Genomic DNA, 57,671 nt, shown 5'->3' on the forward strand with positions numbered 1-57,671 from the left:
TGCGCGCCCGTCACAACGACTTTATCGATAGCCCGAACGCCTTCGGCAGTACCGGCTCGTTTGAATAGCTGGCCAAGCAAGCGCAGGCCATGGGCAGGAATAGCGGCCATATCAGGGCTCCCAACGATTTTGAGCGGATAAAACGGTTAAGAAATCTTCAGCAGCCGCATTGGGGTTGTTGGCTTGGCGCAGACGCTGGTCAATATTCATGTCCCGGCGCAGTTCGCCGCCGCCCGCGACATCGGCCTTGACCCACTTAACCAAGGTGGCTAGACGCGTGATGCCCAGCTCATAAACGGCATGCTGATAACTGCTCTGTACCTCATTCAGTAGTTGGGTATCGGTAAGGCGGGGCACCGTTCCACTGGTGAAGTCCTGGCGCATCTCCCAGGTCAGCTTGGGCAGAAAGCTGCTGGGGTCGGGCAAACGCATCAGGGCTTGTTGCTTTTGGCTCAGTGTGATCATGGACGGCGCTCCTCGATCAGGTGCTCGATTTCGCTGCGCTGGAGGTTGACTTGAAACCGACCGGCGTTGGCCCGCCAGCTCGTTACCGGCCCCATTAGCTCCAGCAGTTGTTCGAGGGTGAGTACCCACTCCAGGCGATGGAAGGTACGACCATCCCAAAAGCGCAGCAGCGCGAGGCTGCCATCGGGCAGGGTGATATCCAGGTGGGTTTGCAGATGCTGAAACAGAACGGTGAAGGTGGCCTCGCTGGTAAGCCAGGTGACGGCACCCTCGTTACGCTCCAGGGCGCTTAACCATGCCTCGATATTGCCTGGGCCATGGTCGCTGAGCTGCACCAGCCACGGCCCGGCATGAGCGAGCGTGGCTTCGGGTTGGCCGTCGAACAGGCTGCGGTGCGGGAGTGCCTCTGCGTAGAACAGAATGGCGTTGAGTGTGTCGGGTCGGGTGAGGGCATCGATTATCACGAAACGGGTCATGATCAACGCCCCAACAGCGGTGTGCCCGCTTGCATGGCTTTCTTCAAACACGCTTCGCAGACAGGTGTCTTGCTATCTGAGGCGGGCGTCGTTTGCGCCACGGCAGAGAGTGTGGCCTGTACGGGGTCGGGTGTCGCGGTGCCGCTTGCGTCTCCATCATCGCGGTATTGCAAACGTTGCTTGACCGAGACGAGTGAACAGCCGCATGAAAGAAAATCGCCTTCTCGGGCCGCTGCCTTATCGTTGACGATATAAGTAGGGTCACCGGTGACAATCGCAAACACCCCGCCGTGCAGCGGACACGTCGCTGCGTCACCCACACCTGCTATGCTCCAACCATTAATCGTCGATAAGGTGGGCCCGCCCACTATCACGACACCGCCACTGCTGGTCGGGTCTCCTTCTACAATTAGGTAGCGTTTCATCCTTTCCCCCTTGCCATTTCTGACTAGTCAAATGACGAGGGCTTATTTTGATAGGGATGCGTAAAAACATTTTGTAGGATGAGGCTGATATAGCTGAGCGACGTATCTTGGAATCTGGAATCTCAGGCAGCGCCGGTCAGGTGGTTGTCGGCGTTCTTGAACAACCCACCGAGACAGTAGCAATTGCGGGTGCACTCCCACGCGGAGCGTGGGAGCGATCAGAAAGAGACCGTGCAGTTCAGCGGTGCAGCACGTACTGCCCGCTGAACTGCACGGCGGCGTCCTCGCTGCCTGCATTCATCACTTGGGTGTCCAGGGTCAGGCGCGCCCGTGCGTAACGCTGATAGGTCGCCAGGAATTTCTTCCAGGTCTTGTCATCCGGTGCCGCGCAACGTGCCTCGGCATCGCCGGTAACTGGCAAGGGATAGCTGATGCGACCTTCGTGGATCACGATATGCCCATCTTCGATCCCCGCCTCGCGCAAGCTCAGGTGCAGCCAGCCCCAGCCGGCCAGCACCGCGCCGCAGTACAGGCTGCCGCCGAACATCGTGCTCTTGTGGTTGACGTTCGGCTCCAGCGGCAGTCGCAGACGCAGTTGCCCGGCATCCCAGCCGCTGACCTTAAGACCCATCTCGCGGGTCAGGGGAATGTCGTGGTGCAGGATGGACTCCAGGTAACGACTGTCGCGGTTCATGCAGTGACCTCTCTGGGGTGATTCATTCGAGTTCGTCGCTGGCGCCGTGGCTGGCGCTGTCGAAGTTCAGCCCGTGCTTGCGCAGCTTGTCGTGCAGCGTCTTTCGCGGGATACCCAGGGCTTCGGCCAGGCTGCGCAAGGAGCTGTGCGAGCGCGCCAGCTCGGCGGCGATCAGGGATTTCTCGAAGCGCTCGACCTGCTCGCTGAGACCGCCTGGCATCACGTCGACGATGTTGCTGTCCAGACTTTCCACAAGGTTGTTGTCCAGCGCCAGTTCCAGGCCGAGGGCAAAACGTTCGGCGGCGTTCTGCAGTTCCCGCACATTGCCCGGCCAGGTGTGGCGCAACAACAGTGCCCGCTGCATCGGTTGCAGGCTGCGGGGCGCCAGGCCATGGCGGCGACTGGCTTCGTCGGCAAAATGCTGGAACAGGATGAGCGCATCCTCGCCGCGTTCGCGCAGGGGCGGAATCCGCAGCGGCGCGACATTCAACCGGTAGTACAAGTCGGCTCGGAAACGGCCTTGGTCGGCGGATTGGCGCAGGTCTTCCTTGGTCGCGGCGATGATGCGGATATCCAACGGGATCTGCTGGTTGCCGCCCAGGCGCTCGACCACCCGCTCTTGCAACAAGCGCAGCAGTTTGACTTGGACATCCAGGCTCATGCTTTCGATTTCATCGAGGAACAGGGTGCCGCCGTTGGCGAATTCAAACTTGCCAATACGGCGCTTCTGCGCGCCGGTAAAGGCGCCGGGCTCGTGGCCGAACAGTTCGCTTTCCACCACCGACTCGGCCAGGGCGCCGGCATTGATGGCCACGAACGGGCCGGTGCGACGGTTCGACAGATCGTGCAGGGCACGGGCCACCACCTCCTTGCCGGCCCCGGTTTCACCGAGGATCAGCACGTCGGCCTTGGTGGCCGCCAGGGCACCGATCTGTTCACGCAGGCGCAGCATCTGCGGCGATTGGCCTACCAGACGCGCGCTGAGTTGCTGGCGATCGCTCAGCGCCAGGCGCAGACTGCGGTTGTCCAGCACCAGACGCCGCAGGGCCAGGGCGCGGCGCACGCTGTCGAGTAGGGCGTCGCTGGCGAAAGGTTTCTCGAGGAAATCATAGGCGCCGGCGCGCATGGCCTGGACGGCGAGAGGCACGTCACCGTGACCGGTGATCAGCAGCACCGGCAGTTCTGGGTCCAGGGCATGCAGTTCGTTCAACAGCTCCAGGCCATCCATGCCCGGCATGCGAATATCGCTGACGATCACCCCCGGCCAGTCTCTTTCGATACGTCCCGCCAGACCTTGGGCCTCGGCCAGCGGCAGGATCTTCAGGCCGGCGAGGTCGAGCGTCTGGCTCAGGGCCAGGCGCAGGTGGGGATCGTCGTCGATCAGTATCACCTGGAGCTGGTGGTCGATATTCATATCATCGAGTCCTCGGCAGGCTGCCGGCTGACGCCGGGCGAACCGGCGCGCAGCCGCAGCGTAATCAGGGCGCCGCCTTCACGGTGGTTGGCGAACAGCAGTTCGCCGCCGAAGGCGCGCATCAGAGCGTCACAGATCGCCAGGCCGAGGCCGAGGCCCTGGGTGCGGGTCTTGGTGGTATAGAATGGCTCGACGGCGCGGTCCAGGGCTTCGAGACAGAAGCCCGGGCCGTTGTCGCGAAGGGTCAGGGTCACACCTTCCGGCGACGATTGGGCATTGAGCCAGAGTTTGCGCGGCGGGCCTTTTTCGGTCAGGGCATCGAGGGCGTTCGCCAGCAAGTTGCCGAGCACCTGGCGCAGGCGGGTTTCACCGGCTTCGACCCACAGGGCCGCCGCCGGCAGGTCGCGGATCAACTCGACCTCCATGGCCCGTCGACGCTTGGCCAGCAGCGCCAAAGCGTCATCGAGCGCCGGTTGCAGGGCCACGCTTTCCGGAGCATGCCGGTCGCGGCGGGCAAAGGCGCGCAGATGGGCAACGATCGAGGCCATGCGTCCGGTCAGTTCGCTGATCAGCTTGAGGTTGCCGCGAGCTTCGTCGGTCCGGTCATGGTCGAGCAGTACTTCGGCGTTTTCCGCATAGCTGCGGATCGCCGCCAGCGGCTGGTTGAGTTCGTGGCTGATGCTCGCTGACATGGTGCCCAGGGCCGACAGCTTGCCGGCCTGGACCAGGTCGTCCTGAGCCCGGACCAGTTCCTGCTGGGCATGTTCACGTTCCAGCACTTCCAGTTTGAGCCGACAGTTGAGTCCTTCCAGGTCGCTGGTCCGTTCGGCCACGCGCATTTCCAGTTCACGACGAGCCTTGGCCTCGAAGGCGATCCGCTCCAGGTAGTGGCGCCGACGTTGCATTATCAGGCCCAGCAGGAGCATCAGCACCAGCAGGGCGGCGCCACCGATCGCGACGACGGTCCGTACCGGGCGGTCGATCAGGGTGCGCGGCGCGAGGATGCTGACGCTCCAGCCGGTTTCCTCGATCTGCCGGGTCTGGGTCAGCCACGCCTTGGGATCGATATCCAGCGGCTGCGGATTGCGCGTCGGGTAGGGCTGGATGACGGTGATGGCCTCGCGTTCCGTATTGCTCAGATTACGGCTCGCGCGAAAGCGCCATTCCGGCCGTGAGGTGAGGATCACCACATCGTTATGGTCGGTCACCAGCAGTTGCTCGGGGGTGTTGCCCCAGAGGCTTTCAGTGTGGTCCAGGTCGACCTTGGCCACCAGTACACCGATGATTTTTTCGCCATCGCGAACGGCGGCGGCAAAGAAGTAGCCGCGCTTGCCCGAGGTGGTGCCGAGGCCGAAGAAGCGACCCAGGCGACCGGCCATGGCTTCGCTGAAGTAGGGGCGGAAGGCAAAATTGCGCCCGACGAAGCTGTCGTGTTTGTCCCAGTTGGAGGCGGCCAGGGTCTTGCCATGGGTGTCCATCAAATACATGACTTCGGCGCCGGTCTGGCGGCAGATATCGCGCAGCAGGCTGTTGGCGCTTTCCACATGTCGGCCCTGTTCCGGTTCGGCGAGGGCCTCATGCAGGGCAGGCAGGTCACCGAGGATCTGCGGCAGGACTTCGTAGCGATGCAGGGTACCCAGCAGGTTGGCTACATAGAGGTCGAGGGTCTGGCGATTCTGGCCCTCCAGCTCGCCACGGTAATACCGCTCGGCGAGGTGTTCCAGCGGCCACAGCAGGGGCGCCAGGCATAGGAACAGCAGGGCCAGGCTGCGCCAGCGGGGTCTGCGGGGAATGGGAGAGGTCGTGATCATCGAGAAACTGCGCCGTTGGAATCCGACGCATTATGTCTCAGCCCTGCTCCGCAAGACACTCGCGTAATGCGCTATGCCAATCTGGCTGGCTCACTTGCCATTGGCGCAGCAGGCGGCTGCAGTCGAGGCGCGAGTTCAGCGGGCGGGGAGCGGGTGTCGGGTAGGCACTCGATGGGATGGCCTCAAGGACTGCGCAAGGTTTGTTCAAGGCCTGCAAGTGCTCGCCGATGGCCTGGGCAAAGCCGAACCATGAGGTTTCGCCGCTGGCGGTCAGGTGGTAAGTGCCCCAGGCCCCAGCCTGGCCGGCCTGCCAGCGCTCGATCAGGGCGCGTGTGCTGTTGGCGATGGTTCCGGCCCAGGTCGGCGCGCCTACCTGGTCGGCGACGATGCGCAGTTGCGGTTTCTCCTGTAGCAGCCGCTGCATGGTCAGCAGGAAGTTGCGTCCGTGGCTGGAGTAGACCCAACTGGTGCGCAGGATCAGGTGCCGGTCGTGGGCCGTGGCGATGGCCCGCTCGCCGGCCAGCTTGCTTTTGCCGTAGACGCTCAGTGGCTGGGGCACATCGTCTTCGGTATAGGGTTCGGCCTTGTTGCCGTCGAACACATAGTCGGTGGAGTAGTGAATCAGCGGAATGCCCAGGTCGGCGGCTTCCTCGGCCAGGATGCCGGGGGCGCTAGCGTTGATCGCGAAGGCCAGCTCCGGCTCGGACTCCGCCAGGTCGACGGCGGTATGGGCGGCGGCGTTGATGATCAGGTCGGGGCGGTGAGTGCGGACTTGTCGGCGGATCTGCTCCGGGTGCGCCAGGTCGAGCTGGTCGCGTCCCGCCACTATTAGCTGACCCAGATCGCCCAAGCGCTTTTGCAACTCTCGGGAGACTTGGCCATGCTGGCCACTGATAAGGATTTTCAGGGGAGATGGGTTCATTCGAACAGGTCGGCCTCGTGCAGGGATTTGCCGTGCTGATCCTTGGCCGAAAGTTGCACAATCCCTTCGAATTCCCAATCGATGGCCAGGGTCGGATCGTCCCAACGGATGCAACGCTCGGCGCTGGGGGTGTAGTAGTCGGTGGTCTTGTAGAGGAACTCGGCGTAGTCGCTGAGCACCACGAAGCCATGGGCGAAGCCTTCGGGTATCCACAACTGGCGATTATTTTCGGCTGACAGGCGTATGCCGACCCATTGGCCGAAATGCGCCGAGCTGCGCCGGATATCCACGGCCACGTCGAGGACTTCGCCGCTGATGACGCGCACGAGCTTGCCCTGGGTGTTTTCCAACTGATAGTGCAGGCCGCGCAGTACACCTTTCTGCGAGCGCGAATGGTTGTCCTGAACGAAGTCCAGGTCCAACCCGGTGGCCGCTTGGAAGGCTCGGGCATTGAAACTTTCGTAAAAAAAGCCGCGCTCATCGCCAAACACCTTGGGCTCAAGGATCAGCACCTCTGGCAGGCGTGTCGGTGTCGCCTTCATCGTTGCTCTCGTGCGAGGGTGAACAGGTACTGGCCGTAGCCGGTCTTGCCGAAATAGCGGGCGCGCTCAAGCAGGTGATCACGATCGATCCAGCCATTCTGGTAGGCAATTTCCTCCAGGCAGGCGACTTTCAGTCCCTGGCGGTGTTCGATGGTCTGCACGTACTGCGAGGCTTCCAGCAAGCTGTCATGGGTACCAGTATCGAGCCAGGCAAAGCCACGACCGAAACGCTCGACGTGAAGATCGCCACGTTTGAGGTAAGCATTGTTGACGTCGGTGATTTCCAGTTCACCGCGTGGCGATGGCTTGACCGCCTTGGCGATCTCAATCACGTCGTTGTCGTAGAAATACAGGCCGGTCACCGCATAGCTGGATTTCGGCTGGGCGGGCTTCTCTTCGATGGACAGTGCGCGACCTTCGCTGTCGAAGTCGATCACACCGAAGCGTTCCGGGTCTTTGACCCAGTAGCCGAAGACCGTTGCGCCCTTGGGCTGTTTGGCGGCGTTTTTCAGTTGGCTGCTGAAAGACTGCCCGTGGAAGATGTTGTCGCCGAGGATCAGGCACACCGGATCATCGCCAATAAACGCCTCGCCGATCAGGAACGCCTGGGCCAGGCCATCTGGAGACGGCTGCTCGGCGTAGTTGAAGCGCACGCCGAACTGGCTACCATCGCCCAGCAGGTTGCGGTATTGCGGCAAGTCCTGCGGGGTGGAAATCACCAGGATCTCGCGAATGCCGGCGAGCATCAGCACCGAAATCGGGTAGTAGATCATCGGCTTGTCGTAGATCGGCAAGAGTTGCTTGGAGACTCCGAGAGTGATCGGATGCAGGCGGGTGCCGGAACCGCCGGCCAGGACAATACCTTTCATCATGCCAACAATTCCTTGTGATCGAGGGCGCCCAGGCGTTCGCCTTGGTAGCTGCCGTCCTGGACCCGACGGCACCATTGCAGGTTGGCCAGATACCATTGGACGGTCTTGCGCAGACCGCTTGCGAAGGTTTCTTCAGGTGTCCAGCCCAGCTCACGCTCGATCTTGCTGGCGTCGATGGCGTAGCGCAGGTCGTGGCCTGGGCGATCCTTGACGAAAGTGATCAGGTCGCTGAACCGCTCGACCCCGACCGGACGCGCCGGGGCCAGCTCCTCCAACAGGGCACAGATGCCACGGACTACGTCGATATTCTTCTGCTCGTTATGGCCGCCGATGTTGTAGGTCTCGCCCACCACGCCGTCGGTCACCACCTTGCATAGCGCGCGGGCATGGTCCTCGACGAACAGCCAGTCGCGTACCTGCAGGCCGTCGCCGTACACCGGCAGGGGCTTGCCGGCCAGGGCATTGAGGATCACCAGCGGGATCAGTTTTTCCGGGAAGTGGAACGGACCGTAGTTGTTCGAGCAATTGGTCAACAGCACCGGCAGACCATAGGTACGGTGCCAGGCGCGAACCAGGTGGTCGGACGCAGCCTTGCTCGCGGAATACGGCGAGCTGGGGGCATACGGGGTGGTCTCGCTGAACAGATCGTCGACGCCATGTAAGTCGCCATACACTTCGTCGGTGGAGATATGGTGGAAGCGGAAGGCATTTTTTGCTGGCGTGGCGAGCTTCGACCAGTAGCCGCGAGCGGCTTCCAGGAGGCTGTAGGTGCCGACGATATTGGTTTGGATAAAATCCGACGGGCCGTCGATGGAACGGTCTACATGGGATTCGGCAGCCAGGTGCATGATCGCGTGGGGCTCGAAGCGCGCCAGGATGGCGCTGACGGTCGCCTGATCGACGATATCGGCCTGGACGAACTCGTAGCGGGTATCGGTCGCGATGCCGCTCAGCGATTCGAGGTTACCGGCATAGGTCAGTTTGTCGAGGTTGAGGACTTCGTGTTCGGTGTTGCGGATCAGGTGTCGGATCAGGGCAGAGCCAATAAAACCGGCACCGCCGGTGACTAGAATACGCATGTCGGGATGCCTTTTCCTTAGACAGACATTCAATTAATGCTGCATAGCTTGTGGGTAGGCGCTCGGCGGTGCAAGTACGATTGCTCTTGTATCGATGCCGGTCCCGCCTACTTTACTTCTTGCTTGCGTATTGACGACAGCAATGGCGATATAGACAGTCAATAAGAATTTCAGGGAATCGTTACATGTTGCCCGCCACGTTGATCCGTCGCGCCAGTCTGCCAAGCCCGTCTGTCCCGATGGCGTGGGCGCTGCAACTACTTGAGGAACATTACGGACTCTGTGCAACCTTGCAGGCGTTGGGCAGCCAACAGGACCTCAACTACCGGGTCGACAGTGCCAAAGGTCGATTCGTCCTGAAAATCTGCCACGGCGACTACCCCATCGTCGAGTTGCAGGCCCAGCATGCCGGGTTGGCGTACCTCGGCGGTCGCGATGGCCTGCGGGTGCCGCGAGTGATTGCGGCGAACAACGGCGAGGACCTGCTGTCCCTCGAACTCGACGGGCAGCGGCTGCATGTGCGTTTGCTGGAGTATATCGAAGGCCAGCCGCTGACCCGCCTCAAGTACCTGAGCCGCGACCTGGTGATCGGCCTCGGTCGCCTGTGCGGGGAAATCGACCGCGCCCTGGCGGACTTCCGGCATCCGGGCCTGGAACGTAGCCTGCAATGGGATGCCCGCCACGCCAGTGCGCTGATCGACCACCTGTTGCCGGTGATCAAGGACCCGTTGCAGCAGGCGGTCATTCGTGAGGCGGTCGCCAAGGCCGGGCGGCGCCTGCAACCGTTGCTGGACAAACTGCCGGTGCAAGCCGTTCACCTGGATATCACCGACGACAACGTGGTGTGGCGCCGTGATGGACAACGACGCTGGCAGTTGCAGGGCGTTATCGATTTCGGCGACCTGGTCCGTACCTGGCGCATTGCCGAGCTGTCGGTGACCTGCGCGGCCTTGCTGCACCACGCCGAAGATGATCCCTGGGTGATTTTGGCGGCGATCCGAGCCTATCACGCGGTCAATCCCTTGCTACGCGAGGAGCTGCTGGCCCTGTGGCCGCTGATCGTGAAGCGCGCCGCGGTGCTGGTGCTCAGCGGCGAACAGCAGGTCAGTATCGATCCGGCCAACCGCTACAGCCGTGACAACCTGGCCCACGAGTGGGAAATCTTCGAGGTGGCGACCTCGGTGCCCGCCGAACTGATGGAAGCGGCGATTCTCACGGCGCTCGGGCAACCTCTGGAGGCAATCGGCGGCGAAGGCTTTGCGTCCTTGCTGCCGGGGCTGGCGGGACAGGCGTTTGCGCTGGTCGACCTGGGCGTGCTCAGCCCACATTTCGCGGCGGGCAATTGGGAACAGGACGGTATAGACCGGCGCCTGCTGGCCGAAGCGGCGGCGGCCAATGGCCTGGCAGCCAGCCGCTACGGGCAATACCGTTTGTCTCGCACCCGGCCGGACAGCGCGGTGGAACCTGATACCTGCCCGTTGCACGTCGACGTGCAGGTCCCGGCGGGCACCGTCGTGGCGTCACCCTTTGCCGGGACCTTGCACGCTCTCGGCGAAGGCGGCGTGCAGTTGGTGGGCAAACCCCTGAGCCTGCGGCTTTGGGGCGTAAAGGCGTCCCTGGAATTCGGCGCCGCGGTGGTCAAGGGGCAAGTGCTGGGTGAGTCCGGCGGCGTGCTACGGGTGCAGTTGTGTCGACATGCCGAACTCGATCCGCCGTTGTTCTGCACGCCTTCGCGCGCCGCCGCCTGGCAGGCCCTGTGCCCGTCGCCGGCGACATTGTTGGGTCTGGCTTGCGACGCCGAACCGGCAGCGGATGCGAGCGACCTGCTGGCCCGTCGCGCCGCCAGTTTTGCTCGCACGCAGAAGCACTATTACGTCGACCCACCGCAGATCGAGCGTGGCTGGCGCAATCACCTGATCGATATGCAGGGCCGCTCCTACCTGGACATGCTCAACAATGTCGCAGTGCTCGGCCATGGTCATCCACGGATGGCCGCCGAGGCGGCGCAACAGTGGTCGCGGCTTAACACCAACTCGCGGTTTCATTACGCTGCCGTCACCGAGCTCTCCGAGCGGCTGCTGGCCCTGGCGCCGGACTCCATGGACCGGGTGTTCCTGGTCAACAGCGGCACCGAGGCCAACGACCTGGCGATCCGCCTGGCTTGGGCCTACAGCGGCGGGCGCGACATGCTCAGCGTGCTGGAGGCCTATCATGGCTGGTCGGTGGCGGCCGATGCGGTGTCCACCTCGATCGCCGACAACCCCAAAGCCCTCGACAGTCGCCCGGACTGGGTGCACCCCGTCACTGCGCCCAACACCTATCGCGGTGCCTTCCGTGGCAGCGCCAGCGCGCCGGACTATGTGCGCAGTGTCGAGCACCAGTTGGCGAAGCTGGCCGAAGAAAATCGCCAACTGGCCGGCTTTATCTGCGAGCCGGTGTATGGCAATGCCGGCGGGATTTCCTTGCCGCCGGGTTACTTGCAGCAGGTGTATGCGCTGGTGCGGGCTCGGGGTGGTGTGTGTATCGCCGATGAAGTGCAGGTGGGCTACGGGCGCATGGGCAGGTTCTTCTGGGGTTTCGAGGAACAGGGCGTGGTGCCGGACATCATCACCATGGCCAAGGGCATGGGTAACGGCCAGCCGCTGGGCGCGGTGATTACCCGGCGGGAGATCGCCGAGGCGCTGGAGGCCGAAGGCTATTTCTTCTCCTCCTCGGGTGGTAGTCCGGTCAGTTGTCGTATCGGCATCGCGGTGCTGGAAGTGATGGCCGAGGAAAAGCTCTGGGAAAACGCCCGGGTCGTCGGTGGCTACTTCAAGGAACGTCTGGAGGCCCTGATCGATCGGCATCCGTTGATGGGCGCGGTGCACGGCTCGGGTTTTTACCTGGGCGCCGAACTGATCCGTAATCGCCAAACGCTGGAGCCGGCGACCGAAGAAACCGCGTTGCTATGCGACCGGCTCCGGGAACTCGGGATCTTCATGCAGCCCACGGGCGATTACTTGAACATCCTCAAGATCAAGCCGCCGATGTGCACCACGCGTCGGAGCGTGGACTTTTTTGTCGATATGCTGTCGAAGGTGCTGGACGAAGGGTTGTAGAAAGCATCGCCTGCAAACGGAACGGCTCCTGGCTGTTGTCTAGTGGCCCGTGTGGTGAGTTCTATGAGTCCATTTCGGCGCCATAAACCCCTGGCCTGCGTTGCTGTTCCTCGCCATAGCCCGGCTATGACTCGTCACAGCGCCTTGGCCAGGGACTTATGGAGTCCGAACTTGAGCTAACGAACTCACCGTACAGGCCACTAGGGTTCTCGGGGCGCGGAACAGGTAACGGCCGCCTTGACTGGGTGGCGTGCGCAAGGGTGTCATCCTCAAAAGTATCGATTCTTATCGGTAAAATTATCGCCATGTGCATCGGCTCTTTGTTTTTTAACTTTAAAAGTCGATTTTTATCGCCTATAAAGTCTCTTGTTGTTCCTACATACACTTGTCACGACCGCCGTCCGAACCTCTCAGCGCCTTGAAAACTCTTGACGGTTCCCTGGAGTCCCGAATTCTATGACTATCTTGCGCAGCACCCCACGCGCCGACGGCTTTCATATGCCCGCCGAATGGGCGCCCCAGACCCAGGTCTGGATGATCTGGCCCGAGCGCCCCGACAATTGGCGCCTGGGCGGCAAGCCGGCACAGGCGGCGCATGCCGAAGTGGCCAAGGCCATCGCCCGGTTCGAACCGGTAACGGTCGCGGTTTCCGCGGGCCAGTATGAAAATGCCCGGGCGCACTTGGACGTGCCGAATATCCGCGTGGTGGAAATGTCCAGCGACGACGCCTGGGTGCGCGACAGTGGGCCGACTTTCGTCATCAACAACCAGGGCGAAATCCGCGGCGTACACTGGGGCTTCAATGCCTGGGGTGGCTTCGACGGTGGCCTGTACGCGCCGTGGAACCGCGACGAACAGGTCGGCGGCAAGATCCTCGACCTTGAGCGCTGTCAGGCATATCGCCCCGAAGGTTTCGTGCTCGAAGGCGGCTCGATCCATGTCGACGGTGAAGGCACGCTGCTCACCACTGAGGAATGCCTGCTCAATCGCAATCGCAACCCACACTTGACCCGCGAGGAGATTGAACAGGTTCTGTGCGAGCACTTGGCGGTGGACAAGGTGATCTGGCTGCCGGACGGCCTGTTCAACGACGAGACCGATGGCCATGTGGATAACTTCTGTTGCTACGTGCGTCCGGGCGAAGTACTGCTGGCCTGGACCGACGATCCGCAAAACCCCAACTATCAGCGTTGCCAGGTCGCCTTGCGGGTCTTGGAGAACAGTGTGGATGCCAAGGGCCGCCAGTTCGTGGTGCACAAGATGCCGATTCCCGGCCCGCTGTACGCCACCGCGCAAGAGTGCGCTGGGGTGGATGCCGTTGCCGGCAGCCAGGAGCGCAATCCTTCGGTGCGCCTGGCTGGCTCCTACGTGAACTTCCTGATCGTCAACGGTGGGATTATCGTGCCCAGCTTCGACGATCCGCTGGATAGCATTGCCAGGGACCTCTTGCAGGATCTCTTCCCGCAGCACGAAGTGGTGATGGTGCCAGGTCGGGAGTTGTTACTGGGCGGTGGGAATATCCATTGCCTTACACAACAACAGCCTGCAACGTACCAGGAGTGAGTGGAGCTGTAACAAATAGTGTTATTTCGCCAGTGATGGCATTTTTGCATCATTGGCGAATGTTTCTTCACCTAGCCCGCGGCCCTTGTGGGGTGCGGGTTTTTTTCCGTGGCGCGGTCGACAAAGCTGGCATTTTGGCATAACTCTTGTATCAGCTTTCTCTATGAGCGAAGCGTCTTTTAGATTGCGACGTTCTGTCATAAACCTTGAGTAAGTTAGCCGCTCATGAACCAGGAGAGCGTCGATATGAACGTAGCCAGCGAGCGAGTTTCGCATCCCCTGTCGGTGACGAGCGAGTCGCTTCAAGTTCTGGCCCAGTGGTTGAAAAGCGATGGAACGCCTACCACCCGAGGTCAGGAACCTTGTCGCATTATTATCGACCGCTATCCCGAAGGACTGTTCAGCGAAGCTGAACTGGAAGCCCTGCTAGGGGTTTTGCAGGGTTAAAGGACTAAAGAAAAAATACCGCTGCCCGGAGCGATCCTGGCGGCGGTATTTTTTATCCGTTTCAGAAACCCTGGTGGCCTGTACGGTGAGCTCGTTAGCTCAAGTCCGGATGTCACACGTCCATGGCCAAGGCGCTGTGACGAGTCATAGCTGGGCTATGGCTAGGAGCAGCAACGCCGGCCAGGGGCTTGTGGCGCCGAAATTGACTAATAGAACTCACCACACAGGCCACTAGGTGTCGGTGACCGCTGGGGCGTGCGTATGCAGGCCGTCGTCGCGGATAGCCCAAGGTCGGTATCGGCGCGATTGCGGTGTGTCACGTCGAGCGTGTATCGAGAAAGGCGGGAAAATTTACGCTTAGTCACTATTAAAAAAGCTGCGCAATTACCTGCGTGTTGAGCTTTTTTCAATATATCTTGATGGCTACATAAGCGCCCACCTGGCCTGTTATACGGCTCCGCGAATCAGCCCGCATCCCGGCAATCACCACGGCGGGAGCGGTCCGCAGCCTGGAGGGTCGTGTGCACCGAATACTGGAGGGCACCGTTGCGAGTCGACTATGACGTTGGCTGATATATCTTTTTTTGAGGTTGGCGAAGAGCTTTTGTCTAATTGCCTGGGATTCATGAAATTGACACTTTAGTTGTGTCGCAGATACGATTCGCGTCACGCCTGTGGCTATAAGCCATATAATAAAATACATAAAAGGCCCGCTGCACACCCCTGCAGCGGGCCTTTTTGTTTCTGCTTGAAGCCACTCACATACACAGGTTCAGCTCGAAGTCGCAGGGCGTATCATCCAGTAATAAGGAAAATAATAGTATGTTGAACAAACGGATCAGTCTGCTCGCACTGGGCATCCTCAGTGCTACTCAGGCCATGGCTAGCGAGCAATCGGAAGCCAAGGGCATTGTCGAAGACAGCCATCTGAGCATTCTGCTGCGTAACGCCTATATGAACCGTGACTACAAACGCCATAACCAGGACAAGATCGAGTGGGGCCAGGGGGTTATCGGCACCTTCAAATCCGGCTTTACCCAGGGCACCGTCGGCGTCGGCGTCGATGCTTTCGGCCTGTATGCCCTGCGCCTGGACGGCGGGCGTGGCGAAACCGGTGCCCAAGGCATCGACTTCTTCGCCCAGGACAACAAAGGCGACCCGGTCCGTGATATCGCCAAGGGCGGCGCCGCGGTGAAATTCCGGGTGTCCGACACCGTGTTGACCTACGGCGATCAAATGCCGTCCCTGCCGGTGCTGAACTTCGACGACTCCCGCCTGCTGCCGGAAAGCCACACCGGCACGTTGATTACCTCCAAGGAGATCAAGGGGTTGGAGCTCAACGCCGGTCACTTCACCGAAGCATCGCGCAAGAGCGATGAAGGGCGTGACAGCGGTGGCCTGAAAAGCCTCAATGTGCTGGGCGCCAGCTATCAATTCACCGACAACTTCAAGGCCGCGCTGTACGGCACCGACTTCGAAGACGTGATGAAAAAGCAGTACGTGAACCTGAACTATGTGGTCCCGGTGAGCCAGGATCAGTCCCTGAGCCTGGACTTCAACGGCTACCGCACCGAGCTGGATAAGGATTATGCAGCCAAGGCCAATGCCGGCGGCCAAGACAACAAGATCTGGAGCCTGGCGGCCACCTACGTCCTGGGTGCTCATTCCTTCACCGTCGCCCATCAGCGCAGCACCGGCGACAGCTTGCTGGGCTACCCGTATGGCGGCTACCTGCGTGGCCAGGGGCGTGTCGGCGATGGTGGCAACACCATCTACCTGTCCAACTCTTACTGGTCCGACTTCAACGCCTCCGACGAGCGTTCCTGGCAGTTGGGTTATGGTCTGGATTTTGGCGCTTTCGGCGTGCCTGGCCTGAGCTACAACGTGGCGTATATACGGGGTGACAACATCACCACCTCCACCAGCACGGGCGGTACCGAGCGCGAAATCTTCAACCAGATCAAATACGTGGTCCAGAGTGGCGCTGCCAAGGGACTGAGTGTGAAGGTGCGTAGCTCGATCCTGCGTGTGTCGGAGAAATCCAGCGAGTACAACATCAGCGGTAACGAAGTGCGTGTGCACATCAACTACCCGATCAACGTGTTCTGATGGGTGCGACGACGCTGTAGCCAGTTGATGCCAGTCTGAACAGTTGCCCCGATGTGACCGTATCAGTGAGAGATAAATAGATACCTCTAATTGACGCCAGTAAAGGGTCCCTCTATGATCGCGCCGGAATAGTGGCCTAATGCCATCTAGAAGGATCTGGCATGTTGGGGTTTGTGCTCAGGACGAGGCGCGGTCTGCTGTCCGCTTTATTTTGCCTGGGCACGTTCGATGTGGCTCATGCGGCCTCATTTGATAACCCCGGTGTGACCGATGTGATCCGCGATCGCCAGGATCGGCTCCTCGAAGAACAACGCCGGCGTCTCGAAGAGCTCAAGGACTTGCCCGGCAAAACCGCAGCTCCCGTAACACCACCGGTTCTGCTCGAGAGCCGTTGTTTCCCCATCAAGACTATCGAACTCAAGGGCGCCGATTCGTTGTCCGAGGGCGAACGCACACGTCTGCTCAGGCCCTATATCGGCCAGTGTCTGGGCGTGCCGCAGCTCAATGAACTGCTTAAAGTCATCACTGACCGCTATATCGAAAAGGGTCTGGTCACCAGCCGCGCCTACCTGCCGCAGCAGGACTTGTCCGGCGGTAAGCTGAAGGTGCTGGTGGTCGAAGGCAAGCTCGAAGGCTTGAAGGGGGCTGACGGCAACGGTATTTCCGATCGTCAGTTGGCGATGACGTTTCCGGGCCAGCCGGGCGATCTGCTCAACCTACGGGAAATCGAGCAGATGGTCGATCAACTGAACCGCCTGCCGTCGAACCAGGCGCAGATGGAACTGGCACCGGGCAAGGCAGTCGGCGGCAGCGAAGTGTTGGTCAAGAACTACCCACAGAAACCCTGGCGGGTTGGCCTGGCCCGGCATAACGATGGTCAACGCAGTACCGGCGAACAGCAATGGGGCACCAGCCTCGACTGGGACAATCCCCTGGGGCTGGCCGATCAGCTATCGCTGCGCGGTGGCCATGATGCCAGCAGCGATCACCAGAAAACTTCGCGCAACGCGATGCTGTATTACAACCTGCCGTTCGGCTGGTGGAACCTGAGCTACACCTATAGCGAAAGCGAGTACCGCTCGTTGGCCAAGGCCAGCGGTTTCGACTTCAAGCAGACCGGCGACAGCCAGAATCACCAGTTGAAACTGGAACGGGTCATCTACCGCGATGGCCTGAGCAAGACCTCGCTCAACACCGGCCTGTCCTACCTGCGCACCAACAACTTTATCGAAGACAGCAAGCTGGACCTCAGCAGCAACCGCATCAGCGAAGCGCAGTTGGGCATCAACCATGGCCGGCGGATCGGCGGTGCCTTCGTCAACGTCGACCTCGGCATGCAGGAAGGCATCGGCGCCTTCGATGCCCAGGGCAATCACGACCCGAAGCCGGGCCAGACCGATGCCCGCTACCGCAAATACACCGCGACGCTGAGCTACCTGCAACCGTTCAAGCTGTGGGGCGAGTCCCTGAGTTTGAGCAGCCTGATGACCGGCCAGCGCAGTGAGGACGTGTTGTTCAGCTCGCAGCGCATGAGCCTGGGCGGACAGTCATCGATTCGCGGCTACAAGGACCAGACCTTGTCCGGCGACAGCGGCGGTTACTGGCGCAATGACCTGCGCTGGACCCGTCCGGTGGCCTGGGACTGGGTGCGTCCGGTGTTTGCCGAGTACGGCACCAGCCTCTCCATGGCCAATCTCAACGATGTCGGCGGCCAACTGGTCACCCATGGCGACCTGACGCTCGACGGCGACCGTTGGACCAACAGCAGCTCCCTGCAGGCCAGCCACCTGACCGTCAACGTCAATCACCTGAGCCAGACCGCGACCGGTCAACTGCTTGCCACCGCCGGCCTGAACGGCAGTGGTATCGATTGGAACAACGATGGCCAGATCGGCACGGACGGTAACGCCACGCTCGACCTGAGCGGTGGCTATGGTGGCCAAGGGCGTCTGAGCAGTGCCGGTGCCCTCGATCTGCACGCCGCCTTGATCAATCTGGGACAGGCCGGCAGCATCGCCGGAGGTGGGACCAGTACTGTCAACGTAGATGGCGTGCTGACCAGCCACGGCCGCCTCACTTCGGCTGCCGATATGACGCTGAACGCGGCGGCTATCGACAACTATGGCGCACTCGGCGGCGCGCAAAAGCTCACGGCAACTACCGGCGCGCTGCTCAATGATCATGGCCTGATCTTCAGTGGCGGCGATATGGGGCTGCGGGTCGATTCGTTGAGCAACAGCTACGCCAGCATCTACAGCCTGGGCAACCTGAGTATCGACCGCGACGGCCAAGGCGCGTTGGCCAGCCGCATCGTCAACAGCTCCGGCTCGATCCAGAGCGACGCCAGCATGAGCCTGACGGCCAGCACGATCCAGAACGTGCGAGCGGTATTGACCACCAACAACCAGGGGATCTACACCGCTTCGATTGTCGAAGTCCAGTGCATCGAGGGTTACAACGCCGGTGACTGCGGCGGCAAGCAGAACCATGTCTGGCAAATCACCCAGCGTGACAAGTTCGAAGTGACCGAGGCCAGCGCGGCATCCAGCATCACTTCCGGCACTCACCTGAGTATCCAGGGCGGTGACTTGCTGAACCAAAGCAGCACGATTTCCGCTGGTGGTGCCCTGAGCGCCACGGTCCTGAACCTGACCAACAGCGGTATCGAGACCGGGGAAACCGAGACTTCACGTACCTTCATGTCGGAGCGTACCCGCAACGCGGATATGTGGTACGCGTCCGCCGCCGCGTTCAACAACAGCTACTGGTTGCAGAGCGCAGGCTATAACCCCAATAACCTGGGCGGCCTACCAGGCGCCCTGAGTGGCTTTATCGGGCTGACCGAGATCGAACTGAGTCAGTTCCGAACCTCGCGGAACATTGCCTCCAGCGACCAGAGTTATGCCGCTGTCATCCAGGCGGGCGGGGCGGTCAGCGTCAATGCCCAGAACGGCTTCAGCAGCAGCGTTGTACGTGCGGGCTACACCTATGTCGGCGCCGGGCCGCGCACCGATACCCAGGCGCCGGCCAATACCTTCTCGACCCGCCTCACCGTCAACCGGCAACTACCGCCGGACTTGGCACAGCAGCAGGTCAATCCGCTCAGTCTGCCGGGTTTCTCGCTACCTGTCGGCGAGAACGGCTTGTTTCGCCTCAGCGGCCAGACCAGCACGGCCAATCAACCAGCGGTTCACGTTCCGGGCCTGCCTGACACCTCTGGCCGGTCCAGCCCACAGAAATACCTGATCGAAACCAACCCGCTACTCACCGACCTCAAGCAGTTCATGAGTTCGGACTACCTGCTATCGAACTTGGGCTACGACCCGCAGGCCAGCGCCAAGCGCCTGGGTGACGGTTTCTATGAACAGAAGCTGATCCAGCAGGCCGTGACTGCCCGCACGGGCCAGCGCTTCATCGATGGCCAGACCTCCGATGACGACATGTTCAAGTACCTGATGAACAACGCCGTCGCCAGCAAACAGCAGTTGGACCTGCAACTGGGTGTCAGCCTGACCTCCGAACAGGTCGCGGCCCTGACCCACGACATCGTGTGGATGGAAAACGCGACGATGAACGGCGAGCAAGTCCTGGTGCCGGTGCTGTACCTGGCCAACGCCGACAACCGCCTGGCCGCCAACGGTGCGCTGATCCAGGGCAGCGATGTGACCCTGATCGCTGGCAAGGACCTGGTCAACGCCGGCACCTTGCGCGCCAGCAGCAACTTCACGGTCGCCGCTGGCAACGATCTGGTCAACAGCGGGCTGCTGGAGGCGAACAACCGCCTGGATGCACTGGCAGGCGACAGCCTGACCAACAAGGCAGGCGGCATTATTGCCGGGCGGGGCGTCAGTGTGACGGCGGTGGTCGGTGACGTGACCAATGAACGCACGATCACCACCCATGAAAGCAGCACGGGCTATAAGACCGAGCAACGTACCTTTGCCGACAATGCGGCGATGATCGAGGCTACGCAGAGCTTGAGTGTAACGGCGGGGCGTGACCTCGATAACATCGGTGGCCTGCTGAAAAGTGGTACCGACACCACCCTCAAGGCTAACCGCGACGTCAATATCACCTCCGTCGAAGAGATCAACAGCAACACGCGGGGTACTCGCTATCGTGACCAGAGCATTACCCAGGATAGCTCCAGCGTTTGGTCAGGTGGCAATCTCACCGTTAACGCGGGGCGCGATCTCACGGCGGTGGCCAGCCAGATCGAGGCCAAGCACGACGTAACGTTGTCGGCGGTCGACAACCTGACCCTGGCGTCAGCCGCAGACGAAGAACACGACTATAGCAAGACCAAGAAAGTCACCTCCCAGCTAGACCATGTCAGCCAGGTAGCGAGCAGCGTCAGCGCCGGTGGTGCTGTCCGGCTCAATGCCGGCAACGACCTGATGCTGGTATCGAGCAAAGTCGATGCTACGACCGAAGCCTATCTGGTGGCGGGCGGGAAACTGGGCCTGCTGGCGGCCCAGAACAGCGACTATTCGCTGTATGACATGAAGAAAAAGGGCAGTTGGGGCCGCAAAAAGACCCAACATGATCAGGTCACGCAAGTAACCAATGTGGGGAGCGAGATCCAGGCCGGTGGCGATATCGGCCTGATCAGCAGCGGTGATCAGCACTACCAGGCGGCGAAGCTTGAGGGCGGCAATGACCTGACATTGCAGAGTGGCGGGAGTATCACCCTGGAAGGGGTCAAGGACCTGCACCAGGAGGATCACGCCAAGAGCAGTACCAGCCTTGCCTGGAACACCATGAAAGGCAAGGGCAGCACGAACGAAACCCTTCAACAGACCCAAATGAGCGCCAAGGGGCAGGTGGTCATCAAGGCAGTCGATGGCCTGCATATCGACGTCAAACAGGTCAACGAGCAGACCGTCAGCCAGGCCATCGATGCCATGGTTCAAGCCGATCCGCAACTGGCCTGGCTCAAGGACGCCGAGAGACGCGGTGACGTAGATTGGCGACAAATCAAGGAAATTCACGACTCCTACAAATACAGCAGCTCAAGCCTTGGGGTTGGGGCGATGTTGGCGATCATCATCATTGTCACGGTGCTGACGGCGGGAGCGGCAAGTGGGGCTATCGGTACTGTGGCGGGCGCTGGTGCCGAGGCCGGCAGTGGCGCGGCGCTGGCCGCAGCTGGCAGCGAGGCCATGGTGGTTGCGGGTACGGCAGTCGGGACCGCGTCTGCCGGTTGGGCCAATGTGGCGCTGACTTCGGTGCTGACTTCCATGGCCAGCACCGCTGCGGTCAGCACCGTTAACGACAAGGGTGATCTTGGCGCTGCGTTGAAAGACACGTTCAGTCGCGACAGTTTGAAAAACGCTGCTATCGGTGGCTTGACCGCCGGAGCCATCAGCTACGCCGATAGCACTTGGTTCAGATCGGCAGAGGCTGCCACAAATGGTGGTTCGCAGGTCATTGGCGCGGGACCGATACAGAACCCAGGTTATTCCAGTGACATGCTCACCTGGGGCAACGCCACCGACACCATTGTGCGTAGTGGGGCACATGCGGTTATCAGTAGCGGTATCTCCACGGCCATCAATGGCGGCAGCTTTGGCGGCAACCTGGGTAGCGCGCTTATCAATGAAGGGATAGATCTCGCGGCAGCGGCTGGCAACAAAAGCGTCGGTGATCTGGCCAAGATACTCAATGCCGATCCGGGGACCGCCCAGACCATATTGCTCCATGCCGCACTGGGCGGTCTGATTTCGGTTGCCAAGGGACAAGACTTTACCAGCGGCGCTATCGCAGGTGGCGTTGCCGATGGCCTGACACCGATCGCCAACGGGTTGCTGGCCCAATATGCCAGTGACCTGTTCGCCTCTGACAATCTGAGCCAGCAGGGTAGCCAGAGCAAGATTGCAACCGCCCAGATTATCGGGTTGATCTCTGCCTCGCTGGCCGGTGGCGATGCGTCTACGGGAAGCATGATTGGTGGATATGGCGAGAAGTACAACCTGCTGCTTCATGCGCAGGAAATACAGGATGCAGCTAAGAAGCTGTTCACGACAACCAAAGGCGGAAACCCCGAGGGCGATATTGCGGGGCAGGATCCTACCAATCAATCTGATGGCATAGGGATGCCTATTGGTGGATCATCTTCGGTAAACCCTGCGAACCAGACAGCCTTGATGGCCGCAGCCCTCATGGGGGGATTTGCCGGTAGATTTGGTGCTTTGGCATCTGTGTCGATGGAGGAGGCGCTGGCCTCGCTACCGGCTTTTGGAGGCTTGTTTAGTGAGGTGGGTGAGGGAGTTACTGAAGGAGGATTAACGAGCGGATCTGCAATTACTTCCGCTGAAGCGACGGGAGAAGGAAGCGATGCTGTTATCCGGCTAAGTCAGGGGCAGCAGCGCGCAATAAATAAAATCGACAATATTCTAAATAATTTCAAAAGCAGTGATATAGAGGGTGCATTAAAAGATATGGCTGGAGAGCCCGTGCCAAAAAATGACGGAACTTACTGGGATCACCTCAAGGAAATGAATGATACTTTACGTGGATTAAGAAATCATGCGGAAACTCTAAAAGGGCTAGGTGATCCCGCTGCGCAAGCTGCACGGCAGCAGGCGCTGGATGCTATTGATCGTGTTGAGTCAGCTATGAAAGGTTTCGGGATATGAAAATAACTTTCTGCGATTTGGAAAAAAAATATAAAATTAACTGGCAATCTAGCAGTTCGTCTTCATCGTTGACTGAATGGTATAGTTCTATTCGCAATACTCCTGTTGAGTCTCTTGCGGTCGGTGATTTATGTCGTGCTATTAGGCAGGGAATTTATGTGCTCGAAGTTGTTCCAGTTGCGCTTGAGTTTCTTAGAGAAGATTTTCTGGCGGGATTTAAGTATGATGGAGAGTTGATTGTCGCCCTTGGTGAGTTGAGTAGTGAATTTTGGTCTGAAAATAGGGTGATGGCTGATGAGGTTTTTCTAATAGTTGACTCGTTTGTTTATTCTGGTATAGATGCGAGTCTTGCGATAGATATTTTGGTTTTGAAAGAGCGTACTCGTGGGCGATAGAAGAGTAAAGAGGACAGACTATGCTGATGTTTCCGGGTAAAAGGGAACGGATTTGAATGGCACTTACTTAACCTTCTTCAGGTGTCCATTTTTCCTGACCTCAGCCCTTGCTGATCGACGTGTTTTCATCAACATGGGGCATGATAGTTAGTTGATAAAAGTAAAAGGGGACGGATTTATTTTTTGATTTATTTTTTCCTCCATTTGCTATGCTGATATTTCCACGGAAGGAGGTTTTATGCCAAGAATGGGGCGTGTTGTCTTACCAAACTACCCTCATCACATTGTTCAACGGGGGCACAATCGTCAGGTCGTGTTTGCGAAGGCTTGTGATTTCCAGCGTTATTTGTACGATTTGCGTGAACTCAAGGACGTATTCGGAGTCAAGGTCTACGCGTACTGCCTCATGACTAATCATGTACATTTGTTAGTCGCTCCAGATGAGTCAACAGCTGGCCTTGGACAGTTGATGAAAGCTCTAGCCGCACGAATGACCCGCTATCGCAATAAGCTCGAAGGGCGTTCCGGCACTCTGTGGGAGGGGCGTTACAAATCAAGTCTCGTGCAATCAAATTGCTACCTGCTTGCGTGCAGTCGTTACATTGAACTAAATCCGGTTCGAGCAAAAACAGCTGTTCGGCCCGAAGATTATACTTGGTCAAGTTACCTGTCACGGTTTAGTGAGAAATCCTATGATAATTGGCTCGATACGGATCCTTGCTTTGAGGGTCTTGGTCACACCTTGGAGGATAGAAAACTTAAATATCGGAATTTTGTGAGTCAGGGTGTTTCATCTGAAGAGTTAACGTTGATTCGCGAATCGTTACAACGCGGACAACTGACCGGAAACTCTCGTTTTGTTGATGAGGTTGAGAGGATTATGGGCTTACGGATTGAGCGGCGTGGGCAAGGAAGGCCCGCCAGTCGTATCCGAAAATAAATCTGTCCCCTTTTTGTGTCCCCTTTTTGCACGGCCAACAGCACCGAGCATCCCGAGCAAGCGGCCCTGAGCCTGGCCGCAAGCGCGCAGCAGCGGGGCAAGCGCTTCGGCTTGCCAACTGAAGTGCGGCCAGTTGGGTTGCTGCCAGATCCAGAAAGGGCCATTCATAGGGGCTGCTCATCTGTGAGCCGATTAGCGCGAGTCTATTCGGCTCGCTGTCTAATCAAGTCATTTTTGTAGGCTCTGACCGATATTCGCAGTGGCCGCCTCTTATACCGTCGCGTGACCGACTATTGAGATAGCAGTTCTTCGTATGAGTTGATGTAATTTTGGGCCATGATCTTTGCCGAGAAGCGCTCCTCGAAGGCTTTGCGCACTGTTTCGCGCGACAGAGTGTCCAAGAGCTGTAGGGCGGCAATGGCACCGAGTTCGTCTTCGACGATGAACCCCGAAATACCGTTGTCGATCACTTCAGGCACCGAGCCGCGGTTGAAGGCAATCACTGGTGTGCCGCACGCCATGGCCTCTATCATCACCAAGCCAAAAGGCTCGGGCCAATCGATCGGGAATAACAAGGCCAAGGCGTTGCCAAGAAAGGCGTTCTTTTCCGATTCGTTGATTTCGCCCACGTACTCAACATGGGGCAGGGACATGAGCGGTTTGATCACGGCTTCATAATAAGCGCGGTCAACATTATCGATCTTCGCGGCGACCTTGAGGGGAAGGCCGGCTTGTTCGGCGATACGAATGGCCTTATCGAGCCGTTTTTCCGGCGAGATGCGGCCAAGGAAAGCCAGGTAGCCAGGCCTGCTCCCGGGAATCGGCTGAAGCAGGTTTTCAGGTAAGCCGTGGTAGATGGTGGAGAGCCAGTTTGCCTGTTGTAACGGCAGGCGTTGGCTGTTGGAAATCGACACCACCGGCACCTGACTGAATCGGTTGAAGATGGGCTGATGCTCTGGCAGGTCGAGACGGCCGTGCAGTGTCGTTAAAAACGGGACCGGCTGGCGGGTGAACAGCGAAAACGGATGATAATCGAAGTGAAAGTGCAGCATGTCGAACGCGCTCGCCCGGCTGCGCACTTCTTCGAGCATTAGCATATGGGGCGCCAGGGTGTCGCGAATTGTCGGATCGAGGCGCAACGCCTGTGGCCAGAGCGCTTCGAGTTTGGCCGAGGTCCGTGAATCGCCGCTGGCAAACAGCGTGACCTCATGCCCGAGTTCAACCAAGGCTTCGGTCAGATAGGACACAACGCGCTCAGTACCGCCGTAGAGCTGAGGTGGAACGGCTTCGTACAGTGGCGCGATTTGGGCAATGTGCATTGTGGCAATCCTTGTCAAGACGCCAATCGGCGTATGGGGTCTGGTAGATCGACCTTCCCAGGTTGGCCATGCAAGCGACTGCGGGTTGCAGTGGCGCGGGAGCGACTTCTGCTCGTGTCGGGGAAATTTTTTTGGTCGCTATTAAGAACGTGAGTGACTAGGGGCGAAGAAATATAAATATTGTGCATGGAAACGCCGGTTTGTTAGATGCGTTTGCTCGCACGAACATCATTAATAAAATCGGTGTTCTTGTTTCTGTGCTTCCAAAAATCCGTGAGAGGCTTTTTTCGATGAGCCTTTGTCTACAAAATATCAATGGGGCAATAGTCTGTTCATGTGTTGCTGCTTGATTCCTGTGCAGTGATCGTTTGGCCTTCCCGATGCAGATGGGGAGCTGCTGCCCTGGGCGTCCGCAGTTGTATTGCCGAATAGATAGCCATGATTTTCCTTGTATATGCCTGCGGTGCCGTTAGGTTGAGCCCCACCTCCCGGCGTACTGGATTTAATTGCTGTCATAATTTATCTATATTTTTAGTAAAGCACTGATTTACAAAAAAATAGCTACCACAGTCTGGCTTGTGTATTTGCAGTATTCTCCCTATCAATTTTCCACAAATATGTTGAAAGCTTTTTTAAGTGCTTACGGATATACATTGCATTGTTATCGGCCTCTATTAAGGTGGACTTGGTAGTGGTCATTTTTACTTGATGTATTCAAGATCATCCAAATACATCCGGGTCGCAACCTAATGCAAGGCAGCAGTATCCGCGCAGGCAGTCCGCCCGCAACGCCACCATCATGAACATAATGGGTTTGTCGTATTTTTTGGTGAGCATCTTTTGTGGCTCATTGAAGTTTTGATGTTAAAGAGCTTACGGTTACTCCGTCTACTGTAAGAATTGACAGGTGTTTAGGTTCTTTTGGAATAATGTTAATTCTTGATAGCGATAACTAAAGCCGAAGGGGCTGGGACTGGATGAGGTTGGGAGCGTGGTGGCTGCGGGCGTCATCCGCTTGGACTTCAGGATCAGTCGCGGGAGAGGAGCGGCTGACCCGCTCGACCCCAGCGAGGCTTAGCGCTGTTGAGGGGTTTTTGTGTGCCGGCCAGCGTTATCAGGCCGGCTCCAGCCACTCCATGGCTCCAGGGGCCCTTGTGGTTGGCCGTCTGGTGGACCGGTATCGGTTTGATCAATGTTTACTGTCCTGATGGAACAGGGCCAGTGGTTGATTTTCCTGGTTCCAGTCAGAAATACGACATCAAATCGCTGGAGCGTAAATGCGCATTAACGGCCTGTAAGCGTTCCAAGCCCTCCTTGCTCAAGTCCCTGGCGCCTGTCAGTTGAGCGGCACTGTGCAGTACGGTGTTCTGAAACCGCTCGACTTTCTGGGGGGCAAGGTATTGCGCCTTGACTTGTTTATGGGCCTTGATTCGAACGACCACGCCCTTTGGCAGCGCGATGCCTTTGGCGGCACAACCCAGGCACAAGGTGGCCAAGTCTGGCAGGTCCCGCACCTCGATTTCCTTGAGCTTTCCGCCTTTGGCGCTTCCGGACAACGGATGGGCTTCGTTTTGGTAAGAATAACTATTGATTTTCTGGCTGAACCCGGAGCGTAGTGAGTGTGAAGCCAGATTTTTAATTTTCTCGAAGCCGAATACCACGGGAACAATACGTCCTTGGTTGAGCATTCCCAGGTAGGGCGCCTTGCCGTTTTCCAGGGAATGTTGCAACACTCTCGCGGCGCGGCGATAGAATTGCATCAATTCAGGACCTTGAATGACTCGGCTCTGTTCGCCCGATCGTAGCGTGACGCTGGCGGGCATTTGCAGTTCGTGGATGTGCTGATTCAGAGGCGCGGTGATGAATTTTTTACCGCCATTGCCATAGATGTGCTTTTTGTGCAAGAACGTCTGCAACCAGGTGGTACATTCCTCGTCGCTCATGTGGCCCAGATTGGCGACATCTATACGAACTCCTGGGGCGTTGGTTTGCAGCGGTATGCCTGCTTTCAGCGCCGTGAGCATGACTTGCGTCAGGCGATGTTGCTCTGCCCTGGAATATGCATTGCTGGATTTCTCGCCTTGACCTGCCGCGTAAATCCTCGGCTTGGAACGAAATCCCTTGCGTGTGGTTTGGTCGCCCGTGCTTTCCCGGGTGCGGTCTGAAAAGAACACTTTGCCTTCCAGTGACTCGCTCCCACCCTTTTGATCCGTCACGCCACCGATCAATGCCTGGGATTGCAGAATTTCCAAACCCCACGGGCTACCGTGAATAGCTTCGGGCTTCATGTAACCTAGCGGCGCGGTCGGGTTCAGCGATTGCAACAAGGCCATGCGCAGCCCCGACCGGCTGCGTTGGTCGATATCCCGTTTGCTGTCGAGCACATCAAGCGGCGAGTGACCAGCTTCATCCAGTGTATTGGCGCGCGCACCCGCGTTGCGCAATTGCCTGATGAGCTGCTCGTTGTTGTTTTCGACAGCTGTATGAAGGGGCAATTTGTTCGAGTCATGACCATATTGCGTGGGGGTCGAACGCGGACCGATGCGATTCATGGATTCCTCATCAATAGAAAATTAATCTGTGTGGTGAAAAGTACGCATCAGGTTCCATTGCGTGAGCCTACGGATAACCGATAGCGTCACAGCTTGGAGCCGGTCGGGGTTACTTCAAGGCATAGGTCCTTGGCGTCGATAAGCCGGTAAAGCTTGTCCTTCGGCTTGGCGGTGCGGACGGTGGTATCTGATAGTGGCAAAGCAGCCCCCTTGCAGGCCGCACCAGGCGGGCATTTAGCCGACGTGGTGTGAGTAGATTTCTAGACCGAACTGGATCTACTCACATCTGTTTGGGCTTACAAGGGAACGGTGGGGGAACCATGGAAAGCAAAAAGCCCGCACGAGGCGGGCTTCTTGTGGGCTTCCGGGTGGTTTTGGCACCACCTGAAATTAATTAGTGGTGCCCAGAGACGGAATCGAACCGCCGACACGGGGATTTTCAATTCGCCAATGTCGTTGCAACGCTAGATTACACTGGCGTTCGCTTGAGTAAGGTACATCACGGTAAAGTACTTATCAAACAGTGCTTTAGCGTACGGTACGTTACATTCGAGCTCGTCCGTACTGTACTGCTGGTGTACCTGAAAAGCCATGGTGCGGAGTATGTCTTGGAAGCAGTGTCTCATCACCCGGCTTAGGATCTGAGTACCAACCCTCGACAGGCGGCGGCAGCGGAGCTGCCTTGGTCTCGGGTTTATTGATCATTCAGCTCCTGCTCCAGGTTCTGGCGCGGGAGGCTCAACATTCTCAGCTACGATAGGCTGATGTGCTGGAACGGGCTGAGGATTAGGCACTGCAGGCTTTTTTGAGCCTTTAGCCAGCTTTAACAATGCAGCTTCTTTCTCTGAAATAAAACGGTTGTACATTTCTTTGACTGGAGGCGATTTTTCTAACTTAGTAGAAAAAAGTCTGTAATATTTTCCGAATAGTATTTTATCTGTTTCATAATTCCTGCTCCATAGTGCTTTGGGTAGCTGTTTATCATTTCCTTTACCCACTGGTGTAGTCGGGAATGTCCGATCCAGAATTGAGCGATATACAGAGTTGTTTATCGTTTTCATTATGATTCGTAACGTTAAAGCGATTTGCCCAAGAGCCGGCTTATCAAGAATCAACGGTTTCTCAAAAAGAGAACTATGGGATTCCAATCCTAGTGCTATAGCATTTTTTGCGCCTAATTTCCCAAATCTATGCACGCAGCAGTGCCGTAGCTGACATATTTTGTCGAATTCTTGGGCTGTGGTGTCATCCAGGATTAAGTCAATGTCTACAAGATTTTTAAATGTGTTAACTATATTTTCGCATGATATGAATGATGCATTGTCCATCAGCGCTTCTGGCATCAGTGGCTTGCTATGATGAAGCGCGGCGCCGAAAGTGATAGGTTTGTTTTCGGCATTTTTTAGCGATATAACATCGACCTGAATGATGGAGCGTATTAACGCTCTAACATAGCTTTCAACTGCTGAAATATATCCAAGAAATACAATGCTTAAAAATTCCTTTGATACGTTTTCCTGATTTGACCATAAAAGATTAAGAGTGTTTGAGTTTGCTATAAACTGATCAAGGGGGGATGAAGTGCTTTCTTTAGCAGTTTTGTCAAAAAGTTTTTGAGTATCAATAGTTTTAGTTATCGCTCCAGCTTGAACAATAGCTGAGTAGTCTGCGGATGTAGTTATTACTTTCGCTGGGGTCAGGGCTTGCGTTGGGGTAGTCATTGAAGAAACTCGTCAACAAAGCTGGTTACAACCTTAATCATCTTTTCGGCCCTGGCTTGGCCCACGCGATGTATCCTTCGGAGTTCCGTTCCTGGATCTTGTACCGAGAGAAGGTCTCCAATTGTTTTAAACTTTGGCAAGTCTTCTTTAAGTCGGGATATCTGCCATTTGGTGAGGCCGGGTATCTCGTGAAGGGGAAGAGACATACATTTTTCAAATGTCGAGCTAGAAAGAAGTTCTGTGCCGCAGTTGTGACAGAACTTCTGACTGGAATTTATCCTGTCATGACCACAGTTGCCACAGGGCGGCAAGTCAAAGCGGAGTGATGCAAGTTCTTTTGTAGTGAAAATATTCGTGACAGAGCGTCGCAGTGGTTGCCTAGTAGATTTTTTACTTAGTTTTTCCACTACGGATTTTGCTGACCATCCACGCGCATTTGCAGAAAATGCCCGTTCTCTAAAAAGAGCTGCAATATGAGGTATATATCGGTCATACGTTCTTTCTTCGCCGTGAGATACGGCTTCGGCTACTGGATATAGCAGGCCTGCTTCAACAAGGAGATTGAACATTCTTTGTACCATAGGTAGATCGTTGGCGCCTGAAATACCTATGAGTAATTGTTTTGATCCGCGCTCAACAAGCTTGTCGTTAAACTCTTTTAATGACGTCACGAGTTTATTGAAAAGTTGCTCTCCGTGTTCGATGAGAGTCTTTAATTTTGGAGCTTTAATAATAAGAGATCGAAATTCTTCCTGTCGGGCTTCAATGTGCGACTGGACGATTCTATTCAGGCCTTGTTGAGTGGTCTTGAACTGTTTCTTTTGAAACTCTTGAAGCATGTGTAGGTAAGCACGTGGTATTCCAAATGCGGCGTATTCTAAGTACTGTCTAACGTCTTCTGGGATTTCTTCAAAGTCGGGAATGCGACGTGCAGCGATTGTCGACATCGTTTGGCTATAAAATGCGTCAGTAACACTCAACCAAACAGGCTCGAAGCTACCCTCTTGAGTGGGATGGAAGCGCGATCCATACTCTGTTGTTCCAGGGTAGACGGAAGCTTTAGGCGAAATTTCAGAGGTTTTTATTGTTCTGAAGATTTCAAAAAATTCGGCCATATATTCTGGCGTTAGTGTAAGTGCCGCATCATCCAGGAGTAACACTGCACGAGTGCGCCCTGCTAGAGCTACATGGTTGTCTATGATTCTTTTGGTGTTATGTAGGGTCAGAAGATTGGTTAGATCTAGTTCGGACTGGGAGAGTGGCAGACTTTTTTCTAGTTTGGAAATCAAGTTTTGAAGTGCTTGAATGTCAATATATTCAAGCGATTCTTCAATTTCCTCTAAAGAAAACTCTTCATCAAGATCCATGATTGTTTCATGCGCAGCAAGAATGATTCTCGCCAATACCCATGCGTGAAATAAGTTTATTGCGTTTGCTCGGCTGATAAGCATCGGCTCTAGGCGATAGTACCGATTGAAAGATATGTAAATGGCTAATGGTTTTCTGATATCTTCTTTGCAAAGAATAGAAGCATAACGCATCATGTGCGTTTTTCCGCATCCGCGGGGGCCTACAATAAGGGTTGTTTGTTTTTTTATTAAATTCGCAATGATGTCGTCAAAAAAATCGCTTGTTGCAGTGCCTTCTCGAAGCTCTTCGTTAGTAATGAAGTCAGCGCGTTGTTCTAATGCGATATCAAATTCTATGCTTTCATTTTCCATGAAAATTTCAATCCTTTTGAATTGGGAGGTCGAGCAAGTACTTGAGCGGAAGATGTCTTGCGCTGACCCCATGCGCTCTAGAGGTAAGAAAAGCTTTGCCTGCCTTACTGGTAAGCTGTTTTAGAATCAATCGACGCCACTTTTTTGGAGCTTGTATTCTGTATATGCAGTCTGTTATCGGTAATGTGCCTTTAGATACGATGCAAACGCGCTCCTCTAAATCCCTGCCGACACGCGCTATCAAAATATCCCCAGTTGTTGCAAATACTGCATCCTCTGGCGAATTCAGATTCGAACCGATAGTAGTAAGGTCTAACGAGGTGCTGCCAGGTCGTAGATCTGATGTATGCAAAACGTCAAACTGCGCTTCTCGGGCTTGACGTGAGTTTAACTTTCCTCTGGAAATTGAGCAGCCGATACTGGATAGAGTCACTGTAGATGATCTAAGCGTCTGAAGGGATTTCGCAGAGTAGTAGCTATAGTCTAGAGTTTGCACCGCCTCTTTTGCGCTTATAAGCATTGTGTCACTGTCTGAATCTAAATGTTGTAATTTTATAGGTGAAGAACTGTCGCCATTTTTTGTGATGATTAAAATATGTGCCTGTGCTTCAGTTCCCACAAATACATTTCGCGGCAGCTTTATTACCGAATCTATAGAGTGTTCTTGTAAAATTAACTCTCTAAGTTTTTTATTCTTTTCACCGGATACAAAACCGTCGGGAACTATTAGACCTAATTGGCCACCTTGTTTTAGGGAAAGCAAATTTTGAGCGATAAAAATGAATTCGGCGGAGGCGTATTTAATCGCTTGCAATTGTGTGGCAAAACCGGCTTGTTCAAGAATACTTTTATATTCGTCGCGCCACTTTGGCTTGATAAATGGAGGGTTGCACAACGCAATATCTACAGACTCTGGTGAAATTCCAATGTCCTGTATTAAGCTTGGAGAAAGTGCATCTTTCAAATAGTGAAAGTGTCTGATTTCAGAGTTGTTGGCGCTGTCGCTTCCCATGAGCGGATGGCGATCGATGTCAACGGTGATGTAAAGCGCCTGCGCCCAACGATTATATGCAGCCCGTGAAAGAGCTCCGTCGCCGCTTCCCAGATCCAATATCAACTCTGGATTATTGACAGATAGGGCTGAAATCAGCGCTGCGCTAATTCTCTCCTTCGTATAATACCTACCCAGTGGGTCTGTAATTGATCCAGAAAGGATTGGCATTCTTCTCTATCCGCGTATGGTTTACGATTATTGTACCGGGTTCTATAGGTAGGCAGTAGGTACACGGTAGGGCATTTTCTATAGCTTTTGCGCTGAGTTATACCGTGCCTGAGCTCTGATGAAGGCTGTACATCATGATGCATAACCCGAGACCAAGGCAGCTCGGCTGCCGCAGCAGGTCGAGGGTTGGTGGCACAGTCTCGGATTGTACTTCGGCGGCATCGGATCACGAGCCTTGATCCTTCAGTGCTTGCATGCCCGGAATATTGCTTCGCGTCTGTAGGATCGGTCGTGCAGCTTGTACTGACGACGGTCTAACCCCTTCACTTCCCGATTTTCCGATTTGGAATTGGCCATAATAGCTCGCTGTTTTGTTCACGCAGTGCCCAATAGCCGCTGACACGTCGTCTTGGCTCAATCTCTGCTCACGTTTGAGGTCGCTGGCAAAGGCGTGACGCAGGCAATAAGGGGTCACCCTTGGGCCGTTCGGCCAAAGTTTTTTCCCTGCTTCGGCCATGGCTGATCTGAAATTTGTTTGTTTCTCGATAGAAATGACATCCGACCCGCTTTTGGCTTGGTGCTTGCGTTGGAGGGTCTCAATGAGGCTACGTATCAGTGGGTGATCGTGATCCTTTAGTGAATACCGAATCTCCCTCCACGGTTGTCCCTTATTCTCGGAGACCTTGATTCCGCTATCAATGCGTATCAGCAGATCGCCATCAGAAAAGGTGACTTTTATGCCTTTTTCGAGCTCACCTGGTCGACAACCGCTAATCGCGCTTACAAGGTAAGGGATCTTGTATTTGCCATGCTCGGTTTTGTCCGCCATCAGATCGCGCCAGTTAGACGGCAATCTATGAAGATCTTGACGCTTGGATCTTCGCCTTCTGGTCGTTTCTAACGGCTTGGCATTTGTACTTTTGGTGATCGTATCGAGCAATCTCAAGGTCCCACTAATGACCTCTATATGCCGATGGAATTCTTCGATGTGCTGATCTCGTTGCGCCTTATCCTGAAGACGCAATTGTTTCTCAAGTATCTGCATCAGGACGTACTTAATCGCGGCCTTGCGTCTGTGGTAGGTCGATTTACTTTCTGTATCGCGGATGGCGGGAAGAATTTTATTGATGTCCGAATCGCTTTTGGCGAACAGTCGTTGTGCCTCGCTCTCATATCCTTTTATGGTTTGCTCAGATAGAGAACTTGGTTTCTGATTTTTTAAATGTTGCCTTGCTTCTACAGCGAGAGCGAATGCTTCTGACTGTGTCCTCATATCTATTCCTTTTCGTGACCTGAGACTTTTCTGTGGCTGACGGAAAGGGCGCTTTTCACTACGTGAATCGACTACGTCGACCAGCGCCCACATTCACGCAGGTGCGTGAATGTGTTTTATTTTTAGGTCACATGTGGTGTATTTTTTTTAGGTCACTGATGACTATCGTATTTAGGTCACGAGTGGCCCTATTTACTTGTCCTGAGATTTGGACTTTTGCTATGGCAGGACGCACGAGTACATAAAGCAAGGTTGGCAACTACCGTTAACTTGCCCACCTGTAAGGACCGGCATTAGTCCCGCAGGGCAATTAAATCCACCTGTCATTTGGTTTACGTAAGTTCCAGCTCCACCAGTCATGAATCCGCTGCCAATGCCGCGGATGCTACCCGTCCCCTTCCATACGCCGGATTGGCAAGATAGTGTTAGGCCTGCCGCGTTTCGGCCGACTAGGCCATTGGGGGAGCACGCTGCACCTTCAGTCGCAACGCCGTTGAGCTGTAGATACTCACCTACGGTGGTTCTGCCGTTAGACTGCAAAGTCCCACCCGCAATCGCCCCGCCGGTGTAAACGCCCTTGTCACCATAGGAGCGAACCCAGTTAGGATCGGTCATATACCAGCCACCGTTCCACTTTTCGTTGTACCAGCCGGTGTCGCCTCGAGTCCTGAACCAGCCGCCGGTATAGGTTTCACCGGTGGTGTCCGTTGTACCCGCTTTAACTGTGCCGGTAACCGCAGCGTTGCTGGCGTTTACAGTCGTTGCATTGACATTCGTGGCGTTCACATTTGCAGCGTTGTTGAGGTTGTTTCCCTTCATATCGATCGAGGTGTTCATTTCATTGACTTCCGGATGGCCCGGCACAGCGTTCCGGTAGAGGTAGTCGTTGGTGAGGGCTCCATCATCGAAAAACAGTGCGGTCGCAAGATGGCCTTCACCTGGTGAAATGCCATAGGGCGCCAAAGAAACATTCCACCCTCCATATGTACCTTCAACGACACTGGTATCGATGTTCGAAATGTACCCGCCTCTTGCACCCACCTGCTTGGAGATTCGACGGATGCTGGTTTCCGGAATTGTTTCCCCTCCGGTAGTGATGACCAGGGTTTGAAGCTTGTTTGCTGTTGGCTTAATAGCAAGTACCGAATAGCTTTGGCCAAAGTTATTTATGTCAGTCACGCTGGGTGGTAGATAACCGGTGTTTTTAAGCATGCTCACGGTAATGTTGGCCGGCGCCGTCGGTGTTGCGACATTGAGAACGGCGGCGTAGTTGTCTTTAATGTATGCACTTGCTGCATCCGAAATGATTTTTTGATGATCAGCCGCAGATTGTCCCGCCATGTTATCTGCATGGTCGAACATCGCTTGAGAGCCAATCCCCAATGCTGCTACCACCAGTATCAGTACAACAATCATTTCTATTGCGGCAAAGCCTGATTGCCTACTGGATTTTAAGTTGATTTGCTGCTTGAATCTCCGCATGATTTCTCTCTTTGAGTTTTAGTCTGCTTTGGAGGTTTTGAATGAGTAACTCTGATTATCAAGGTGGTCTTGGTGCCGGTTTTGCTCGCGCACGATCCATCCAGAATGAATATGAATCTAAGATTGCTGAGTGGCGTGCTCACTCAAATAAATTAAAGACTCAAGTTTCCGTACTGAATGAGCGTGTGGTAATCATGCAAGCCGATTTCGACGCGAATAATCATTTGCTCCGCTTGCTCATGGATGAATTAAGAGCTGTAAACCCAAACTCTCATTTGTTAATCAAGCAAAATCGTGATGCCATTCGCCAAGAGGTTTTCGAGGAGTGCATGATTGAAAGTGGCTATGAAGTCTCAAGCCCGAAAGGCTTTTCCCGGTAATAACCTCTTTCCCCAAGACTGAGTTCTCAGTCACCTGGTCTCGGGCCACTTCCAAGAAGATCTTTATTGCTTGGTGATTTTGAGCCGCTCGGCCCCGGGGTGCCGCTTCCCTCCGGCCCAAGTGACTTATGCCAACCCCCGCCCAAGCCTCCAGACGCCCCATGCTTGGCCTCTCTGACACCACCGATGAAAACATCGTGACCGCTGTCGCCAGTGCTCTGGGCGTCTCCGATGCCGCCGGCAGCGTGACCAATCCACCGAATGATGTTGTCTGGCACCCAATGGATCAGGCTAATAACGATGTGCACGACAGTGGTCATCACGATCACATGGATGGCCACGTAAGCTACGAAGGAGACTATCCCAGTCATGGAGTCAGCCTGAATGCCTGCTACAACGGACATGAAGCCAACGTTGATGAAGCCCACAATCGGCTGCGTCAGTAGCATTCCGCCTATCAGTCCAAACAGCATGAGCGCTGGGCGCATTACCAGCGAGAGGATCATCATGTAACCCTGGCCGGCCTTGCCGACTGCGTCGTCGCCGTCCGGGTGAACATGCGCAACGGCGAACAGGGGGGCGGCAATCACTGACTCAAGCACCAGGACGAACCAGTTCACTACGGAGGTAATCCATGTGATGAATGGGATCATTGGCACATAGGTGCTTAACGTGGCGCCGAAGAAAAATAAACTGATCAGTAAGACTGTGATCAATGAAGAAAGAAATTGGAAAACAGCTCCGGCATCGAAACCCACCTTCACCGTCGCCTGAGCTGCCCAAGAGTTTGAGACGCCCACTGCACTTGCCATCGCAGCCATCATCACCTCACCGGTCGTGACGATCACATCGCCGAAGGATTTCATCTGGCTCATGTGGTTCAAATTCGAGCCGGCAATGCTCTGAGTCATCTGGTTGATAGCACCCATGAAAGGCGCCGAAAGCATTTTTTTGACGTACTCCCATGCTCCTTCGCCGTCCCTTGGTGCGCGAATGTTCGTATCGGTGTAGTAAACGTTTCTGATGGACTCAACCCGATTCTTTGCGTATTCATCGGCTGTCGTGATGACGTCCTGATACGTCTGCAGTGACTCCTTCGTTTCCTTGTCGACGATGTCGATGGGCTCGGCTGCCGGTAGAGCATTCAAGGTCGACTGCATGACGTCGTTCATTTTGACGATGTGGTTGTACCAGGTTCCGGCAAAGAGCCACCCGCCGTCTTTCGCGCCTGAGAGGAAGTCAGCCCGGGCTCGATCGCTAGTCTGCGAAACGGCTGTTTTGGCTGCCGCCCGAAGTGAGTTTTCATACTTGTTTGCCGCAGAGTCGAGGGCACCAGCTTCAGGCTTCTGCCCTGCAACGATCTGCTGAGCCGTCGGACGAATATCGAGGATCATCTGCTGAACGGCTTTTGCATGGGCTGCGAGGATCGGCTCCTTGATGATCTTTGTGTTGCTGTTGCCTTCCGAGGCCTCCCAGCTTTGTTTCCAGGTCAACGCGCCGCAAACATCAGGATTCATGTAAGAGCTGTCGTTGGCTTTCCATTTGTAGTCGATGACTGTGTACGAGGCATTGGCGTACCTCTGGATCATATTCGCCGCACCATAAACTGGGATGGCGTCCGGAAGAGCCACATTGAGCTCTCCGGTATTTACCACTTTGCGTGGTGAGGAAACCGCCTGAATCTTGGTTGAGCGCCCTGAGGCCGCAAACTGTTTGTTCATGGCTGCGGCGCACACCTCAAACTTCAGAATACTGGCCGCCAATGGTCGCGAATCAGGAATCATTGGGCGGGTGAGCATCCCGTCTTTCCCCATCTGGTCCACAGCCTGGCTCCAGATCGCGTCACCGATGCCGACGCCTTGAATCGCGAGCCAGAGCACGATGATTTGGATCAGCGAGTAGCCATGCCCGAGGGGGAGCAGCAGGGCGGTACCGCCGACAGTCCGAAGCGGAATCCAGATAGAGCTCATTTTCTTGCCAAGCACCTCTCCGTCATGCGCGGAGTCGATCGTGCCTTTGATCGTGGTGTAGCCCACGAAAAGCATGCCCAGGAAGAGCACTGCGCCACCGAAGACTCCCATCATGGAGCCCATAACGTCCTCGGCTTCCCCTGTTTGGACATTGCCTCCTGAATGGATGGTGCCGACGATGGATCCGAATACTTCCTCCAGAAAGTCGATCGACGTATCACCTGGTGGTGGAGTGAACTGCTGAAAGGGGCCGCCTGCGGCTAGGACTGGTTCGCAGGATAGAGCCGCAAGCAGCGTCAGCAAATGGAAGGTTAATCTCATTTCTCAACACTCGGGCTATTGGCTGAAACTGCGGTTACTGCCAAGGCGTCGTGCACGTACAGCAACGCGTAGGGCACCCCGGCCAGCCGCCAATACGAGCCGTGACCATTGAGATAGAGTTGCATCGATATGTAGGTTGCGGCCGCGGTCAAAGGAAATATCCACCATCGGCGGAGACCTCCCCATGCTCTATGTTGCCCTGCAGGTAACAAAATATTGGACAGCAGAAGCAATAGATAAAACATCCGATTTGTTAAAGTTGTAAGTTGGGGCGAAGAAAGAAGTGATCTTATGCGCGGCATGATAGAAGCTCCGCAACTTCAATGGTTCGGTAGAAGATCCTCCGGCCGACCTGAACTTTGCAGTTTGAGAGCCCTACAGCAAGCTTTGATCGTTGAAGTAAAAAAGCTCTGAGACCACCTGGAGTTTTCTCCAGAAGATTGGCCATCTGGTCTTGGGAAAGAAGCGGCCCATAGCGATGTAAAAATTCGGATTCGAATGTGGGCTTAAGATTAGTAGCTGCGTTCATTGACGGGCTCTCGAGTCAGGAAGAGTGCGCCCAGATCATTTGGAGTTTATTTGTTTTTTGTCAAATGTATTGTTGCGTATTATTTTTTATGCGCTTTTTTAATTTATGGGTGTTTGGGCTGAATTTTCGAAAAAACCCTATAGCGAGTGAGTATCAGATTTTAGCTATTATAGGGTTTGTGTGGCGAAGTGTGCTGTAAACCCCAAAATTTAAAATTTTTCATAAAGGGTTTTCAGTTGGGCGGTGGTGCCCCATATCCATTCACCTTGCTCCCCATAGACGTTCACTTCACGCTCCCCATAAGCTTTCACCTTACAAGAAGCTGCTCCCCATAAACGTTCACCATACGCCCCATATCCGTTCACCTTCGCCCCATAAGTATTCACCTAACTAGTACTGTGGGCCACGTAGATCACGGTGTGGAGTGTGTCTAAAGCTTTGTTTTGTATTGGCTAAAAGAAAAACATACAAACAGCACTGGACGGGAGGGGGGTTATTACCGAAACTAAAAGAAGTCAGCGCTTGCCCGGGGCGGCAACCCCAGGCAGCGCCTAACCACCAAGACCGCAGGAGGTCCTGAAATGGCTATGTCGATTGTATCTGAAAATCTTGTTGAAGATCTTCTCTACGAAGCGTCTCCGGAAGCTGATGCTCCAGAGTTTGACCACGAAATGAGGGGGCTCTGCGCCACGCTTCAACCGGCTCTTGATCAGGTTATTGCTGCCTATCAAGCTGCGGCGACGACGCTTTACACCGAGCGTGCGTTTCGTCTGTTTCTGTCAAACTTGATTTCGGCTGTGGAAGAATGATTGGAAAAATGAACGCTCCCTCTCATTCTCATCCGCTATATCGATTAGCGTGCTGCCCCTTTAAGCACGCTGAAATAGAGACCTTTGTAGAATTTGCTCTATTGATATGGTACTCGGATAATCTGCGGCCTGAAGAAGTGTTCAGAGATCTGGGAGGGGATGAAACCTCAAAGCGGAGGGCGATTTATTTAATCGATCGATTTCGACGTTATCCTTGCTTGACGGATGAGCGTGCAGAAGCGTTAAGGCTGTTCGTTATGGGATGGGATAGTTTAAAGCGAGAGACTAAAGTTCAGCGTAAAGACAACTCTATAAAAAGCCTAGACAAGCTAGCTCTTGAGTGGGGCCTAGATGAAGATGTGGTGCTTTTGGCCAAACATGTTTTGAAGTATCAAACTAGGCATTACGCAGCCACTGTCGGGATGAGAACGGGATATTGAAAGGGTCCGTTTTAATGCTAACGCAGCTCGTGTCTAGGCCTAGATTTTTAGACCTAGACTGAGCTTTCGAAGGTAGGTCGTTTAGCGCTTGTTCCCGTAGGATCTCGCAATTTCTCTGATCTGCTCAAATGTACCGGTGAAGCCTGATAGATCAATTTTATCGAAAGGCGCGACTCGCGAAAGGATATAGTCAGCAAATTTGTTTTTCGATAGAGCTACGTTGACTTTTTTGCTCATGTCAATTATTTCGCTGTCGTAGATTAGAGACTGCTTATTTGGTAATCGGCAAAATAGCGGTTTTTCACCTTTAAAGCAGCTAAGAGAATCAAATTCGTCCTTTGAAAATAATCTTCTACCTTCAATGTCCTCTTGGAACAACTGTTCATCTTTATAAAGGTGTTCAATACAAACAAACTGAGTGTCACGAAAATCAGGTACAGGAATCACCAAACTGAACACGTTGTTTCCGTGATCCTTATAGCTTCCCGGAGAGCCACCCATGTTACTAATTATGTCTTTCTCATCCCGGTCGAATATACAGATAGTCAGATGGCGTTGCAGTGCTTCACTTAAGTTTTCACATAAAGCCTTAAGTGCGGGACTTCCAGATTTTTTTGTCTCTTTAAAAAGTATATTGAGGTCGTCGAACTGGTTGGATCTTTTAAAATGCTCATAGGCATTTTTTAGATGTTTGTTGTCAGTAACACCTTCTGTATAGATATGGATTTCCTGGGCAATAGCTACGGTTATTTTTCTTTCGTCTAGCTTGTAGGTGTCATCAAGAGCTTTTAGCCTTCGAGCAAGTGAAAGAAAAACTGGGTCTGAGTAACCTTTTACGTGACCAATATGGTTAATCTTCCCTCTTACGACCCATTTAAATCTGGAGTCTGACTCGCTATGGCGGTTTTTTTTGTCGACTTTTTCTTTCCAGAAGTTTTCTGCAGACTCTAGTCCATGTTTTTCCCATGAATATAGTGCTGCCCTCACTTCTCGCGTGAACTCGCGAGGGACGTTTACTTTCTTATTAACTACTAAACCAGTAACTATTTGCCGTTCAGCCCGGCTTCGAAGAAATGCTTTTTCCTCGTTTATAGCAAATCCCGCGCCTTCGATTAAGTTCTTAAGTTCGTCTCCAATTTTTACGCTCCCATCTTCCATCTTTTCAGCTATTATTCTAGGGAACATTGCACCGCTATTGGAGAAAAATATGTCATCGGCGTAACGGGTGTAGTAACACTTGTTTTTGGCGGCAAGCTCTTTAAGGGTGTAATCTAATCCCTTGCACACAAGATTGCTAATTAGAGGGCTCGTAGGGGCGCCCTGAGTTAATCTTCCATCCTTCGTGCATAAAAAGCTAAGTGTTCTAGCGGCATCTCGGGATAATGAGAAAGGGGGGCTGGAAAATATGCCAATAACTCTTCTTTGAGTTATAGAGTGGAAGAAATCTTTTAGGTCAACTCGCAAAACCCATCGTTGAAAATCGTGGACATCTGCATTTTCAACAATTCCTCGATCTTGAACATAGGCAAATACACATGCCCTTGGTTTATAGTAGGGCTCGAATTTACCAAGGATGGTTTTCTGCAGGTCTTTTAACCCTTTCACTGGCGCTTCGACAATGCGCTCGCCCCCGCCTCTTTTGCTTATAGTGAAAGTCTTATATTTTTTATGATCTGGCAGGAAGTATGCGTAATAATTAAGTCGGCCTAAACTTATCCCCAGTTCCGCAGCTAGTTCTTTATTGTTTTTTATTTTTACAGTGGGGGCTAGGAGATCTAAAATTGAGGCGGGTAGAGGACTTACTTCGGGGACAGACATGCTTCCATTCTCTGCTGCGGAATTAGGTGGACTGCCCAGGACTCCAACTCCGGAGAGATGACCTCTATCCGGCCAACTCGAAGAGTCAAAGGTAAAAGCGCTACAAGCCAAGGCGAATTCGCCTCAGAAATGCGAGTCCTGAACAGTCGCGAGGCTATCCTAATGGCAAAATGAAGGCGCGGGAAGTCTCGCTGATCGTTTTCTACAGAAGGTAATATTGCCTCAGTTGGCCGCTCTTTCCTTTCTCTGCTTTTTGGCGTCTGCCTTATCGAGCGTCTCTACAAGGTCCTCCGTCCTTAAATGTGTGTATCGCTTGAGCATCTGCATCGATTTGTGGCCGCTGATGGCTGCAACTTGTTGATCGGAGAACAGGCCGGTTTCAACAAGCCCGCTCACCGCCTCATGGCGCAGGTCGTGAAAACGAAAATCCGCCATGCCGATTTTCTTCTTCATGTCGTTCCAGATCTTGGAAAACACATATGGACGTCGCTTGTCATCCTTGCCTGGTTCACCAAAGAAAACTAAGTCCGTGTCGGTCGGCCGCGCGGGGTTGTCCAGCGCCTCGGTAATCGCAGCTGTCGCCAGAGTGCTGAGAGGTACAGAGCGGTGCTCACCATTTTTGGTGTCTGAGAGCGTCACTACGCGCTTTTTGAGGTTGACCTGATGGCGACGCAGCGTCGTGATCTCTGAAGAGCGCATACCGGTTTCTACGGCGATTCTGACGATCCAGCCGAGCATGGGGTTGTGATAGGCGTTTACGGCTTTGAGAAGGCGTATTTTTTCCTCTGGAGCGAGGCGTCTATTTCTTCCTGGTCCAGGACTCGGCTTGCGGATGTTTGCTACCGGATTTTGTGGAAGGCCAATACGCCACTCTTGAATGGCTACCGTGAACAAGTTGCTGAGTAGGGCGAGTTCAAGGCGCACTGTGTTCGCGCTGACGTTCCTGGGGATGATCAGGCTATCTTTCTTGAGCTTCGTGCGCACAGGCTCGTTTAATCGCTTGTCGCGGTAGCCGGCGACGATATCTGGAGTTAATGCGGCGAGTGAGTATTTTCCCAGAAGACGTATTAGCGGTTCGGCCTTGGTCTTTTCGGCTTTTTGAGTGGAAGCTTTTTTGGAGGGAGTGACTTCGAGGAGATAGCGATGCAGGGCTGCTTCCAAAGTCATTTTTTCTGAAAGCGTTCGACGGACATACATCCCTCGGACCATTTCGTCCTCGGTGCTACGAGCCCAGTCTTCGGCATCACGTTTGGTTCGGAAGGTCTTGGAAGCTGTAGGCCATCCTTGCTTGCGGATGACTGCTTTCCATGTTGCGGAGGGGGTCTTTACTATTGTCGCCATCGCTGTCTCCAGAGCTTACGTATCGGCACTGTACCGAAACTGTACCTCTGGAGCGATGGACTAAGGCTTAGTGTTGCGCTAAGCCTTTGAAATTAGTGGTGCCCAGAGACGGAATCGAACCGCCGACACGGGGATTTTCAATCCCCTGCTCTACCGACTGAGCTATCTGGGCAACGGGGCGCATTAAACGGGTTTTTCGAGGATGCGTCAAGCATGATTTCAAAAAATATTTAACTATTACCGTCGCTTACGATCCAAACCTGGCCCCGCCGGGATTATTCGGCGGGTGGAACGTAGCCTTCGGCCTTGGCGTATTCCTCGCCGGAAAAGAACTTGTCCATCTCGCCCTGGAGGAACTTGCGATCCTCGGGATTCATCATGTTCAGGCGCTTTTCGTTGATCAACAGGGTTTGGTGCTTCTGCCAGTCGGCCCAGGCCTTCTGGGATACGTGGTCGAAGATATCCTGGCCTTTGGCGCCCGGATAGGGAAGGCGCTCCAGGCCCGGCAGTTGTTCGTGGTACTTACGGCACATCACGGTGCGGGTCATTGCAACTCTCCTGCATTCAATACGTCGGCTGCACGTTTGAGCAGCTTTTTCACCGGGGCGGCAAGGCCCAGGCGCGGTGGGGTGGCGAGGTTATACCAGAGCCAGTCCGCCTCGGCCACGTGATGGGCGGACTCTTCGACCCGCACCAGCCACGGCTCGATGGCCAATTGGAAGTGGCTGAAGGTGTGGGTCAGGCTCGGCAGTTCCTGCGGGCGCCCAAGCTCCAGCGAGTGTTGCAGGGCAAGATGCGGTAGGTCGTCGAGGTCGTCCAGTTCCGGCAGGCTCCATAAGCCGCCCCAGAGACCGCTGGAAGGCCTGCGATAAAGCAGGATGGCGCCTTCGCGGTTGGCCAGCAGCGGCATCAAGGTGCGCTTTTGTGGCACGCTCTTGCGCGGTTTGGGAATCGGGTAGCGGCTCTCCAGGCCGTGCTTGTGCGCTTGGCAGCCATTTTCCAGCGGGCACAGCAGGCAACTGGGCTTGGTGCGGGTGCAGAGTGTGGCCCCCAGGTCCATCATCGCCTGGGTGTAGTTGTTCACTCGGGCGTGGGGCGTGAAGCGCTCGGCGTTGGCCCAAAGTTGCCTGGCCACCTTCGGCTCGCCGGGATAGCCCTCCTGGGCCGTATAGCGTGCCAGCACCCGCTTGACGTTGCCGTCGAGGATCGGCGCGCGCAGGCCCATGCTGATGCTGGCGACGGCACCGGCGGTGGACAGGCCGATACCCGGCAGTTGGATGAGCTTCTCGACATCCCGTGGGAACTCGCCGCCATAGTCGGCCATGATGATCTTCGCGGTCTTGTGCAGGTTGCGCGCACGGGTGTAGTAGCCCAGCCCGGTCCACAAGTGCAGTACTTCGTCTTCCGGTGCGCGGGCCAGGGCCTCGACTGTCGGCAGGGAGGCCATGAATCGATCGAAGTAGTTCAGCACGGTGCTGACCTGGGTCTGCTGCAACATAATTTCCGACACCCACACCCGGTAGGGCGTGATGCCCTGTTGCCACGGCAGGTCATGGCGCCCGTGACGGTCGTACCAGTCCAGTACCGCCGTTGAAAACTGCTCGGCTCTCATCGCTTGAACAGCCCCTTGAGCGCGTTTTTCAGTTCAGGGCTGACCTTGTCGCCGAGCTTCTCGTCGATCTTCTCGCTCAGTTTGTTGCCGGCCACGCGTGCGGCCACCTGGCCGAGAGCGTCTTTGTCGATGCGACAGGCCTTGGCGCCCAGCTCCAGCGGACCACGGCAACGCAGCGGCCACTCGATCCCGGCGAATTTCTCGCCGACCTGGCAGGCCGGGTCCGGCATGTCGCTCTTGTCGCCTTCGACGACGATGCCGACACGGTAGTCCATACCCAGTACGCGCAGGTCGATGTCACCGTTGCCGTTGACGGCCAGACCGGGGATGCGCACTTTCATGTCGGGGTTGCTGGCAACGCCGTTGCGTATCGTCAGGCTGCCCTTGAGCTCCTGGAACGGAGTGTCCTTGCCACGCGGCTCACTGCTCAGGGCCTTGCGGTTGAGCAGGGCGATGCCGCTGCACAGTTGCTGTTCCAGATTGGCATTGAGCAACACGCCGTCGTTGAGGACAAAGCTGGCGGTGCCGTTGAGGCTGTCGATCAGGGCCTTCTCGCTGTTGCCGGTGCCGCTCAGGTCGCTGCCGAGGGTCAGGGCGCCCTTGATCGGAGGTTTCTGCCCGAGCGCTTGCAGCACACGCTCGACCGGCACCTTGTTCAGCCGCGTTTGCAGGTTCAGGCGTGGCTGATCATTGCGTACATCGAGGCTGCCCTTGGTGTCGAAACCGCCGTTGTAGAGATCGCCCCGCAGGCTGGCGAGGGTCAGCAGGCCGCCCTGGCCGGTGGCCTTGAGGGCAGCGTTGTCGATTGGCAGTTTTTTCAAGATCAACTGGTCGAAGTTCAGGTCCGCGTCTACATCCAAGCTACGCAGACGCTCGATAGGCAGCAGCTTGTCAGTGCTCCAGGCGCCTTTAGTCGGCGCCTCGGGCAGTGGCGTGGTGCCGGAAACGGCATTGGCTTCGCTGCTTATGACTTCGGCCTGACGGACTTTCGCGGCGCTGTCGGCTTGCGCTGACTTGGGTGGCAGATAGCGGTCGACGTCGAATGTGTCGGCCTTGAGCCGCACGCGCAGAGACTGCTTGGCGAAGTCATCGACGGCGATCCGCCCACTGATACTGCTGTCGTCGAGTTTCAGGTTGATGTTGTCCAGCGCCAGGCTGGTCGGCGTGCCGTTCAGTCGGGTCACCAGCTCGACCTTGCTCAGGCTGCCATCGGCCATCGGTGGCAGTGGTTGGCCGACGCTGTCGAGGAATTTCATCAGGTCGAATTGAGCAATCGACAGACCGCCGTTGATCTGCGGTGTCTTGTCGAGGTCATTGGCTTTCAGTTCGCCGATGGCGCGTAACTGGTTCACCGATAACTTGAGGTTGGTCCATTCGGCGACGTTCGCCGCCATATCCGCCAGCAATTGCCCCTGGACCGAGAAAGTCACGCTCTTGCCCTGCAACGGCTCGCCAGAGGCTTCGCCGCTCAGGCGCATGTCGGCGAGCTGGTAGCGCTTGAGTGTGCGATCGAAACGCAGCTCGCCGTTGAGTTCAGTCTTGGCTCGCAGCACCGGTTGGTTGGTGCCGAAGAAGGCCGTCAGTTTCACCGAGATGTCCTTGCCCTCATGGACCGGGCCGGTGCTTAGCTGGATGCTTTCCGAGGTGATCTGGCGTCCGCTCTTCTCATCGTTGAATTCGACCCGGGCGTTGTTCACGGTCAGGCTGTCGATATCCAGACGAATCGGCTGCGAAGGTTTTTCCGCTTCGCGATGGCCGGCCACCTCGGGTGTGTCGGCGCTCTGGCCAGGCGCGCCGGTCACTGTCGCGCCCGGCAGTGGGCGGCCGATGTCCTCCCAATTGCCGTGGCCGTCTTTGTCGCGGTTGAGCATCAGGTTCAGGCCTTCGATGCGCACGTCGCTCATCTGCACTTCGCGGCGTAGCAGCGGCAGTACGCGGACCGACAGGCCAAGCATCTGCAGGTCGGCGAACGGCTGGGTCGGATTGGCCAGGGTTGCCACGCTGGCATCATGGAGTTCCAGGCCCAGCCACGGGAACAGACTCCAGCCGATGTCGCCATTGAGGGTGAGCTCAATGTGGGCCTTGTCGCGGGCCATCTGGCGAATCTCGTTTTTGTAGTCGTTGGGATCGAACCAGTGGGTGAGGGCGAAGCCCAGCGCCACGATGATCAGCAACAACCCGAGAAGCACCAGACCCAGGATTTTGCCGAACGCTTTCATGGGCGAGTCCTTGTAGTCAGTCGAGTATGAAGTTAGCTCGCAAGTATAACGTTACGGACAGATGGCAGGGCAGGGATACTATCGACGGAGTGTTCAGAAGCAAATGGAGCTTGGCTATCGGCCCCTGGGGTCTGGAGATGGCCTGCGGGAGCGGCTCGGCCGCTGGTGGCGAGGTCATTGGCAACGTTTTGCGAGCAGACTCTATGGTTGCCCTGTGACGGTGGGTAATTTTTCGCACGCATAATTCAGACAGGCGCCTAGCAGGCGCTCTGTAAGGTTTCCATGCTGTTGTATGACAAAAGATGATATCAATTTGGTTTTTCTGCCTCGATCAAGTGCTAATCTTTCGTCGTTCGTCAGCCCTTCTGCGACGTATTGTCGCGTTTCTGAGCTTTTACTCAACAAAACGACCATGCCTGTGTGCACTGTCAGAGGTCGGAGTGAAGTGTTGCTGTCGAATCATTATTTCAATGGGGGGGAAACATCATGAGCATTAGCACCACGGCCGGCAGGCTGGCTACCGAGCCAGCATTCCTGTCAAAAGAACGTATCATCGCCAAGCCAGGTTTTAATCGCTGGCTGGTCCCACCGGCCGCCCTGGCCATTCACCTGTGCATCGGCATGGCCTATGGCTTCTCGGTGTTTTGGTTGCCGCTGTCCAAGGCTCTGGGCATCACCGCGCCGGTCGCTTGCGCGCCGGACATGAGCTTTGTCGCACAGGTGTTCTCCTCGCAATGTGACTGGCCGATCTCGATGCTTGGCTGGATCTACACGCTATTTTTCATCTTTCTCGGCTGCTCGGCGGCAATCTGGGGCGGCTGGCTGGAACATGCCGGGCCGCGCAAGGCTGGTGTGGTGTCTGGATTGTGTTGGTGCGGTGGCCTGCTGATTTCGGCTCTGGGCATCTATACCCACCAGATCTGGCTGATGTGGATCGGCTCCGGGGTGATCGGTGGTATCGGATTGGGCTTGGGCTATATTTCGCCGGTGTCGACCCTGATCAAGTGGTTCCCGGACAAGCGTGGCATGGCGACCGGTATGGCGATCATGGGCTTCGGTGGTGGCGCGATGGTCGGTGCTCCGCTGGCGGCGGCGCTGATGGGGCATTTCGCTTCGCCGACCAGTGTCGGGGTATGGCAGAGCTTCGTGGTGATGGCGGTGATCTACTTCATCTTCATGCTCGGCGGTGCGCTGTCGTACCGCGTACCACCGACCGGCTGGCAGCCCGAAGGCTGGACCGCGCCGGTGAAGAAGACGAGCAATGCGATGATCACCCATCGTCACGTGCATGTGAACGTGGCCTGGAAGACCCCGCAATTTCGCCTGGTGTGGTTGGTGCTGTGCCTGAACGTTTCCGCCGGTATCGGTATCCTCGGCATGGCTTCGCCCCTGTTGCAGGAAGTCTTCGCCGGTAAATTGCTCGGCAACGGCCTGACCTTCGGTCAACTGGATGCGGCGCAACTGGGCCAGATCGCGGCCATCGCCGCCGGCTTCACCGGTCTGCTGAGCCTGTTCAACATCGGTGGCCGCTTCTTCTGGGCCTCGTTCTCGGATTATATCGGCCGCAAGGCGACGTACTTCGTGTTCTTTGCCCTGGGCTTTGCGCTCTATGCGTCGGTCCCGAGCCTCGGCCATTTGGGTAGCATCGCCCTGTTCGTGGCGGCCTTCTGCGTGATCTTGTCGATGTACGGCGGTGGCTTCTCCACGGTTCCGGCGTATCTGGCCGACCTGTTCGGCACCCAGATGGTCGGCGCGATCCACGGTCGTCTGCTGACTGCCTGGGCTGCGGCCGGGGTGCTCGGTCCTGTGCTGGTGAACTACCTGCGTGAGTATCAACTGAGTGTCGGCGTGGCACGCGCCGACGCCTATGACATCACGCTATATATCCTCGCCGGCCTGTTGGTGCTGGGTTTTATCTGTAACCTGCTGGTGCGTCCGGTGGCTGACAAGTACTTCATGACCGACGCCGAACTGGCCGCCGAGCAGGCGTTGGGCCATGATCAGGGCGCCGATAGCAGCACGGTGCTGGAGTGGAAAGCCTCTGCTGGCAGCAAACCGATGGTGGTGGCAGCCTGGCTGGTGGTGGGCATACCGTTGGCGTGGGGCGTGTGGGCGACTCTGCAGAAGACGGCGGTACTGTTCCACTAAATCAGCGATCCCCCGTGGGGTCCGGCTTGTATGAGCCGGGCCCGTGCGTGCTGCAGACGCCTGGATGGCTCAGGCACACCGAGGTGATTTTGTCGCGGGTCGGCGCACCACCTTGGCGCGCCCACTTGTACAGGCATGTCTATCCTCGCCACCCCGCGCTTCAACTCGTCAGTCTTATCCCCGCCGATGTTTCTGTTTAGCGCCCGCGCCCCTATAATGGCTGCCTTTTTCGCCCAATGATTTTGCGGAGCTGGTGATGGCCGAACGTAAGGCGTCCGTCGAGCGCGACACTCTGGAAACCCAGATCAAAGCCTCGATCAACCTGGATGGCACCGGAAAGGCCCGATTTGATATCGGCGTACCTTTTCTTGAACACATGCTCGACCAGATCGCCCGTCACGGGCTGATCGACCTGGATATCGAGTGCAAGGGCGATTTGCATATCGACGACCATCACACGGTGGAAGATGTCGGTATCACCCTGGGCCAGGCCTTCGCCAAAGCCATCGGCGACAAGAAAGGTATCCGTCGCTACGGTCACGCCTATGTGCCGCTGGATGAAGCGCTGTCGCGGGTGGTCATCGACTTTTCCGGCCGTCCCGGCTTGCAGATGCACGTGCCCTATACCCGTGCCACTGTCGGCGGTTTTGATGTTGATCTGTTCCAGGAGTTTTTCCAGGGCTTCGTCAACCACGCGCTGGTCAGCCTGCATATCGACAATCTGCGTGGCAGCAACACCCACCACCAGATCGAAACCGTGTTCAAGGCTTTCGGGCGCGCCCTGCGCATGGCCGTCGAACTCGACGAACGCATGGCTGGGCAAATGCCATCGACCAAGGGCGTCCTGTAATGCAGACGGTCGCGGTTATCGATTACGGCATGGGCAACTTGCACTCGGTGGCCAAGGCCCTCGAACACGTAGGTGCCGGCAAGGTGCTGATCACCAGCGATGCCAGCGTGATTCGCGAAGCTGATCGGGTGGTATTCCCCGGCGTTGGCGCGATTCGCGACTGCATGGCCGAGATCCGTCGCCTGGGTTTCGACACACTGGTGCGCGAAGTCAGCCTGGACCGTCCGTTCCTCGGCATCTGCGTGGGCATGCAGGCTTTGCTCGAACACAGTGAAGAGAACGGTGGCGTCGACTGCATTGGCCTGTTTCCCGGTCAGGTGAAGTTCTTCGGCAAGGACCTGCACGAAGAGGGCGAGCACCTGAAAGTCCCGCACATGGGTTGGAACGAGGTGAAACAGGCGGTGGATCACCCGCTGTGGCACAACATTGCGGATCTGGCGCGGTTCTACTTCGTACACAGCTACTACATCAGCGCCGGCAACCCTCGGCAGGTGGTGGGCAGCGGTCGCTACGGCGTCGACTTCGCCGCGGCGCTGGCCGAAGGCTCGCGTTTCGCCGTGCAGTTCCACCCGGAGAAGAGCCATACCCATGGTCTGCAACTGCTGCAGAACTTCGCGGCCTGGGATGGGCGCTGGTAAATGACGCGCCCCAAAACCAAGCCGCCGATCCTGACCCTCACTCCCGAACAGGAGAGTGAGGCCAGCCAGAAGATCAAACGCTTTATGGAAGATCGCTTCGAACTGAACCTGGGCTCGTTCGAAGCGACTGAAATCCTCGATCTGTTTACCCGCGAAATTGCGCCGCACTATTACAACAGGGCGATTTTCGATGTGCAGAGCCACCTTAAGGAAAGGTTCGAGAGCATCGAAAGCGACTTGTGGGCACTCGAGAAAAACTGATTTCCGAGTGAAGCTGAAAAACGACTTTAAGGTTTGCCAGATGCTGATTATTCCCGCTATCGATCTCAAAGACGGTGCCTGTGTGCGTCTGCGCCAGGGCCGCATGGAAGACTCCACGGTGTTCTCCGATGACCCGGTGAGCATGGCCGCCAAGTGGGTAGAGGGTGGCTGCCGACGCCTGCATCTGGTCGACTTGAACGGCGCCTTCGAAGGCCAGCCGGTCAACGGCGAGGTAGTGACCGCGATCGCCCGGCGTTACCCACACTTGCCGATCCAGATTGGCGGCGGCATCCGTTCGCTGGAAACCATCGAGCATTACGTGAAAGCTGGTGTTAGCTACGTGATTATCGGCACCAAGGCCGTCAAGCAACCGGAGTTTGTCGCCGAGGCCTGCCGTGCGTTTCCTGGCAAGGTGATTGTCGGCCTGGATGCCAAAGACGGTTTTGTCGCCACCGACGGCTGGGCTGAAGTCAGCTCGGTGCAGGTGATCGACCTGGCCAGGCGTTTCGAGGCCGATGGCGTCAGCGCCATCGTTTATACCGATATCGCCAAGGACGGCATGATGCAGGGCTGCAACGTGCCCTTCACCGCAGCCCTGGCCGCAGCGACCAGGATTCCAGTGATCGCTTCCGGCGGTATCCACAACCTGGGCGATATCAAGGCCCTGTTGGACGCCAAGGCACCGGGCATCATCGGCGCGATTACTGGCCGGGCGATCTACGAAGGCACTCTCGATGTTGCCGAGGCGCAAGCCTTCTGCGATTCGTACACAGGCTGAGGACTGACCATGGCGCTGGCCAAACGCATCATCCCTTGCCTGGACGTCGACAACGGTCGCGTGGTCAAGGGTGTCAAGTTCGAAAACATCCGCGATGCCGGCGATCCGGTGGAAATCGCCCGGCGCTACGATGAGCAGGGTGCCGACGAGATCACTTTTCTCGATATCACTGCCAGCGTCGACGGTCGTGACACCACGCTACATACTGTCGAACGCATGGCCAGCCAGGTGTTTATCCCGCTGACCGTGGGCGGTGGCGTGCGCACCGTGCAGGACATTCGTAACCTGCTCAATGCCGGGGCCGACAAGGTTTCGATCAATACGGCGGCAGTGTTCAACCCCGAGTTCGTTGGTGAGGCGGCGCAGCATTTCGGCTCGCAATGCATCGTCGTCGCCATCGATGCGAAGAAGGTCTCATTGCCGGGCGAAACTCCACGCTGGGAAATTTTCACCCACGGCGGACGCAAGCCCACCGGGCTCGATGCGGTGGAGTGGGCTTTGAAGATGGAAGGCCTGGGCGCCGGCGAAATCCTGCTGACCAGCATGGATCAGGACGGCATGAAAAACGGTTTCGACCTCGGCGTGACCCGTGCTATCAGCGATGCCCTGGGCATTCCGGTGATCGCCTCCGGCGGCGTTGGCAATCTCCAGCATCTGGCCGATGGGGTTCTCGAAGGCCATGCCAGTGCCGTATTGGCGGCGAGTATCTTCCACTTCGGCGAGTACACGGTGCCGGAAGCCAAGGCCTATATGGCCCAGCGCGGAATCGTCGTTCGCTAGCTTTCAACGCGTAATAATCGTGGAGCCCAGGCCATCAGTTCTCGGGTTTCACCCGTGCGCCTCTTTACCTGAGCCTCGACAACCAGGTGCCCGGCGCGACCGTTGCCCGCGCCGGTCGGCGTTCGATCAGCCGCGCCGCGAAGGTACGGTGGATCTGGTTTTTCGCTGCCAGCGTAGGGTTGATTAGCGCGGCCTGAGGATATCGGTCCTGACTGGCGAGACCTGGTTGGCCTGGTCATAAGAGCGTGTGCAGAGCTTGATCGGCTCCCGGTACACCGAGAACAGTTCCTTGTATTGCCCGTTGGGCAATTCGTCGATGCGCACGTTGATCGTCTTGGTCAGGGTTTTGACAATGGGCGGGAGGTTAGGGGCGACGGTCGGCAGGATATCTTCCTCCTCCTCCTCTTCCTGCGGTGGGGGAATCTCCACGAAGCCGGTGTTGTTCCGGCAGTCCGTTGAGTGGGCAGGGCCGTATTTGTATTCATAGCGGGCATAGAACGGCGGGTAGTGCTGCCAGGTGACGGCGTAGGCGCCTAGCAGCGTCCTGTCCAGCTCGATACTCATGTCCGGCGATCTCGCCGGCCCCGGCTCCGCCAGCTCGACAGCCAGGGTCAGGGCACCTTTCATCCGCGCCGGGGTGTGTTGCTGGGTTTGCGTCTCCATCCCCAGGATGCAGAGCATATGGAGACCGGTTTGCGGGCCGATGGGCAGATCAATCGTGGCGTTGTTGCCAGGGGTGACCGGGCCGTAGCCTGCCGGGTCTTCGCAGTCAGTCGCCCGGCGGACAGTCTTGAAGCGGTAGAACGGCGTGCTGAGACTGAAGGGCGCTTTCCAGTTGGGGATCAGGTCGGTATTGCCGTTGGGTCGCGTGACAAAGTATTGCTGGAGCGGCTGTGGGTTTGCAAAACGGATCGAGGTTGTCGGATACAGGTCGCACCTTTGCGGATCGGTCGTCAATCGACCTGCGACAAAGCACTTGTTCAGAAAGGCCAGCGAGCTTCCATAGTTGGTAGCGGGCTGCCAGTCGGGGTGGCCCCAGGTGATTTCGCAGGGTGATCCTGCCAGGCACTGTTTTTCTTCGCGTGTGCCATGGGTGGTGGTGGCGATAATCCCCAACAGCTCTCCGGTTTGCCTGTCCAGCAAGGGACCGCCGAAGCTTCCCGTCGTGATACCACGGCAGCGGTTTTTCATGGTCGAGCGCCAGACCCAGGGCTGTTCAAGGATTTCCACGCTCGCCAGATGAGTGCAGGCGGACACTCGCAGCGTCGCCCATTCAGGTACGCCGAGCGCCAATATATCGCTCTTTGGGCGAGGCTTGGCGGCGGCTAGCTTCACTGGCTCGATACCCTCGGCGAGCAACGCGGCCAGGGGTTTTTCCAGCTCGATAATGGCCAGGTCCATGCCGAGGCTGCTGCTCCAGGCCAGGGTTTTGAGTCGATAGAGTTTCAGTTGCTCAATGCTGTCAGCGAAGGAGTTGAAAGCTACTGTGCCAACGATGGGGCGGTCCTTCTGGATCTCCCGGTTGTCTGTGTGCAGGCAGCGGCTGCTGGTGACGATATAGGCCGGCGCATCGGCACGGGTATCGGGCGTGCGGGTGTCCAGGAGGGTGGCGGTACAGAGTGCCTGGGTCTGGGTCCTGATGCGGCCGATGCCGCTCCATTTGCTGAAGCCTCCATCGACATTCTCCACGAAAGCGGGGGGCGGTATCCCGTAGGCGCTGTGAGGCTCTATCCGAGCCTGGAGGTTGAGGGGCAGGAAAAGCAGCGCGGGATAAAGGAGGTTTTTCAGTGTGTCGTTCATGTCGGCTCAGTCAAGTTCGTGAGCACTGAACTTACTGGCGTGGTTGGAACGGGTGTGTATGGATAGATATCAGCGATAAACGCCTTGCTTGCCGTGGGCTTCGCTCGCCTGGTTGCCGCGCAGGGCGATCATCGACTTGATATCGATCCAATCGATTCCCTGTTCCTTGAGCTTGGGCAGTTCGCGCTCCAGCACCGCCAGGGTCTGCGGATACGGATGGCCGATGACGACGACTGTGCCCTGTTGGCGGGCCAGCCTGATGGCGGTTGTCAACTGGGCGGCGATGGCCGGCTCAGTACGTTCGTTGTCGAGGAACACATCCCGTGACACGCTCGCCAGGCCGACCTTCTGCGCTTGGGCCGCAGCGACGGTGCGGGCGCTGGTACGGCTATCGACAAAAAACTTGTTGCGTCGCTGCAGTTCGCCCATCAACCAGGCCATGGCCGGCGGTTCGGCGGTCATGCGGCTGCCCTCGTGATTATTTACGCCGCTGGTATAGGGCACGGCCTTGAAGGCAGCCGCCAGGCGCTTTTGCAACTCCTCCAGGGGCAGTTCGGGATGCCAGGCGAAGGGGCCAGTGGCCGGATCCATGGGCATGTGCAGCATGACGATCTTGCCGGCTTGGTGTGCTTCGCGGGCAAACTCGGCTGCATGCGGGGTGTCGGGCATGATCGCTGGAGTGACCGGGCCAGGCAGGGCGAGCACGCGCCGGTCCCGGGGCAGGTTCTGCCCCAGGTCGTCGATGATCAGCGTGAGATAGGCCTTCGGTGCTGTCGGCGAATCGACCGGCGTGGCGTGCGCAACGCCGATCAGGCAGGCGAATAGGACGGGCAGTGACCAGCGCGGCATCTCAATTGCCGCGGGTGACGCTCAGGCCCTTGAGCAGGCTCAGGGCTTGTCCCAGTTGATAGTCGTCGTCCTGCAGGCGAGCCTTATCTTTGAGGGGCTTGACGCTGGGTTTGTCGGCACCGCCGTTGCCGTTGCCCAAGTGGCCTTGCAGATCGGCTTCCTTGAACGTTTCGTCATCCTGGGCACCCGTGACCTTGGCCTGACGCACTTCGATGTCCGGTACGATGCCCTGGGCCTGGATCGAGCGTCCATTGGGGGTGAAGTACAGTGCGGTGGTGATCTTCAGCGCGCGGTCATTGCTCAGCGGCAGCACGGTCTGGACCGAGCCCTTGCCGAAGCTGGTGGTGCCCATCAAGACGGCACGTTTTTGGTCCTGCAGGGCACCGGCGACGATTTCCGAGGCCGAGGCGCTGCCGCCGTTGATCAGTGTCACCATCGGTACGCCTTCGCTTTGGTCGTGGCCGGTGGCCGAGAAGCGCAGCTCGGAGTTGGCGATACGGCCCTTGGTGTAGACGATCAGGCCCTTGGTGATGAAGTGATCGACCACTTCGACGGCCGCCTGCAGCACGCCGCCCGGATTGTTGCGCAGGTCGAGGACAATGCCGTTGAGCTTCTTGCCATTTTCCTTGCGCAGCGCCGCCAGGGCCTTGGAGACCTCTTCGCCGGTCTTGACCTGGAATTGGGTGATACGGATATAGCCGTAGCCGTTTTCCAGCAACTGGCTACGCACGCTCTTGGTGCGGATGATGGCGCGGGTCAGGGTCACATCGAATGGCACGCCGCCGTTGCGCAGGAGGGTCAGGGTGATCTTCTGGCCGACCTTGCCACGCATCTTGTCGACGGCTTCGCTCATGGTCTGGCCACGGGTCGGCTGGCCATTGATCTTGACGATCAGGTCGCCGGCTTCGATGCCGGCCTTGGACGCCGGGGTGTCGTCGATCGGCGAGACGACCTTGACGATGCCCTCTTCGCCGGCACCGACTTCGATGCCCAGGCCGCCGAACTCGCCGCTGGTGTCTTCCTGTAACTGGGCGAAATCCTCCGGGCCCAGGTAGGCGGAGTGTGGATCGAGGTTGCTGAGCATGCCCTTGATGGCATTCTCCAGCAGAGTCTTGTCGTCCACCGGTTCGACATAGGCGGCTTTGATCCGGTCCATGACCTCGGCGAAAGTGCGCAGTTCGTCGAGCGGCAGCGGGGCCTTGGCGGTGACAACAGGAGCGACCGCTGGCGCGGGTTGCGCAGCGAACGCTTGGGGCGCACCGATCACAAGGGCGATCGTCAGGGCCAGCGAGGTGAGGCGGGACAAATGCAGCATGTCGAACGAACTCCTAAAATAAGGTACGGCGTCTATCCTTGCGCGCGACACCATTGTGCTGGATCACTCGGGTGACCCTGCTGACGTATAGCGAAATACAACGCAGGCGCGTCCTGACCGCCACTATTGCCTACGGTAGAGATCGACTCACCAGCCTTTACCACATCGCCCGCTGATTTAAGCAGCGTCTGGTTGTGGCCGTATAAACTCAGGTAGCCGTTGCCATGATCGAGAATCACCAGCAGGCCGGCACCTCGCAGCCAGTCGGCGAACACCACGCGGCCACCGTGCACGGCGTGCACCTGGCTGCCGGCGGCGGCGCCGATCATTACGCCGTCCCATTTGGTACGGGCGTCATCGCCGCGGTTTTCTCCGAAGCGTGCCAGCAGTCGACCATCAACGGGCCATGGCAGTTTGCCGCGTGCTGAAGCAAAAGGGCCGCCGAACGACTCCCCCGCGCTGGAAACCAGCGGGCCGGGCGTGGACCGGGGCGGTTTACGCGGGCTGTCGTCGTCCTTGCTGGCCAGTGCCTCGGCCTCGCGCTGGCGTTTTTTTTCCGCTTCCTGCTGGGCGAGCAGTGCTTTTTGGCGCGCCTCTTGTGCCTCGCGGGCCTGGCGTGCCAGGGTCTCTTCGATGGTTTTCAGGACTTTTGACAGGTCGGCCTGATCCTGTTCGCGGCTGGCCAGCTTCTGGTCGCGGGCCTTCACGTCCTCGTTGAGCTTGGCCAGAGCGGCCTGGCGTTCCTTGCGAACCTTGTCCAGTTCGTCGCGCCGGCTGTCGAGGCTGCTTTTCTGCACCAGCAATTGCGCCTGGCGCAGATTGATGTCGGTTTCGACATTGGCCAGTTGACGCAAGGTTTCGTTGAAGTTCTTCAGCTGCTCCAGGCGGGCCTGGCTCAGATAGTCGTAATAGGTCAGGGTGCGGGCGAATTTTTCCGGGTTCTGCTGATTGAGCAGCAGCTTGAGGTATTCCTGGCGACCGCCCTGGTACGCGGCGCGAGCCTGGATGGCAATCAGTCGTTGTTGTTCAGTGCGCGCGCTTTGGAGTTTTTTTTTCTCTCCATCGAGCCGCTGCAGTTCGCTTTCGCTCTTCTTCAACTCTTCGCGCAGGGTGTCGACCTGCTTTTCCAGCTTGCCCATCTCGGTTTCAGTGCCGCGCAGGTCTTTCTGCACGCCAGATTTTTCTTCCTGCAGCTTACCCAGCAGCTTCTTCAGTTCGGCAATGTCCTGACGCGTTGCGTCCAACTGTTGTTGGGTTTGCGCCCGCTCGTCGGCAAACGCCGGTTGAAGCAGGCAGGTCAGAGCTAGGGCGATAAGGGCGCGAAGCATGGGGCGGGCGACACCTGGGAACGGGATGGCCTAGTATGCCCGCCACGCGCTGCAAAAAAAACGTCCAAAAGCGTTTGCTTTCAGGCGTTTCTGATAAAGAGGTCGGCCGACAATCTATTGTCGGCCTGATTTCTTGGCTTTTAGCAGTCCGTCAGGATCGATGTACCGGTCATCTCTACTGGTTGTTGCAGGTCCAGAAGCTTGAGCATGGTCGGTGCGACGTCGGCCAATACCCCGCCTTCGCGGACCTTCAGCGCGCGCTTGCCGACATAGATGAAAGGTACTGGCTCGCTGGTATGCGCCGT

Annotated in this window: 44 protein-coding genes, 1 tRNA gene and 1 pseudogene (1 of these 46 running past the window's edge); 16 read left to right on the forward strand and 30 right to left on the reverse strand. The window is 56.6% G+C overall.

Going from position 1 to position 57,671, the window contains the following annotated elements; translation table 11 throughout:
• Positions 1 to 111 precede the first annotated feature (111 nt).
• The 10 genes from BMX68_RS17605 to rfbB all read right to left on the reverse strand — a co-directional run bounded on the left by BMX68_RS17605 (position 112) and on the right by rfbB (position 8,700).
• Positions 112 to 465: a hypothetical protein gene (locus BMX68_RS17605; protein WP_017132535.1), complete on the reverse strand. Its 354-nt coding sequence runs from the start codon at positions 463 to 465 to the stop codon at positions 112 to 114.
• Positions 462 to 941 carry a DUF4123 domain-containing protein gene (locus BMX68_RS17610; RefSeq protein WP_074862432.1) on the reverse strand — a complete coding sequence of 160 codons (480 nt, stop codon included), beginning with the start codon at positions 939 to 941 and terminating at the stop codon, positions 462 to 464. Before BMX68_RS17610 ends, BMX68_RS17605 begins: the two co-directional genes overlap by 4 nt.
• 2 nt (positions 942 to 943) lie before the next feature.
• Positions 944 to 1,366, reverse strand: a complete 423-nt coding sequence (locus BMX68_RS17615; RefSeq protein ID WP_017132533.1) for a PAAR domain-containing protein — start codon at positions 1,364 to 1,366, stop codon at positions 944 to 946.
• Positions 1,367 to 1,604: 238 nt separating this feature from the next.
• On the reverse strand, positions 1,605 to 2,060 hold the full coding sequence (locus tag BMX68_RS17620) for a YiiD C-terminal domain-containing protein (RefSeq protein ID WP_017132532.1): 456 nt from the start codon (positions 2,058 to 2,060) through the stop codon (positions 1,605 to 1,607).
• Positions 2,061 to 2,082: 22 nt separating this feature from the next.
• Entirely contained in the window at positions 2,083 to 3,474 is a 1,392-nt protein-coding gene (locus BMX68_RS17625) for a sigma-54-dependent transcriptional regulator (protein ID WP_017132531.1), read from the reverse strand.
• Complete coding sequence (locus tag BMX68_RS17630) at positions 3,471 to 5,285, reverse strand: sensor histidine kinase (protein WP_017132530.1); 1,815 nt, start codon at positions 5,283 to 5,285, stop codon at positions 3,471 to 3,473. Before BMX68_RS17630 ends, BMX68_RS17625 begins: the two co-directional genes overlap by 4 nt.
• A gap of 37 nt (positions 5,286 to 5,322) precedes the next feature.
• Positions 5,323 to 6,207, reverse strand: a complete 885-nt coding sequence (gene rfbD / locus BMX68_RS17635; protein WP_017132529.1) for a dTDP-4-dehydrorhamnose reductase — start codon at positions 6,205 to 6,207, stop codon at positions 5,323 to 5,325.
• Positions 6,204 to 6,749, reverse strand: a complete 546-nt coding sequence (gene rfbC, locus BMX68_RS17640; RefSeq protein ID WP_017132528.1) for a dTDP-4-dehydrorhamnose 3,5-epimerase — start codon at positions 6,747 to 6,749, stop codon at positions 6,204 to 6,206. The genes rfbD and rfbC overlap by 4 nt, the downstream gene beginning before the upstream one ends.
• Positions 6,746 to 7,621, reverse strand: coding sequence for a glucose-1-phosphate thymidylyltransferase RfbA (gene rfbA / locus BMX68_RS17645; RefSeq protein WP_060783177.1), 876 nt, complete (start codon positions 7,619 to 7,621; stop codon positions 6,746 to 6,748). The genes rfbC and rfbA overlap by 4 nt, the downstream gene beginning before the upstream one ends.
• The gene (rfbB, locus tag BMX68_RS17650; RefSeq protein ID WP_017132526.1) at positions 7,618 to 8,700 is read right to left on the reverse strand and encodes a dTDP-glucose 4,6-dehydratase; all 1,083 of its coding nucleotides are present in this window, start codon (positions 8,698 to 8,700) and stop codon (positions 7,618 to 7,620) included. The genes rfbA and rfbB overlap by 4 nt, the downstream gene beginning before the upstream one ends.
• 185 nt (positions 8,701 to 8,885) lie before the next feature.
• On the opposite strand from rfbB, the gene BMX68_RS17655 reads away from it, so the two are divergent.
• The 7 genes from BMX68_RS17655 (at position 8,886) to BMX68_RS17700 (ending at position 23,890) form a co-directional block, all read left to right on the forward strand.
• Positions 8,886 to 11,798: an aminotransferase gene (locus BMX68_RS17655; RefSeq protein ID WP_017132525.1), complete on the forward strand. Its 2,913-nt coding sequence runs from the start codon at positions 8,886 to 8,888 to the stop codon at positions 11,796 to 11,798.
• 456 nt (positions 11,799 to 12,254) lie between these two features.
• Complete coding sequence (aguA, locus tag BMX68_RS17660) at positions 12,255 to 13,361, forward strand: agmatine deiminase (protein WP_017132524.1); 1,107 nt, start codon at positions 12,255 to 12,257, stop codon at positions 13,359 to 13,361.
• Positions 13,362 to 13,607: 246 nt separating this feature from the next.
• On the forward strand, positions 13,608 to 13,808 hold the full coding sequence (locus BMX68_RS17665) for a hypothetical protein (RefSeq protein WP_017132523.1): 201 nt from the start codon (positions 13,608 to 13,610) through the stop codon (positions 13,806 to 13,808).
• Positions 13,809 to 14,630: 822 nt separating this feature from the next.
• The gene (locus BMX68_RS17670) at positions 14,631 to 15,917 is read left to right on the forward strand and encodes an OprD family porin (RefSeq protein ID WP_017132522.1); all 1,287 of its coding nucleotides are present in this window, start codon (positions 14,631 to 14,633) and stop codon (positions 15,915 to 15,917) included.
• Positions 15,918 to 16,078: 161 nt separating this feature from the next.
• A complete protein-coding gene (locus BMX68_RS17685; RefSeq protein WP_017132521.1) occupies positions 16,079 to 22,555 on the forward strand; it encodes a ShlB/FhaC/HecB family hemolysin secretion/activation protein in 6,477 nt (2,158 codons plus the stop codon).
• Entirely contained in the window at positions 22,552 to 22,950 is a 399-nt protein-coding gene (locus tag BMX68_RS25600; protein WP_143063316.1) for a contact-dependent growth inhibition system immunity protein, read from the forward strand. The genes BMX68_RS17685 and BMX68_RS25600 overlap by 4 nt, the downstream gene beginning before the upstream one ends.
• Positions 22,951 to 23,188: 238 nt before the next feature.
• Entirely contained in the window at positions 23,189 to 23,890 is a 702-nt protein-coding gene (locus BMX68_RS17700; protein ID WP_074862435.1) for a transposase, read from the forward strand.
• Positions 23,891 to 23,899: 9 nt separating this feature from the next.
• Here BMX68_RS17700 and BMX68_RS17705 read toward each other — a convergent pair.
• From BMX68_RS17705 to pilV, 8 genes and pseudogenes are all read right to left on the reverse strand, one after another.
• Positions 23,900 to 24,058 (reverse strand): annotated as a pseudogene (locus tag BMX68_RS17705) (DUF4172 domain-containing protein); the annotation flags it as partial.
• 122 nt (positions 24,059 to 24,180) lie between these two features.
• Positions 24,181 to 25,209, reverse strand: coding sequence for a glycosyltransferase family 4 protein (locus BMX68_RS17710; protein ID WP_017132518.1), 1,029 nt, complete (start codon positions 25,207 to 25,209; stop codon positions 24,181 to 24,183).
• 1,244 nt (positions 25,210 to 26,453) lie between these two features.
• On the reverse strand, positions 26,454 to 27,761 hold the full coding sequence (locus tag BMX68_RS17715; RefSeq protein WP_017132517.1) for an ankyrin repeat domain-containing protein: 1,308 nt from the start codon (positions 27,759 to 27,761) through the stop codon (positions 26,454 to 26,456).
• A gap of 701 nt (positions 27,762 to 28,462) precedes the next feature.
• Positions 28,463 to 29,482, reverse strand: a complete 1,020-nt coding sequence (locus tag BMX68_RS25605) for a hypothetical protein (protein WP_143063317.1) — start codon at positions 29,480 to 29,482, stop codon at positions 28,463 to 28,465.
• On the reverse strand, positions 29,479 to 31,203 hold the full coding sequence (locus BMX68_RS17720) for an ORC-CDC6 family AAA ATPase (protein ID WP_017132515.1): 1,725 nt from the start codon (positions 31,201 to 31,203) through the stop codon (positions 29,479 to 29,481). The genes BMX68_RS25605 and BMX68_RS17720 overlap by 4 nt, the downstream gene beginning before the upstream one ends.
• Positions 31,204 to 31,210: 7 nt before the next feature.
• Positions 31,211 to 32,425, reverse strand: a complete 1,215-nt coding sequence (locus BMX68_RS17725; protein ID WP_074862437.1) for an N-6 DNA methylase — start codon at positions 32,423 to 32,425, stop codon at positions 31,211 to 31,213.
• A 226-nt stretch (positions 32,426 to 32,651) separates the two neighbouring features.
• Entirely contained in the window at positions 32,652 to 33,698 is a 1,047-nt protein-coding gene (locus tag BMX68_RS17730; RefSeq protein ID WP_017132513.1) for a site-specific integrase, read from the reverse strand.
• A 219-nt stretch (positions 33,699 to 33,917) separates the two neighbouring features.
• Positions 33,918 to 35,180 (reverse strand): shufflon system plasmid conjugative transfer pilus tip adhesin PilV, encoded by a 1,263-nt coding sequence (gene pilV / locus BMX68_RS17735; RefSeq protein WP_017132512.1) that lies wholly within the window; start codon positions 35,178 to 35,180, stop codon positions 33,918 to 33,920.
• A gap of 41 nt (positions 35,181 to 35,221) precedes the next feature.
• Between pilV and BMX68_RS17740 the strand changes: the two genes are divergently transcribed.
• The gene (locus tag BMX68_RS17740; protein WP_017132511.1) at positions 35,222 to 35,560 is read left to right on the forward strand and encodes a hypothetical protein; all 339 of its coding nucleotides are present in this window, start codon (positions 35,222 to 35,224) and stop codon (positions 35,558 to 35,560) included.
• 26 nt (positions 35,561 to 35,586) lie between these two features.
• Here BMX68_RS17740 and BMX68_RS17745 read toward each other — a convergent pair whose 3' ends face one another.
• Positions 35,587 to 37,851 carry a DotA/TraY family protein gene (locus tag BMX68_RS17745; protein ID WP_017132510.1) on the reverse strand — a complete coding sequence of 755 codons (2,265 nt, stop codon included), beginning with the start codon at positions 37,849 to 37,851 and terminating at the stop codon, positions 35,587 to 35,589.
• 1,110 nt (positions 37,852 to 38,961) lie between these two features.
• On the opposite strand from BMX68_RS17745, the gene BMX68_RS17755 reads away from it, so the two are divergent.
• Positions 38,962 to 39,189, forward strand: a complete 228-nt coding sequence (locus BMX68_RS17755; protein WP_017132509.1) for a hypothetical protein — start codon at positions 38,962 to 38,964, stop codon at positions 39,187 to 39,189.
• 8 nt (positions 39,190 to 39,197) lie between these two features.
• Positions 39,198 to 39,629 (forward strand): hypothetical protein, encoded by a 432-nt coding sequence (locus tag BMX68_RS25610; protein ID WP_143063318.1) that lies wholly within the window; start codon positions 39,198 to 39,200, stop codon positions 39,627 to 39,629.
• Positions 39,630 to 39,710: 81 nt separating this feature from the next.
• Here BMX68_RS25610 and BMX68_RS17765 read toward each other — a convergent pair whose 3' ends face one another.
• The 6 genes from BMX68_RS17765 to BMX68_RS17790 all read right to left on the reverse strand — a co-directional run bounded on the left by BMX68_RS17765 (position 39,711) and on the right by BMX68_RS17790 (position 46,619).
• Positions 39,711 to 41,447: a reverse transcriptase domain-containing protein gene (locus tag BMX68_RS17765; protein ID WP_074862444.1), complete on the reverse strand. Its 1,737-nt coding sequence runs from the start codon at positions 41,445 to 41,447 to the stop codon at positions 39,711 to 39,713.
• Between the two features lie 222 nt (positions 41,448 to 41,669).
• Positions 41,670 to 42,788, reverse strand: a complete 1,119-nt coding sequence (locus BMX68_RS17770) for a site-specific integrase (RefSeq protein WP_017132506.1) — start codon at positions 42,786 to 42,788, stop codon at positions 41,670 to 41,672.
• A 96-nt stretch (positions 42,789 to 42,884) separates the two neighbouring features.
• A tRNA-Phe gene (locus BMX68_RS17775) sits at positions 42,885 to 42,960 on the reverse strand.
• Positions 42,961 to 43,063: 103 nt separating this feature from the next.
• The gene (locus BMX68_RS17780) at positions 43,064 to 43,336 is read right to left on the reverse strand and encodes an oxidative damage protection protein (protein ID WP_017132505.1); all 273 of its coding nucleotides are present in this window, start codon (positions 43,334 to 43,336) and stop codon (positions 43,064 to 43,066) included.
• Complete coding sequence (gene mutY, locus BMX68_RS17785) at positions 43,333 to 44,400, reverse strand: A/G-specific adenine glycosylase (RefSeq protein ID WP_017132504.1); 1,068 nt, start codon at positions 44,398 to 44,400, stop codon at positions 43,333 to 43,335. The genes BMX68_RS17780 and mutY overlap by 4 nt, the downstream gene beginning before the upstream one ends.
• Positions 44,397 to 46,619 carry an AsmA family protein gene (locus BMX68_RS17790; RefSeq protein ID WP_017132503.1) on the reverse strand — a complete coding sequence of 741 codons (2,223 nt, stop codon included), beginning with the start codon at positions 46,617 to 46,619 and terminating at the stop codon, positions 44,397 to 44,399. Before BMX68_RS17790 ends, mutY begins: the two co-directional genes overlap by 4 nt.
• A 486-nt stretch (positions 46,620 to 47,105) precedes the next feature.
• Here BMX68_RS17790 and BMX68_RS17800 point away from each other — a divergent pair, with 486 nt between their 5' ends.
• The 6 genes from BMX68_RS17800 (at position 47,106) to hisF (ending at position 52,074) form a co-directional block, all read left to right on the forward strand.
• Positions 47,106 to 48,767 carry an OFA family MFS transporter gene (locus BMX68_RS17800; protein WP_017132501.1) on the forward strand — a complete coding sequence of 554 codons (1,662 nt, stop codon included), beginning with the start codon at positions 47,106 to 47,108 and terminating at the stop codon, positions 48,765 to 48,767.
• Between the two features lie 256 nt (positions 48,768 to 49,023).
• Entirely contained in the window at positions 49,024 to 49,617 is a 594-nt protein-coding gene (gene hisB, locus BMX68_RS17805) for an imidazoleglycerol-phosphate dehydratase HisB (RefSeq protein WP_017132500.1), read from the forward strand.
• On the forward strand, positions 49,617 to 50,255 hold the full coding sequence (gene hisH, locus BMX68_RS17810) for an imidazole glycerol phosphate synthase subunit HisH (RefSeq protein ID WP_017132499.1): 639 nt from the start codon (positions 49,617 to 49,619) through the stop codon (positions 50,253 to 50,255). The genes hisB and hisH overlap by 1 nt, the downstream gene beginning before the upstream one ends.
• Entirely contained in the window at positions 50,256 to 50,516 is a 261-nt protein-coding gene (locus BMX68_RS17815; protein WP_017132498.1) for a DUF2164 domain-containing protein, read from the forward strand.
• 40 nt (positions 50,517 to 50,556) lie between these two features.
• Positions 50,557 to 51,294, forward strand: a complete 738-nt coding sequence (gene hisA, locus BMX68_RS17820; protein ID WP_026013232.1) for a 1-(5-phosphoribosyl)-5-[(5-phosphoribosylamino)methylideneamino]imidazole-4-carboxamide isomerase — start codon at positions 50,557 to 50,559, stop codon at positions 51,292 to 51,294.
• 9 nt (positions 51,295 to 51,303) lie between these two features.
• Positions 51,304 to 52,074, forward strand: coding sequence for an imidazole glycerol phosphate synthase subunit HisF (gene hisF / locus BMX68_RS17825; protein ID WP_017132496.1), 771 nt, complete (start codon positions 51,304 to 51,306; stop codon positions 52,072 to 52,074).
• Positions 52,075 to 52,257: 183 nt separating this feature from the next.
• Here hisF and BMX68_RS17830 read toward each other — a convergent pair whose 3' ends face one another.
• From BMX68_RS17830 to gpmI, 5 genes are all read right to left on the reverse strand, one after another.
• Complete coding sequence (locus tag BMX68_RS17830; RefSeq protein ID WP_017132495.1) at positions 52,258 to 53,874, reverse strand: trypsin-like peptidase domain-containing protein; 1,617 nt, start codon at positions 53,872 to 53,874, stop codon at positions 52,258 to 52,260.
• Between the two features lie 69 nt (positions 53,875 to 53,943).
• The gene (locus tag BMX68_RS17835) at positions 53,944 to 54,723 is read right to left on the reverse strand and encodes a divergent polysaccharide deacetylase family protein (RefSeq protein ID WP_017132494.1); all 780 of its coding nucleotides are present in this window, start codon (positions 54,721 to 54,723) and stop codon (positions 53,944 to 53,946) included.
• A gap of 1 nt (position 54,724) precedes the next feature.
• The gene (locus tag BMX68_RS17840) at positions 54,725 to 56,038 is read right to left on the reverse strand and encodes a S41 family peptidase (RefSeq protein WP_017132493.1); all 1,314 of its coding nucleotides are present in this window, start codon (positions 56,036 to 56,038) and stop codon (positions 54,725 to 54,727) included.
• 32 nt (positions 56,039 to 56,070) lie between these two features.
• Positions 56,071 to 57,366, reverse strand: coding sequence for a murein hydrolase activator EnvC family protein (locus tag BMX68_RS17845; RefSeq protein ID WP_017132492.1), 1,296 nt, complete (start codon positions 57,364 to 57,366; stop codon positions 56,071 to 56,073).
• Between the two features lie 140 nt (positions 57,367 to 57,506).
• Positions 57,507 to 57,671, reverse strand: the final stretch of a protein-coding gene (gpmI, locus tag BMX68_RS17850) for a 2,3-bisphosphoglycerate-independent phosphoglycerate mutase (protein WP_017132491.1). The gene runs 1,371 nt beyond the window's last position; only the last 165 of its 1,536 coding nucleotides appear in the window; its start codon lies beyond the right edge, outside the window; it ends in the stop codon at positions 57,507 to 57,509.

The sequence above is a fragment of the Pseudomonas agarici genome, from assembly GCF_900109755.1.
GTDB classification, from domain to species: Bacteria; Pseudomonadota; Gammaproteobacteria; order Pseudomonadales; family Pseudomonadaceae; genus Aquipseudomonas; species Aquipseudomonas agarici.

Excerpts from the sequence above, each read along its gene's own strand:
- BMX68_RS17605 (WP_017132535.1), bottom strand. The coding sequence starts at position 465 with ATGATCACACTGAGCCAAAAGCAACAAGCCCTGATGCGTTTGCCCGAC.
- BMX68_RS17610 (WP_074862432.1), bottom strand. The coding sequence starts at position 941 with ATGACCCGTTTCGTGATAATCGATGCCCTCACCCGACCCGACACACTC.
- BMX68_RS17615 (WP_017132533.1), bottom strand. The coding sequence starts at position 1,366 with ATGAAACGCTACCTAATTGTAGAAGGAGACCCGACCAGCAGTGGCGGT.
- BMX68_RS17620 (WP_017132532.1), bottom strand. The coding sequence starts at position 2,060 with ATGAACCGCGACAGTCGTTACCTGGAGTCCATCCTGCACCACGACATT.
- BMX68_RS17625 (WP_017132531.1), bottom strand. The coding sequence starts at position 3,474 with ATGAATATCGACCACCAGCTCCAGGTGATACTGATCGACGACGATCCC.
- BMX68_RS17630 (WP_017132530.1), bottom strand. The coding sequence starts at position 5,285 with ATGATCACGACCTCTCCCATTCCCCGCAGACCCCGCTGGCGCAGCCTG.
- rfbD (WP_017132529.1), bottom strand. The coding sequence starts at position 6,207 with ATGAACCCATCTCCCCTGAAAATCCTTATCAGTGGCCAGCATGGCCAA.
- rfbC (WP_017132528.1), bottom strand. The coding sequence starts at position 6,749 with ATGAAGGCGACACCGACACGCCTGCCAGAGGTGCTGATCCTTGAGCCC.
- rfbA (WP_060783177.1), bottom strand. The coding sequence starts at position 7,621 with ATGATGAAAGGTATTGTCCTGGCCGGCGGTTCCGGCACCCGCCTGCAT.
- rfbB (WP_017132526.1), bottom strand. The coding sequence starts at position 8,700 with ATGCGTATTCTAGTCACCGGCGGTGCCGGTTTTATTGGCTCTGCCCTG.
- BMX68_RS17655 (WP_017132525.1), top strand. The coding sequence starts at position 8,886 with ATGTTGCCCGCCACGTTGATCCGTCGCGCCAGTCTGCCAAGCCCGTCT.
- aguA (WP_017132524.1), top strand. The coding sequence starts at position 12,255 with ATGACTATCTTGCGCAGCACCCCACGCGCCGACGGCTTTCATATGCCC.
- BMX68_RS17665 (WP_017132523.1), top strand. The coding sequence starts at position 13,608 with ATGAACGTAGCCAGCGAGCGAGTTTCGCATCCCCTGTCGGTGACGAGC.
- BMX68_RS17670 (WP_017132522.1), top strand. The coding sequence starts at position 14,631 with ATGTTGAACAAACGGATCAGTCTGCTCGCACTGGGCATCCTCAGTGCT.
- BMX68_RS17685 (WP_017132521.1), top strand. The coding sequence starts at position 16,079 with ATGTTGGGGTTTGTGCTCAGGACGAGGCGCGGTCTGCTGTCCGCTTTA.
- BMX68_RS25600 (WP_143063316.1), top strand. The coding sequence starts at position 22,552 with ATGAAAATAACTTTCTGCGATTTGGAAAAAAAATATAAAATTAACTGG.
- BMX68_RS17700 (WP_074862435.1), top strand. The coding sequence starts at position 23,189 with ATGCCAAGAATGGGGCGTGTTGTCTTACCAAACTACCCTCATCACATT.
- BMX68_RS17710 (WP_017132518.1), bottom strand. The coding sequence starts at position 25,209 with ATGCACATTGCCCAAATCGCGCCACTGTACGAAGCCGTTCCACCTCAG.
- BMX68_RS17715 (WP_017132517.1), bottom strand. The coding sequence starts at position 27,761 with ATGAATCGCATCGGTCCGCGTTCGACCCCCACGCAATATGGTCATGAC.
- BMX68_RS25605 (WP_143063317.1), bottom strand. The coding sequence starts at position 29,482 with ATGACTACCCCAACGCAAGCCCTGACCCCAGCGAAAGTAATAACTACA.
- BMX68_RS17720 (WP_017132515.1), bottom strand. The coding sequence starts at position 31,203 with ATGGAAAATGAAAGCATAGAATTTGATATCGCATTAGAACAACGCGCT.
- BMX68_RS17725 (WP_074862437.1), bottom strand. The coding sequence starts at position 32,425 with ATGCCAATCCTTTCTGGATCAATTACAGACCCACTGGGTAGGTATTAT.
- BMX68_RS17730 (WP_017132513.1), bottom strand. The coding sequence starts at position 33,698 with ATGAGGACACAGTCAGAAGCATTCGCTCTCGCTGTAGAAGCAAGGCAA.
- pilV (WP_017132512.1), bottom strand. The coding sequence starts at position 35,180 with ATGCGGAGATTCAAGCAGCAAATCAACTTAAAATCCAGTAGGCAATCA.
- BMX68_RS17740 (WP_017132511.1), top strand. The coding sequence starts at position 35,222 with ATGAGTAACTCTGATTATCAAGGTGGTCTTGGTGCCGGTTTTGCTCGC.
- BMX68_RS17745 (WP_017132510.1), bottom strand. The coding sequence starts at position 37,851 with ATGAGATTAACCTTCCATTTGCTGACGCTGCTTGCGGCTCTATCCTGC.
- BMX68_RS17755 (WP_017132509.1), top strand. The coding sequence starts at position 38,962 with ATGGCTATGTCGATTGTATCTGAAAATCTTGTTGAAGATCTTCTCTAC.
- BMX68_RS25610 (WP_143063318.1), top strand. The coding sequence starts at position 39,198 with ATGAACGCTCCCTCTCATTCTCATCCGCTATATCGATTAGCGTGCTGC.
- BMX68_RS17765 (WP_074862444.1), bottom strand. The coding sequence starts at position 41,447 with ATGTCTGTCCCCGAAGTAAGTCCTCTACCCGCCTCAATTTTAGATCTC.
- BMX68_RS17770 (WP_017132506.1), bottom strand. The coding sequence starts at position 42,788 with ATGGCGACAATAGTAAAGACCCCCTCCGCAACATGGAAAGCAGTCATC.
- BMX68_RS17780 (WP_017132505.1), bottom strand. The coding sequence starts at position 43,336 with ATGACCCGCACCGTGATGTGCCGTAAGTACCACGAACAACTGCCGGGC.
- mutY (WP_017132504.1), bottom strand. The coding sequence starts at position 44,400 with ATGAGAGCCGAGCAGTTTTCAACGGCGGTACTGGACTGGTACGACCGT.
- BMX68_RS17790 (WP_017132503.1), bottom strand. The coding sequence starts at position 46,619 with ATGAAAGCGTTCGGCAAAATCCTGGGTCTGGTGCTTCTCGGGTTGTTG.
- BMX68_RS17800 (WP_017132501.1), top strand. The coding sequence starts at position 47,106 with ATGAGCATTAGCACCACGGCCGGCAGGCTGGCTACCGAGCCAGCATTC.
- hisB (WP_017132500.1), top strand. The coding sequence starts at position 49,024 with ATGGCCGAACGTAAGGCGTCCGTCGAGCGCGACACTCTGGAAACCCAG.
- hisH (WP_017132499.1), top strand. The coding sequence starts at position 49,617 with ATGCAGACGGTCGCGGTTATCGATTACGGCATGGGCAACTTGCACTCG.
- BMX68_RS17815 (WP_017132498.1), top strand. The coding sequence starts at position 50,256 with ATGACGCGCCCCAAAACCAAGCCGCCGATCCTGACCCTCACTCCCGAA.
- hisA (WP_026013232.1), top strand. The coding sequence starts at position 50,557 with ATGCTGATTATTCCCGCTATCGATCTCAAAGACGGTGCCTGTGTGCGT.
- hisF (WP_017132496.1), top strand. The coding sequence starts at position 51,304 with ATGGCGCTGGCCAAACGCATCATCCCTTGCCTGGACGTCGACAACGGT.
- BMX68_RS17830 (WP_017132495.1), bottom strand. The coding sequence starts at position 53,874 with ATGAACGACACACTGAAAAACCTCCTTTATCCCGCGCTGCTTTTCCTG.
- BMX68_RS17835 (WP_017132494.1), bottom strand. The coding sequence starts at position 54,723 with ATGCCGCGCTGGTCACTGCCCGTCCTATTCGCCTGCCTGATCGGCGTT.
- BMX68_RS17840 (WP_017132493.1), bottom strand. The coding sequence starts at position 56,038 with ATGCTGCATTTGTCCCGCCTCACCTCGCTGGCCCTGACGATCGCCCTT.
- BMX68_RS17845 (WP_017132492.1), bottom strand. The coding sequence starts at position 57,366 with ATGCTTCGCGCCCTTATCGCCCTAGCTCTGACCTGCCTGCTTCAACCG.